At 60.1% G+C, this 56,887-nt stretch carries 53 protein-coding genes and 2 tRNA genes (1 of these 55 cut by a window edge); 36 read left to right on the top strand and 19 right to left on the bottom strand.

Annotated features, from left to right (window positions below; translation table 11 throughout):
• Nucleotides 1–680, top strand: partial view of a mechanosensitive ion channel family protein gene (locus ABXR19_RS00275; protein WP_354599070.1) — the 3' portion only. The gene continues 148 nt to the left of window position 1, outside the view; only the last 680 of its 828 coding nucleotides appear in the window; its start codon lies beyond the left edge, outside the window; the stop codon is at nt 678–680.
• A 127-nt stretch (nt 681–807) separates the two neighbouring features.
• Here ABXR19_RS00275 and ygfZ read toward each other — a convergent pair whose 3' ends face one another.
• Nucleotides 808–1,845: a CAF17-like 4Fe-4S cluster assembly/insertion protein YgfZ gene (gene ygfZ / locus ABXR19_RS00270; RefSeq protein ID WP_354599069.1), complete on the bottom strand. Its 1,038-nt coding sequence runs from the start codon at nt 1,843–1,845 to the stop codon at nt 808–810.
• An 88-nt stretch (nt 1,846–1,933) separates the two neighbouring features.
• On the opposite strand from ygfZ, the gene mltG reads away from it, so the two are divergent.
• From mltG to motD, 8 genes are all read left to right on the top strand, one after another.
• Nucleotides 1,934–2,935 carry an endolytic transglycosylase MltG gene (gene mltG / locus ABXR19_RS00265; RefSeq protein WP_354599068.1) on the top strand — a complete coding sequence of 334 codons (1,002 nt, stop codon included), beginning with the start codon at nt 1,934–1,936 and terminating at the stop codon, nt 2,933–2,935.
• Nucleotides 2,935–3,555, top strand: coding sequence for a dTMP kinase (gene tmk, locus ABXR19_RS00260; protein ID WP_354599067.1), 621 nt, complete (start codon nt 2,935–2,937; stop codon nt 3,553–3,555). Before mltG ends, tmk begins: the two co-directional genes overlap by 1 nt.
• Nucleotides 3,552–4,616, top strand: coding sequence for a DNA polymerase III subunit delta' (gene holB, locus ABXR19_RS00255; protein ID WP_354599066.1), 1,065 nt, complete (start codon nt 3,552–3,554; stop codon nt 4,614–4,616). The genes tmk and holB overlap by 4 nt, the downstream gene beginning before the upstream one ends.
• A gap of 203 nt (nt 4,617–4,819) precedes the next feature.
• Complete coding sequence (locus ABXR19_RS00250; protein ID WP_354599348.1) at nt 4,820–5,092, top strand: HU family DNA-binding protein; 273 nt, start codon at nt 4,820–4,822, stop codon at nt 5,090–5,092.
• Between the two features lie 34 nt (nt 5,093–5,126).
• A tRNA-Val gene (locus ABXR19_RS00245) sits at nt 5,127–5,202 on the top strand.
• 27 nt (nt 5,203–5,229) lie between these two features.
• Nucleotides 5,230–5,306 (top strand) — tRNA-Asp (locus ABXR19_RS00240).
• A 66-nt stretch (nt 5,307–5,372) separates the two neighbouring features.
• On the top strand, nt 5,373–7,250 hold the full coding sequence (locus tag ABXR19_RS00235; RefSeq protein ID WP_354599065.1) for a SurA N-terminal domain-containing protein: 1,878 nt from the start codon (nt 5,373–5,375) through the stop codon (nt 7,248–7,250).
• A gap of 166 nt (nt 7,251–7,416) precedes the next feature.
• On the top strand, nt 7,417–8,298 hold the full coding sequence (gene motD, locus ABXR19_RS00230; protein ID WP_354599064.1) for a flagellar motor protein MotD: 882 nt from the start codon (nt 7,417–7,419) through the stop codon (nt 8,296–8,298).
• Nucleotides 8,299–8,550: 252 nt separating this feature from the next.
• Here the strand turns inward: motD and ABXR19_RS00225 are convergent, their stop codons facing one another.
• The 3 genes from ABXR19_RS00225 to flgA form a co-directional block, all read right to left on the bottom strand.
• Entirely contained in the window at nt 8,551–9,027 is a 477-nt protein-coding gene (locus ABXR19_RS00225; protein WP_354599063.1) for a flagella synthesis protein FlgN, read from the bottom strand.
• Entirely contained in the window at nt 9,024–9,332 is a 309-nt protein-coding gene (flgM, locus tag ABXR19_RS00220) for a flagellar biosynthesis anti-sigma factor FlgM (protein ID WP_354599062.1), read from the bottom strand. The genes ABXR19_RS00225 and flgM overlap by 4 nt, the downstream gene beginning before the upstream one ends.
• Before the next feature lie 204 nt (nt 9,333–9,536).
• Nucleotides 9,537–10,226, bottom strand: coding sequence for a flagellar basal body P-ring formation chaperone FlgA (flgA, locus tag ABXR19_RS00215; RefSeq protein ID WP_354599061.1), 690 nt, complete (start codon nt 10,224–10,226; stop codon nt 9,537–9,539).
• Between the two features lie 319 nt (nt 10,227–10,545).
• Here flgA and flgB point away from each other — a divergent pair, with 319 nt between their 5' ends.
• From flgB to flgJ, 9 genes are all read left to right on the top strand, one after another.
• Nucleotides 10,546–10,947, top strand: coding sequence for a flagellar basal body rod protein FlgB (gene flgB / locus ABXR19_RS00210; RefSeq protein WP_435594291.1), 402 nt, complete (start codon nt 10,546–10,548; stop codon nt 10,945–10,947).
• 14 nt (nt 10,948–10,961) lie between these two features.
• A complete protein-coding gene (flgC, locus tag ABXR19_RS00205; protein WP_354599059.1) occupies nt 10,962–11,366 on the top strand; it encodes a flagellar basal body rod protein FlgC in 405 nt (134 codons plus the stop codon).
• A 24-nt stretch (nt 11,367–11,390) separates the two neighbouring features.
• On the top strand, nt 11,391–12,068 hold the full coding sequence (locus ABXR19_RS00200) for a flagellar hook assembly protein FlgD (protein ID WP_354599058.1): 678 nt from the start codon (nt 11,391–11,393) through the stop codon (nt 12,066–12,068).
• 14 nt (nt 12,069–12,082) lie between these two features.
• Nucleotides 12,083–13,309, top strand: coding sequence for a flagellar hook protein FlgE (gene flgE / locus ABXR19_RS00195; RefSeq protein ID WP_354599057.1), 1,227 nt, complete (start codon nt 12,083–12,085; stop codon nt 13,307–13,309).
• Between the two features lie 29 nt (nt 13,310–13,338).
• A complete protein-coding gene (flgF, locus tag ABXR19_RS00190) occupies nt 13,339–14,079 on the top strand; it encodes a flagellar basal-body rod protein FlgF (RefSeq protein WP_354599056.1) in 741 nt (246 codons plus the stop codon).
• Nucleotides 14,080–14,168: 89 nt separating this feature from the next.
• Entirely contained in the window at nt 14,169–14,951 is a 783-nt protein-coding gene (gene flgG, locus ABXR19_RS00185; protein WP_354599055.1) for a flagellar basal-body rod protein FlgG, read from the top strand.
• Between the two features lie 13 nt (nt 14,952–14,964).
• Nucleotides 14,965–15,645, top strand: coding sequence for a flagellar basal body L-ring protein FlgH (locus ABXR19_RS00180; protein ID WP_354599054.1), 681 nt, complete (start codon nt 14,965–14,967; stop codon nt 15,643–15,645).
• A 56-nt stretch (nt 15,646–15,701) separates the two neighbouring features.
• On the top strand, nt 15,702–16,850 hold the full coding sequence (locus tag ABXR19_RS00175) for a flagellar basal body P-ring protein FlgI (RefSeq protein WP_354599053.1): 1,149 nt from the start codon (nt 15,702–15,704) through the stop codon (nt 16,848–16,850).
• Nucleotides 16,851–16,852: 2 nt separating this feature from the next.
• A complete protein-coding gene (gene flgJ, locus ABXR19_RS00170; protein ID WP_354599052.1) occupies nt 16,853–17,743 on the top strand; it encodes a flagellar assembly peptidoglycan hydrolase FlgJ in 891 nt (296 codons plus the stop codon).
• 174 nt (nt 17,744–17,917) lie between these two features.
• On the opposite strand, the gene ABXR19_RS00165 is transcribed toward flgJ, so the two are convergent.
• The 5 genes from ABXR19_RS00165 to ABXR19_RS00145 form a co-directional block, all read right to left on the bottom strand.
• Nucleotides 17,918–18,556, bottom strand: a complete 639-nt coding sequence (locus ABXR19_RS00165) for a hypothetical protein (RefSeq protein ID WP_354599051.1) — start codon at nt 18,554–18,556, stop codon at nt 17,918–17,920.
• Between the two features lie 834 nt (nt 18,557–19,390).
• Nucleotides 19,391–19,966 (bottom strand): nucleotidyltransferase family protein, encoded by a 576-nt coding sequence (locus ABXR19_RS00160; RefSeq protein ID WP_354599050.1) that lies wholly within the window; start codon nt 19,964–19,966, stop codon nt 19,391–19,393.
• Nucleotides 19,963–21,537, bottom strand: a complete 1,575-nt coding sequence (locus ABXR19_RS00155; RefSeq protein ID WP_354599049.1) for a peptide chain release factor 3 — start codon at nt 21,535–21,537, stop codon at nt 19,963–19,965. Before ABXR19_RS00155 ends, ABXR19_RS00160 begins: the two co-directional genes overlap by 4 nt.
• 192 nt (nt 21,538–21,729) lie before the next feature.
• Nucleotides 21,730–23,202, bottom strand: a complete 1,473-nt coding sequence (locus ABXR19_RS00150; RefSeq protein WP_354599048.1) for a DUF1501 domain-containing protein — start codon at nt 23,200–23,202, stop codon at nt 21,730–21,732.
• 10 nt (nt 23,203–23,212) lie between these two features.
• The gene (locus tag ABXR19_RS00145) at nt 23,213–24,988 is read right to left on the bottom strand and encodes a DUF1800 domain-containing protein (protein WP_354599047.1); all 1,776 of its coding nucleotides are present in this window, start codon (nt 24,986–24,988) and stop codon (nt 23,213–23,215) included.
• 333 nt (nt 24,989–25,321) lie between these two features.
• Between ABXR19_RS00145 and ABXR19_RS00140 the strand changes: the two genes are divergently transcribed.
• The 3 genes from ABXR19_RS00140 (at nt 25,322) to ABXR19_RS00130 (ending at nt 28,503) form a co-directional block, all read left to right on the top strand.
• A complete protein-coding gene (locus ABXR19_RS00140) occupies nt 25,322–26,941 on the top strand; it encodes an NAD+ synthase (protein WP_354599046.1) in 1,620 nt (539 codons plus the stop codon).
• 45 nt (nt 26,942–26,986) lie between these two features.
• Entirely contained in the window at nt 26,987–27,325 is a 339-nt protein-coding gene (locus ABXR19_RS00135) for a P-II family nitrogen regulator (protein WP_354599045.1), read from the top strand.
• An 86-nt stretch (nt 27,326–27,411) separates the two neighbouring features.
• Nucleotides 27,412–28,503, top strand: a complete 1,092-nt coding sequence (locus ABXR19_RS00130; RefSeq protein ID WP_354599044.1) for an NADH:flavin oxidoreductase/NADH oxidase — start codon at nt 27,412–27,414, stop codon at nt 28,501–28,503.
• 34 nt (nt 28,504–28,537) lie between these two features.
• Here the strand turns inward: ABXR19_RS00130 and ABXR19_RS00125 are convergent, their stop codons facing one another.
• The 8 genes from ABXR19_RS00125 to tssJ form a co-directional block, all read right to left on the bottom strand.
• Nucleotides 28,538–28,933, bottom strand: coding sequence for a hypothetical protein (locus tag ABXR19_RS00125; protein ID WP_354599043.1), 396 nt, complete (start codon nt 28,931–28,933; stop codon nt 28,538–28,540).
• Nucleotides 28,934–29,041: 108 nt separating this feature from the next.
• The gene (locus ABXR19_RS00120) at nt 29,042–29,440 is read right to left on the bottom strand and encodes a hypothetical protein (protein WP_354599042.1); all 399 of its coding nucleotides are present in this window, start codon (nt 29,438–29,440) and stop codon (nt 29,042–29,044) included.
• 70 nt (nt 29,441–29,510) lie between these two features.
• Entirely contained in the window at nt 29,511–31,145 is a 1,635-nt protein-coding gene (locus ABXR19_RS00115) for a serine/threonine protein kinase (protein WP_354599041.1), read from the bottom strand.
• Between the two features lie 34 nt (nt 31,146–31,179).
• Nucleotides 31,180–31,800: a type VI secretion system-associated protein TagF gene (gene tagF / locus ABXR19_RS00110; RefSeq protein ID WP_354599040.1), complete on the bottom strand. Its 621-nt coding sequence runs from the start codon at nt 31,798–31,800 to the stop codon at nt 31,180–31,182.
• A 160-nt stretch (nt 31,801–31,960) separates the two neighbouring features.
• Nucleotides 31,961–35,521, bottom strand: coding sequence for a type VI secretion system membrane subunit TssM (gene tssM, locus ABXR19_RS00105; RefSeq protein ID WP_354599039.1), 3,561 nt, complete (start codon nt 35,519–35,521; stop codon nt 31,961–31,963).
• A gap of 15 nt (nt 35,522–35,536) precedes the next feature.
• A complete protein-coding gene (locus ABXR19_RS00100; RefSeq protein WP_354599038.1) occupies nt 35,537–36,844 on the bottom strand; it encodes a DotU family type VI secretion system protein in 1,308 nt (435 codons plus the stop codon).
• A 233-nt stretch (nt 36,845–37,077) separates the two neighbouring features.
• On the bottom strand, nt 37,078–38,412 hold the full coding sequence (tssK, locus tag ABXR19_RS00095; RefSeq protein WP_354599037.1) for a type VI secretion system baseplate subunit TssK: 1,335 nt from the start codon (nt 38,410–38,412) through the stop codon (nt 37,078–37,080).
• Between the two features lie 30 nt (nt 38,413–38,442).
• Nucleotides 38,443–39,093, bottom strand: a complete 651-nt coding sequence (tssJ, locus tag ABXR19_RS00090) for a type VI secretion system lipoprotein TssJ (RefSeq protein WP_354599036.1) — start codon at nt 39,091–39,093, stop codon at nt 38,443–38,445.
• Between the two features lie 397 nt (nt 39,094–39,490).
• On the opposite strand from tssJ, the gene tssA reads away from it, so the two are divergent.
• From tssA to hemG, 13 genes are all read left to right on the top strand, one after another.
• Nucleotides 39,491–40,522 (top strand): type VI secretion system protein TssA, encoded by a 1,032-nt coding sequence (gene tssA, locus ABXR19_RS00085; protein ID WP_354599035.1) that lies wholly within the window; start codon nt 39,491–39,493, stop codon nt 40,520–40,522.
• Nucleotides 40,523–40,598: 76 nt separating this feature from the next.
• Nucleotides 40,599–41,099, top strand: a complete 501-nt coding sequence (gene tssB, locus ABXR19_RS00080) for a type VI secretion system contractile sheath small subunit (protein ID WP_354599034.1) — start codon at nt 40,599–40,601, stop codon at nt 41,097–41,099.
• Nucleotides 41,100–41,160: 61 nt separating this feature from the next.
• Nucleotides 41,161–42,651 (top strand): type VI secretion system contractile sheath large subunit, encoded by a 1,491-nt coding sequence (gene tssC / locus ABXR19_RS00075; RefSeq protein WP_354599033.1) that lies wholly within the window; start codon nt 41,161–41,163, stop codon nt 42,649–42,651.
• A 78-nt stretch (nt 42,652–42,729) separates the two neighbouring features.
• Nucleotides 42,730–43,215 (top strand): Hcp family type VI secretion system effector, encoded by a 486-nt coding sequence (locus tag ABXR19_RS00070; protein WP_354599032.1) that lies wholly within the window; start codon nt 42,730–42,732, stop codon nt 43,213–43,215.
• Nucleotides 43,216–43,324: 109 nt separating this feature from the next.
• Nucleotides 43,325–43,843 (top strand): Hcp family type VI secretion system effector, encoded by a 519-nt coding sequence (locus tag ABXR19_RS00065; protein ID WP_354599031.1) that lies wholly within the window; start codon nt 43,325–43,327, stop codon nt 43,841–43,843.
• Between the two features lie 159 nt (nt 43,844–44,002).
• Nucleotides 44,003–44,860, top strand: a complete 858-nt coding sequence (locus ABXR19_RS00060; protein WP_354599030.1) for a type VI secretion system accessory protein TagJ — start codon at nt 44,003–44,005, stop codon at nt 44,858–44,860.
• Nucleotides 44,841–45,350 carry a type VI secretion system baseplate subunit TssE gene (gene tssE, locus ABXR19_RS00055; RefSeq protein ID WP_354599029.1) on the top strand — a complete coding sequence of 170 codons (510 nt, stop codon included), beginning with the start codon at nt 44,841–44,843 and terminating at the stop codon, nt 45,348–45,350. The genes ABXR19_RS00060 and tssE overlap by 20 nt, the downstream gene beginning before the upstream one ends.
• Nucleotides 45,350–47,239: a type VI secretion system baseplate subunit TssF gene (gene tssF / locus ABXR19_RS00050; RefSeq protein ID WP_354599028.1), complete on the top strand. Its 1,890-nt coding sequence runs from the start codon at nt 45,350–45,352 to the stop codon at nt 47,237–47,239. Before tssE ends, tssF begins: the two co-directional genes overlap by 1 nt.
• A gap of 160 nt (nt 47,240–47,399) precedes the next feature.
• On the top strand, nt 47,400–48,428 hold the full coding sequence (gene tssG, locus ABXR19_RS00045) for a type VI secretion system baseplate subunit TssG (protein WP_354599027.1): 1,029 nt from the start codon (nt 47,400–47,402) through the stop codon (nt 48,426–48,428).
• A gap of 46 nt (nt 48,429–48,474) precedes the next feature.
• Complete coding sequence (tssH, locus tag ABXR19_RS00040; RefSeq protein WP_354599026.1) at nt 48,475–51,192, top strand: type VI secretion system ATPase TssH; 2,718 nt, start codon at nt 48,475–48,477, stop codon at nt 51,190–51,192.
• A 30-nt stretch (nt 51,193–51,222) separates the two neighbouring features.
• A complete protein-coding gene (locus tag ABXR19_RS00035; protein ID WP_354599025.1) occupies nt 51,223–51,654 on the top strand; it encodes a hypothetical protein in 432 nt (143 codons plus the stop codon).
• Between the two features lie 672 nt (nt 51,655–52,326).
• Nucleotides 52,327–52,731: a hypothetical protein gene (locus ABXR19_RS00030; protein ID WP_354599024.1), complete on the top strand. Its 405-nt coding sequence runs from the start codon at nt 52,327–52,329 to the stop codon at nt 52,729–52,731.
• Between the two features lie 291 nt (nt 52,732–53,022).
• Nucleotides 53,023–53,559: a menaquinone-dependent protoporphyrinogen IX dehydrogenase gene (gene hemG / locus ABXR19_RS00025; protein WP_354599023.1), complete on the top strand. Its 537-nt coding sequence runs from the start codon at nt 53,023–53,025 to the stop codon at nt 53,557–53,559.
• A gap of 152 nt (nt 53,560–53,711) precedes the next feature.
• On the opposite strand, the gene ABXR19_RS00020 is transcribed toward hemG, so the two are convergent.
• Nucleotides 53,712–54,479: a ParA family protein gene (locus ABXR19_RS00020; protein ID WP_354599022.1), complete on the bottom strand. Its 768-nt coding sequence runs from the start codon at nt 54,477–54,479 to the stop codon at nt 53,712–53,714.
• A 259-nt stretch (nt 54,480–54,738) separates the two neighbouring features.
• Here ABXR19_RS00020 and ABXR19_RS00015 point away from each other — a divergent pair, with 259 nt between their 5' ends.
• Nucleotides 54,739–55,188 carry a hypothetical protein gene (locus tag ABXR19_RS00015; RefSeq protein WP_354599021.1) on the top strand — a complete coding sequence of 150 codons (450 nt, stop codon included), beginning with the start codon at nt 54,739–54,741 and terminating at the stop codon, nt 55,186–55,188.
• 283 nt (nt 55,189–55,471) lie between these two features.
• Here the strand turns inward: ABXR19_RS00015 and ABXR19_RS00010 are convergent, their stop codons facing one another.
• The gene (locus ABXR19_RS00010; protein ID WP_354599020.1) at nt 55,472–56,077 is read right to left on the bottom strand and encodes a hypothetical protein; all 606 of its coding nucleotides are present in this window, start codon (nt 56,075–56,077) and stop codon (nt 55,472–55,474) included.
• A 73-nt stretch (nt 56,078–56,150) separates the two neighbouring features.
• Between ABXR19_RS00010 and ABXR19_RS00005 the strand changes: the two genes are divergently transcribed.
• Nucleotides 56,151–56,887 (top strand): IS110 family RNA-guided transposase (locus ABXR19_RS00005; protein ID WP_354599019.1); only part of this gene is annotated, 737 nt, incomplete at its 3' end.

The raw sequence follows: 56,887 nt of genomic DNA, 5'->3' as shown, positions 1-56,887 counted from the left end.
CGCTGACGCGCCTGCATCTGGAACCGGATCTGGAATTGCTGCTGGTGCGCGTGGCGCGCGTCATCGTGCTGGCGCTGTTCGGCGTGATCGCCTTGCAGAATCTGGGCGTGCAGCTTTTGCCGCTGATTGCCGGCCTGGGTGTGGCGGGGGCGGGGATCGCGCTGGCGATGCAGGGGCTGCTGTCGAATCTGGTGGCGGGCCTGACCATCATCCTGACTCACCCTTTCCGTATCGGTGAGTACATCAGCGTTGTTGGCGTGGAGGGCGTGGTCAGTGAGATCAGCCTGTTCAACACCGTGCTGACGCATGCCGATAATTCGCGCGTGGTCGTGCCGAATCGCAAGCTGGTCGGCGAAATCCTGCACAACTATGGCCACATCCGCCAGCTTGATCTGCGTGCGCGTGCGGCTTACGACTCGGACATGAATCAAGTGCTGGCCGTGGTGCTTGAGGTGTTGAGCGCCAACCCGCGCGTGCTGGCCGAGCCGGCTGCACTGGTGCAGATCGCCGCGCTGGAGGAGTCCGGCGTGAGCATTGCCATCAAGCCCTGGGTGGGCGTGGCAGATAATCCGCTGGCCGTCGGCGAGATTCATCTGGCGGTGCTGGAGGCCTTCGCGCGCGAGGGTATCAAATTGCCCTTCCCGCAGCGCGAAGTCCGTTTGCTGGGCCCGATGGCGTAATCTGGCCTGTCTGCAGAGCCCCGCGCAGACTCGATCTGCGCGATACCTGCCTGTTTAGTCAATATACACGGGCATGTACAGGCGGGGTGTCTGCAGATGCCCGCTGGGTGAGGCTCTTCAGTCTGTTTCAATCCACAGTGTAGGGCAGAGCGGCCAGGCTCAGTAGCGGACCATCGACAGCGCCCAGATGAACTTCGCCTGCCTCGAAGGCCGAGATCTGCATCACTGCGAGCAGATCGAAACCGCCCTCGGGCGACTCCGCCACGCTGACCAGCTTGCCGCAGGATTGCTCACCAAATTCGGGGGCGTACACGTCGGCGCCGACCTGCGCGTCGGATGTTTCGGCCACGTGAGCGCGGACCATGCGTTTCTTGAGCTTGCCAAGGTATTGCGTGCGGGCGACGATTTCCTGGCCGGGATAGCAGCCTTTCTGGAAATTCACGCCGCCGAGCAGTTCGAAATTCAGCATCTGGGCCACGAACTCATCCTGAGTCTGCGCGGTGACCACCGGCAGGCCAGCCTGAATGTCCAGCCAGCGCCAAGCGGCTGTGCCGGCTGCGGCAGCGCCCGCATCGGTCAGTGTTTGCCACACTTGGGCAGCGGCCTCTGCCGGGCAATCGATCAGATAGCGTTCGCCATCCAGATGGACGACGCGCGTGTCGCCCTGGCTAACGCCCAATACCTCTGCTGGCGCGGACAAGCCAGCGGCGGCGAGCGCGGCAGTGGCTTGCGGACCGGCCAGACCGAGCAGCACACGTTCGGTGCCGCCGTCGCAGAGTTTGACTTTGGCGCGCAGCACGTACATCGAAAGTTTCTTGAGGATGGATGCATGCAGGTCGGCCGAGAGCGCCAGGCTGAAGCCGGCTTCACTGCGCCAGATCACAAAACTGGCGAGCATGCGGCCCTTGGGGCTATTCAGGCTGTTGTGCTGGGCACGCTCCAGCGCAAGCTTCTTGATGTCGTTGGAGCCGAGGTTGTGCAGAAAATTTGCGGCCTCTTCACCGGCGGCGTGGATCAGGCCCAGGTGTATCAGGGGCACGAGCACCGTGCTGCGGGCGGCTAGCGTGGTTTCTTCGCGCGGGGTGCGGAAGCTGATTTGATCAGGTGTAGCAGCATCGATGGATGCACCATGTGCTTGCAGGAATTCAGACCAGGGGGCGTTCATGTCGGGTGTCCTGTAGGGGGTTCTGTTGTTTCCGCTATTATAGGGCGCCGCCGGCCCGGCCCGGCTTTATCGAAGATTCACTTTGCCGATGCTGCGTACGATTTCCCGTCTGTTCAAGCTGTGTTTGTTTCTGTTACTGGTGCTCGCTGCCGTGGTGGGCTGGTACGCCACGCAGCCTTTGTCTTTGCGTCAGCCGACGGTCGATTTCGAGATTGCGCGCGGTGAATCCATGCGGCTGATCTCGCGCAAGGTCGCCGACGCTGGCGTGGAAGTGTGGCCGCCGGCATTGAGTTGGCTGGCACGGCTCAGCGGCCATTCCATCCGCATCAAGGCCGGCAGCTACCGGATCGACAAGCCGCTGACGGCTTGGGAATTGGTTTCGCTGCTATCGACGGGCGCGAATGCTTACTCTGATGTGGCCCTGATCGAAGGTTGGAATTTTGCGCGCGTACGCGCTGTGCTAAATGCGCATCCTGAATTGGCGCACGAAACGGCAGTCTTGAGTGATGCAGAAATAATGGTCCGTCTGGGGGCGCCCGGTACGCTGCCGGAGGGTTTGTTTGCACCCGACACCTATAGTTTTTCGCGGGGCAGTAGTGATCTGGAACTGCTGCGCCGCGCCCAGCAGCGCATGCAGCAGCAGTTGCAGCGCGAGTGGCAGGAGCGCGCTCAAAACCTGCCATTGAAGACGCCCTACGAGGCACTGGTGCTGGCTTCGGTGGTTGAAAAGGAAACAGGGCAGGCACAGGATCGCGCGCAGATTGCTTCGGTGTTCATTAATCGTTTGCGCATCGGCATGCCATTGCAGAGCGACCCAACCGTCATTTACGGGATGGGGCCGGGTTTTGATGGCAATCTGCGCCGGCGCGATCTGCAGGCGGATACTTCCTTTAATTCCTACACGCGCGGTGGCTTACCGCCCACGCCGATCGCCATGCCCAGCGTGGCTGCATTACGGGCGACGCTGCATCCGGCGAGCGGAAATTATCTGTACTTCGTGGCCCGTGGCGATGGCAGCAGCGAGTTCTCGCGCACGCTGGAAGAACATAATCGCGCGGTTCAGCGCTATCAGAAATCGGGTAAAAAATAATGAGCGAACGTGGACGTTTCATCACCTTCGAGGGTATCGACGGCGCGGGCAAGAGTACGCAGATCGCGGCGACCATCGAATGGGGGCGCAGCCGGGGTTATGAGGTCGTGCAATCGCGCGAACCCGGTGGTACGCGGCTGGGCGAGAAACTGCGTGAATTGCTGCTGCACGAGCCGATGCATCTGGAAACCGAGGCGCTGCTGATGTTCGCGGCGCGTCGCGAGCATCTGGCGCAGGTGATCGAGCCGGCTCTGGCGCGCGGCGCCTGGGTGGTCAGTGATCGTTTCAGTGATGCCACTTTTGCTTATCAATCCGGCGGGCGCGGCTTGTCTGTCGATAAATTTCGTGCACTGGAAGCCTGGGTTCATCCCGACTTGCAGCCCGATCTGACTTTTCTGTTCGATCTGCCGCCGGCGATTGCCGCGCAGCGCCTGGCTAGCGGGCGTGACAATGCAGATCGTTTCGAGCGCGAGCAGTGCGATTTTTTCGAGCGCGTACGCAATGCTTACCTGCAGCGCGCCGAAGCCAGCAGCGGGCGAATCGCCGTGATCGACTCGGCACGTGATCCGCAAGTCGTGTGTGCCGATGTGCTGCAATGCCTGGAGGCGCGTTTCGCATGAGTCTTGAAGCACTTCCGGATTGGTTGATGCCGCTGTGGCAGGATTTGCGCGGACGTGGCGCGCGTTTGCCGCACGCCTTGTTGTTTTGCGGCCCCGAAGGCAGCGGCAAACGTTTGCTGGCCGGGCATCTGGCGCACGCCTTGCTGTGCCGCACGCCGGATGCGCAAGGCTTTGCCTGTGGTGCGTGTCCGGATTGCGCCTGGATTGCCTCGGGCAATCATCCTGACTATTTTTGCGTGGTGCCTGCGGCGGACCTGGCTGCGGAAGAAAGCGAAGATGGCGAAAGCGCCGAGCCTGCGAAGAAGGAAAAGGCCAAGTCCACCCAGATCCTGATTGATCAGGTGCGTGCCCTGCAGGCTTCGCTGGAGGTTGGTGCCGTGGGGCATGCCGGCGGGCGACGGATGGTGATCATTGATCCAGCCGAGGCGATGAATCTGGCTGCTGCCAATGCGCTGCTCAAGGCGCTTGAGGAGCCGACTGGCAGTACGGTGTATCTAATGCTAAGCAATGCGCCGCGGCGTTTGCTGCCAACCATCCGCAGTCGCTGTCAGGTGCTCGATTTTCCGCGCCCCAGTCCACAGCAGGCGGCAGTTTGGATGAAGCAGCAGGGCATCAGTAATCTGGCGTTGCTGGGTTTTGCCAGCGGTTTGCCGCTGGCTGCGCGCGTGTATGCCAAAGGCGTTCTGGCGGATGCGCGCAAGCAATTTGCCAGCGATCTCGCAAATCTCGCCGGTCGAGATCCACTCAAGCTGGCCGCCGATTGGGAAAGCCGTCTGAAGGCCAAGGGTGCGCAGGAGGCGGGCTTTACCATGCCGATCCTGATTGCCTGGTTGCAACGCTGGCTCAGTGATGGTGCGCGTGTCGCCGAAGGTGGCTCGGCCCGATTTTTCAGTGATTACACAAGCGAACTGACTCGCCAGGCGCTGGGGCGTGGCGAAGCCTGGTTGGCGGCATATCGCGAGATTGAGGCGCATCGGCGCATGGCCAGCCATCCGCTGAATGCGCGATTATTCCTCGAAGAACTCTTGCTGACAGTCTTCCGGCGCATTGCCATTCGCTGATTTGTCGTATTTCTCCAACGCAAGACGCCCGCCAAATGGGCTTTGAGCGCAGAAATGGGCGTCTTCGCTGCATAGCCGCTTGACCAATCAAATGGGGCTTGTTATAAAACTTGCCGCAGACAAGATATGCCGTTGAGACAGTACTGGCGCTTGATTGCATCGCTTGCATTTATTCAAGGCTTGATAACACTGAGGGGGTTGTTGTGAACAAATCCGAACTGGTTGAAGTCATCGCGAAACAGGCAGAAATTTCCAAGGCTGCAGCGGGCCGTGCTCTGGATGCAGCCATCGCTGCAATCAAGCAATCGTTGAAAAAGAATAATGACGTTACGTTGGTCGGTTTCGGCACCTTCTCGGTCGGCAAACGCGCCGCCCGGAACGGTCGCAATCCGCGCACCGGTGCAACGATCAAGATCAAGGCCGCCAAGGTGCCGAAGTTTCGCCCTGGCAAAGCTTTGAAAGATGCGGTAAACTAATCGGCTTTCCTAGGCGCGGTAGCGTACTGGTCGGGGGCGCTTAGCTCAGTTGGTAGAGCGTCTCCCTTACACGGAGAATGTCGGCGGTTCGAGCCCGTCAGCGCCCACCAGAAACCTGCAGTTTGCCTGGAATTAGTGGAGTGGTAGTTCAGTCGGTTAGAATACCGGCCTGTCACGCCGGGGGTCGCGGGTTCGAGTCCCGTCCACTCCGCCAGAATGTAAAAAGGCGAACGAGAGTTCGCTTTTTTCATATCAAAATTACCAATAATGGTCGCTCATCATGTTTGATGTTGTTCGCAATAACCCCAAAATTGCTCAAATAATCTTGGGCGTTCTCACGATTCCTCTTGCCTTGTTTGGTATTGAGTCCTACTTCAGCAACCGTGGCGGCAATGACGTTGCTGCGCGCGTAGGCTCGGTGGATATTGTCAGCCAACAGCTTGATGCCGCCGTCCGTGATCAGGAAGGTGCGTTGCGTGAGCAGATGGGCGCCGCGTTTGATCGTTCCGTGCTTGAATCGCCTGAGTTCCGCAACAACGTGCTGGATCGTCTGATCAATGAGGCTGCGGTCAAGACCACGATCCGCGAGAGCAAGATGGTGGTGCCTGATAGCCAGGTGCAGGCTTTCATCAAGGCCCGTCCAGAATTCCAGGAAAACGGTCAGTTTTCCTTGCGTTTGTATGATTCGATGATTGCCATGCAGGGCAAAACGCGCGACGGCTTCCAGCAGCAGGTACGGGAAAGCATTGCCCAGAACCAGCTTCTGGCGCCAGTGGTGCAGTCTGCGGTGACGCCGCAGGCTACGGCTGAGCGCTGGATCGCGCTGGACAACGAAGAGCGCACGATTTCCGAACTGGTGTTTGATGCCAAGAGCCTGATGGCTGGCGTGAAGCTGTCACCGGATGCGGCCAAGGCTTACTATGATGCCAATCAGGCCCAGTTCCAGTTGGCCGAGCAAGTGAAGCTTGAGTACGTGCAATTGAGTACTGCCGAGATTGCCAAAAAGATCCAGGTGAGCGACGAAGATGCGCGCAACTGGTACAAGGAAAATATCAAGAGCCTTGAGCAAGCGCAGAAGCGTCGTGCCAGCCACATTCTGGTGCAGGTGGATGCTGCAGCGAAAGCGGACGTAAAAGCCGCCGCGCGCAAGAAGGCTGAAGAGCTGCTGGCGAAGGTGAAGGCGGCTCCAGGCAAGTTTGCAGCGATTGCCAAGGAAAGTTCAGACGACAAAGGTTCGGCTGAAAAGGGTGGTGATCTGGGCTCGTTCGCTTACGGCGATATGGTCAAGGAGTTCTCCGATGCGGCCTATGCCCTGAACGAGAAAGAAATCTCGGGTGTGGTCGAGTCCGAGTTTGGTTATCACATCATCATGTTGACCGAGGCGGCCAAGACCAAGAGCTTTGAAGATAGCAAGGCAGAGGCTGTTGAGGGTGCTCGCCAGCAAGCCGCCACAAAACGTTTCACCGAGCTGGCTGATCAGTTCAGCAATCTGGTGAATGATCAGCCCGACTCACTGAAGCCTGTGTCCGAGAAATTGTCGCTGACGCTGGTGCAGACTGATTGGCTGTCGCGTAGCGCATTGCCGGCCGGCGTGCTGCAGGATCCGAAGTTGCAGGCCGTTTTGTTCTCCAGTGATTCGATTGCCAATCGCCTGAATACTGAGGCGGTGGCGCTGGGTGAGAACGTAATTGTTTCGGCCCGGATTGTTGAGTACAAACCTGCCAGCGTGAAACCGTTGGAGCAAGTTGCCGCCGAAGTGGAGGCTTTTGCGAAGGCGGAAGAAGCCGCAAAGCTGGCCAAGTCAAATGGTGAAGCCGCGCTGGCTAAGTTGACGGCTGGTGAAGCTTTGACCGCGGCGTCGTGGAAAGCTGCTCGTGCAGTGAAGCGTTCTACGGCGGGCTTGAGCGGCGAGGCCCGCAAGGCGGTGTTCGGCGCAAAGACCGATAAATTCCCGGCTTACGCTGGCATCGTTCGCAATCAGGATTATGTGATCTATCGGATTGATTCAGTTAGTGCTCCGAAAGTGGCGGATGACGCAGCGCGGATCAAGGATATTCGTCAGCGTTATGCCATGGCATTGGGTGAAGAGGATCTGCGTGCGTACATCAGTGGCGTGCGGGCGCGTCTGGGTGTCAAAATCACCGAAGTCAAAAAGTAAGCCAGCCTAATTCAATGCAAAGCGGGCGCGGTGTGTAAACACCGCGCCCGTTGCTGTTTACGTTTGCCGAGTTGATGGAGGGGAATGCTGGAGCTCGGCTTAAGCTCCGGGTGCTTTTGTCCGTAAACAATGGGAGAGTTTCCGTTTTTCCTTTGCCGGAGTGTGTATGGCCCGTCGTCGCCAGGAAGAAGAGCACGAAAACCACGAACGCTGGATGGTGTCCTATGCGGACTTCATTACCTTGCTGTTTGCTTTTTTTGTAGTGATGTATTCGATCAGCTCGGTGAACGAAGGCAAGTATCGCGTGCTCTCCAGTTCAATGGTGAATGCCTTTCGCAGCGCCACCAATGAGCAGGGCGTGGCGATGGTGACGCCGACGCTGGCGAGTGGCTCGCCGATTGTTCAGGTTATCTCGCGTCAGCCTAAAGCAAACCCCGAAGTAGAGGCCAAGCGCACCGAATTTCGCCAGAAAATGCGCAGCATGGCTGAGGAGGTCAAGCGTGTGCTTGAGCCGATGGTGGCGGGCGGGCAGGTGCGGGTGACGGAGGGCGTTAACGGGATTTCCATCGAGATCAATGCCAGTGCCTTGTTCAAGCCTGGTGAGGCGCAACTGGGGATTGATGCGCAACGCGCTTTGAAAGCCGTCGCGGAGGTGATTGCGGCCGGTGATTTTCCGATCAAGATCGAAGGGCATACCGATACCTTGCCGATCAGTACCGCTTTTTTTCCGTCGAATTGGGAGTTGTCAGCGGTGCGCGCATCGTCGGTGGTGCGCCTGTTTGTCGAGTCTGGCGTCGCGCCGGGGCGCATGACGGCCGCCGGTTACAGCGATCAACGCCCGGTGGCCGACAACGCTACGGCGGATGGACGCTCGCGCAATCGGCGCGTCACGATCCAGGTCGAGTCCATGTCGCCAGAGGTGGCTAACGCACCTTCTACAACAACCGAAGTCAGTGTTAATCCGCAAATGCGCAATGTGGATGGTGCGTTGGGAACGCCAGAGAATACCCGTTTGGCGCCGCGTGAGGAGGTGGGCGGCACTCCTTGAGGAATTAGAGCTTGAAGCCGCACGGCTCCGGCTCGGGAGGCCTTTGGCGCTGCGTCTCGCTTTGCGGCCAAAGAGCCACGACGATGGCCGCTGACCGTATGTCAACAGACGCCAGAGTTATCTGTCTGGAGACGCTTGCTGAACGTGTGTTTGCAGAGATGCCTGCTGCCAAGGCACATAGGTATTGGGTGTGCAGGTGGATTGCTTGCAGAGCAAGTCTGCGTGCGGGTCTTCGGGTGATGCTTGGTCAGGTTAATAGCTGCCGAGCAGGCGAGAGCCCGGGCGGGTGCGCGATGATCCGTCTGGCCCGTATACGGTGGGCTGGTCAGAGTGGGCCATCAGTATGGCCAGTGCCTGGTGGTTCTGGGACAGGCGTGCAGTGATGTGCGCGCCATTTTCCTGATTGAGTTGCTGCGCCCGGGTGGCTGCGGCCAGATAGCTGGCCCAGATCTGTTGCCCGTCCTTGCCGACCAGGGTTTCGACGCCGGTTTTGTCGTTCGGCAGGCCAGCCTGGTGCAGCACGCTGGTGCGACCGTCACCGAGTTGCTGGAGCTGGCGGGCAAAACGGGATTTTTGCTCGGAAAGAGCAAAAAGCGGCTCTACGTCATGCCCGGCCAGCACATCGCGCTCCTGTTCCAGAAGCGCGATGAATTCATTGACTTGCTGCGTTTCCGCAGCAAGCAATGTGAGCAGGCGCTGACGCAGCGCGCTTCGATCAGGAATCGTCACGCGCTACGCGGCTGCGCAGCCAGCATCTGGCGCACGCTGTTGATCAGCCCGTCGGCTACTTTTTCCGGATTGACCCGGAACTGGCCTTGCGAGATCGCACTCTTGATCTCCTCGACCTTGCCGCTGTCGACCACCGGTGTTTCGGCGATGACTTTTTCGAGCTGCTGCAGGTGGCTGGACAGCGAGGAGAGCTGGACTTTCGACCCGCTCGCGGCGCTGGAACTGGTTGTCGCCTCACGTGCGGGGCGAGTTTTGGTCTCGCTGCCCACAGCTCCGGGTGACTTGATTGTGTTTTCGATTTTCACGGCGTTTCCCTTTGGCTCAAGGTATGCGTGATACCTGCGAGGCCTGTTTTTGTATAAGGCATTCGCGATGCCACACTTGGCTTATCGGAGGATACAGCAAAAACTTTAGGGGTTTTTGCCGTGCCTGACAACCAGCCATGCCTTATGCAACGGCCTGTCGGGAGATTTCTTGAGAAGTTTGGCGATGAGTGGTGGGTGGCGCACTCAGTTGCGTACCTCCACCCAACCCTGCGCCCGCGCGATGCCACTGACGATATTGCCGTTCGCCAGGCGCACGCGCACGCTCTGGCCGGCACTGGCGGCGGCCAGCGCCTGGCCTTCGTTGCTGACGGAAAAACCCGTGCCTTGTGTGATGACTTTCACCATCTGACCTGCCTGAATCACGGCGGAGGGCCGCAGCAGGGTGGCTTGCAGTGGCCGCTCAGCGGCAATGGCGGTGCGCGCGATCTGGCCGACGGCTGCCGCATCGGCCAGCAGCAGATCGGCCGCTTGGGCTGTGAGTTCTCCCTGAACGATCTTGATGTCGTCAGCAGCGAGGCTCTGGCCGTTGGCGATGGGTCGGGCGGCGACCAGATAGGCACCATCGACGCGCACCCGGGCGCTTGCGTACAGCGAGAAATTACCACCTGAGCTGCAGCGCAGTCCCACCGAGACACGTCCCCAGGCGCGTGCGCCTGCGGGCAGGAAGGCTTGCCAGTGTGTACAGGCGCCATAACGCTCGGCCTCGGGCAGCCTGCCGACTTCGATGCTGACCTGACCCGGCGCGCTGGCGCTTTGCGCGCGCAGGAAGTCTTCGATCGTACGTGACATCTTGTCCTGCGCTGGCGTGGTGGCCGGGGCGGCCGTCGCGGCAAGGCCAGGGAGCAGCAGGAAGATGAAGAGGAGGGCGCGCATGGCAGGGGGCGTGAGGCGTGAATGTTCGTGGGTGACATCCCGATTGAAACACTTCGGTCTGTCGGTTCAAGCGTCAAACAGCGATGGGTGTGCAGGTCTATTCGAGCGCTTGTCCGCGTACCGGCAAACATTGCCGCCCGGCGCTTGCCGACTGCCGGGAATGCAGGTGGTTTTGCCGCTTTATCGGCCGCTGAACGCTCTGTTGCGGGGCTTACGATGCTGGCACAGAAGCTGCAATGAATCCGTCGAACACCCACGTATTTGTACTCGCCAGGGATCGACGGCCATGTTTGAAGAACTCTTGAACGGAGTGGAAGAAATGAACGTCCAACTCGACAATGCCCTGCGCTTTCATCAGACCGCCTTGAATCTGCGTGCTCAGCGCCAGGAAGTGATCGCGGCCAACATCGCGAATGCGGATACCCCGAATTTCAAGGCGCGTGACATCGAATTCGGCAGCGCCCTTAGCGGTGCTCTGCAAGGTCGGGTGGGGCGGCCGATTGCACTGAGCACGACTTCCGCGCGGCATTTGAATGCCAGCGGCGTGGCGACTAGCCCCCAGCTGATGTATCGCGGCGAAGAGCAATCCAGCGTTGATGGCAATACCGTGAATATGGACACCGAGCGTGCCTCCTTCGCCGAAAACGCGGTGCACTACGAAGCCAGTCTGACGTTTATCAGCGGCATGCTGAAAACGATGCAGCAAGCCGTGGCCGGTTAATAGGGAGCGCTGTCATGAGTATGCTTAACGTCTTCAATATCGCCGGCTCCGCGCTCAATGCGCAGTCCGTGCGCCTGAACACCACGGCCAGCAATATGGCCAATGCCGAGAGTGCAGTGGGCGCTGACGGCTTGCCTTATAAAGCCAAGCAGGTTGTGTTTCAGGCCGTGCAGATGGGGCCGAGCGGGCAGGGCGTACGTGTCCAGCAGGTGGTGGAAAGCGCCGCACCGGGCCGCATGGCCTACGACCCGAAGAGCCCTGCCGCCAATGCAGAAGGCTACGTCACGATGTCCAATGTGGATGTCGTCGAAGAGATGGTAAACATGATTTCCGCTTCGCGTGCCTACCAGACCAACGCCGAAGTAATGACGACCGCCAAAACCCTGATGCAGCGCACGATCGCGCTGGGTCAGGGCTGATGAAGCAGAGCAGGAGAGAGTGAAATGACAACGACAAGCACCGTGAATGATCCCACACAAGCGATCTATACATCCTTGAACGGGAGCGGGACCAAAAAAACCACCTCTTCTGCCGATGATCAGCAAAACCGTTTTCTCAAGCTGCTGACCACACAGCTCAAGAATCAGGATCCGCTCAATCCGATGGACAACGCCCAGACGACTTCGCAGCTCGCCCAGATCAGCACGGTGGACGGGATTACCCAGCTGAACGCCACGCTCAAGACGCTGATGGGAAGCTATCAGTCCAGCGAGGCGCTGCAGGCTGCAGGCCTGGTCGGGCATACCGTACTGGTGCCGGGTAGCGGACTTCAGGTGGTGAGCGGATTGGCTGCTGGTGGCGTGCAGCTCGATTCAGCGGCCAGCAAGGTGAGCGTGACGATCACTGACAAGAATGGTCTGGAGATGAAGCGCATAGACTTGGGCGCGCTGGATGCCGGTACGCATGAGTTCGTGTGGGACGGTAAAAACGCAAATGGCACGACTGTTGCAGATGGAGAGTACAAGATCACGGTAACGGCCACTCAAGGTGATACCAAGGTAGGTGCCAGTGCGTTGCAGTTGGCTGCGGTCAACGGAGTAGTGACCGGCGGAAGTGAAATCCAGGTGGATGTCGGCAGCCTGGGTCGTGTGTCGATGAGCGATATCAAGCTCATTTTGTAACCGGGAGCAGAATCATGGCATTCCAGCAAGGTCTCAGCGGACTCAATGCTTCATCCAAGGCACTTGATGTCATCAGCAATAACGTCGCCAACGCCACCAACGTCGGCTTCAAACTCTCCGGCACACAATTTACGGATGTCTATGCGGCGGCGCTGAATGGCGCTTCGGCGGGTTTGCAGATCGGTATCGGGACACAGATCGGTCAGGTATCCCAGGTCTTCAATCAGGGCAACATTACCCCGACCAACAATCCGCTGGATGTTGCCATCAACGGTGCCGGATTTTTCCGCATGGACAATGGCGGCTCCGTGGCTTATACGCGCAACGGCCAGTTTCAAGTCGACAAGAATGGTTACATCGTCAATACGCAGGGTTACCAGCTGACAGGCTACCCGGCCAGTGCAACCGGCACGATCCTGCCGGCCAGCCCCAGCGCGATTTATATCGATACTGCGGATCTGATGCCGGCTCAGACTACCGAGATCGCCATGGGGCTCAATCTTGATTCCCGCAGCACGGTGCCTGCCAATGCCTGGGTTGCCGCCAGTGCCAATCCGGATCCGAGCACGTACAACTCTTCAACCTCGGCGACCATCTACGACAGCCTCGGAAATTCGCACATCATGACGATGTATTTCCGTACGGCGGGGGCCGGAAACTGGAGCATGTACACGCAGCTGGATGGTGGCGCAACCACTGCCGCAGCGACGCCGGTGACGTTTTCGACGACTGGGCAATTGACGACGGCAATGCCGCTGACCGTCGCTGGTCTGGCGGTTACGACGGGTGCGGTTTCACCTTTCAGCGTCTCACTTGATTTCACTTCCAGTACCCAGTACGGCAGTTCTTTCGGGGTGAATAAACAATCCCAGGATGGTTTTGCCTCTGGACGCCTGTCTGGGATTACGGTGGGCAATGACGGGGTTATTCAAGGTCGTTACAGCAATGGCCAAACCCGCAATCTGGGTCAGGTGGTACTGGCCAACTTCGCCAACCCGCAGGGGCTCATCTCTCTGGGCAACAACCTGTGGGGCGAATCACCACGCTCCGGCCAGCCTCTGGTCGGCGCGCCGCAGACAGGCAGTCTCGGGCAGCTGACAGCAGGTTCGGTCGAAGAGTCCAACGTCGATCTGACCGCAGAGCTGGTCAATATGATCACCGCGCAGCGTAACTATCAGGCCAACGCACAGTCGATCAAGACGCAGGATCAGATCATGCAGACGCTGGTGAATCTGCGCTGATAACGCTTGAAGCCTAGAGGCCGAGGATCATGGACAAGCTGATCTACACCGCAATGACCGGGGCCAAGGCCACGATGGGCCAGCAGGCCGCCGTGGCGCATAACCTGGCGAATGTTTCCACATCCGGCTTTCGCTCCGAACTGCACCGCCTGCGCGCGGTGCAGGTGCAATCGCAAGCCTTGCCTACGCGCGCATTCGCGGTGGATGCCACCGTGGGCAGCGACTTTACTTCCGGGCCGATGCAGAAAACCGGTAACGCGCTGGATGTGGCCGTCAATGGCAAGGGCTGGATGGCAGTAACGGGTGCGGATGGGCGAGAGGCCTATACCCGTTCCGGCAGCTTTACGGTTGATCTGAATGGCATTTTGCGCACGCAGGGCGGGCTGGAGGTTGTAGGGGATAGCGGGCAGATTTCGATTCCGCCGGATAACGCTGTCGAAGTTGCCTCGGATGGCACGATCACCGCCGTACCACTCACCGGTGCGCGCAGTGCTGCGAGTGCTGTGGGACGGCTGAAGCTCGTGAATCCGCCTGAGGAGCAGCTGGTGCGTGGCGGCGATGGCTTGTTCCGCCTGAATACGGGCGAAGCCGCTGAAGTGGATGAGGCCGTGCGCGTGGGCGGCGGCTATCTGGAGGGCAGCAACGTCAACCTGGTCGAACAGATGGTCACGATGATTTCGCTGTCACGCAATTACGAAATGCACATGCGCCTGTTATCGGGTGCGCAGGAAAATGACCGAGCCGCAGCACAAGTCTTGGCAATGAGCTAAGGCCCGAAGAATGCCGGGCAAAACCGGCGGTAATCGGCGCAATGGCCAATACATGAAGACTTAAGCTGTTTGGCAAGAGGAGAAGCAAAATGATCAGAGCTCTGTGGATTGCCCGAACCGGCCTGGATGCGCAGCAAACGCACCTGGACGTGATCGCGAATAATCTCGCCAACGTCAGCACCAATGGCTTCAAGCGCGCGCAGGCGGTGTTTGAAGACCTGCTCTATCAGACCCTCCGTCAGCCCGGCGCGCAAAGCTCGCAGAGCACGCAGATCCCGTCCGGTCTGCAGATCGGTACCGGCGTACGTGCCGGCGCCACGCAACGCATCCATTTGCAGGGCAATCTTCAACAAACCGGCAACACTCTGGATGTGGCGATTCAGGGCGGCGGCTACTTCCAGATCCAGCTGCCCGATGGCACCACCGCCTATACGCGGGATGGCGCCTTCCAGAAGGATGCCCAAGGGCAGATCGTCACCTCCAGTGGCTATCCCGTGCAGCCCGCGATCACCATTCCGGCTGATGCCCTAAGCGTGACAATTGCCAAGGACGGCACCGTCAGCGTGACCCAGCCTGGCAGTACGGCCTCGGCACAGATCGGCACGATGCAGATTGCCTCTTTTGTTAATCCTGGCGGCTTGCTCAGCACTGGTGAAAACCTGTTTCTTGAAACCGCCTCCAGTGGCACCGCCACGCCCAGCACCCCCGGCACCAATGGCACGGGGGTGTTGAATCAGAATTACGTTGAAACTTCCAACGTCAATGTGGCCGAAGAACTCGTCACCATGATCGAAGCGCAGCGCGCCTACGAGATCAACTCGCGCGTGGTGAGCACTGCCGACCAGATGCTGGCCAAGTTGGCGCAACTCTAAAGGTGGATTGATCATGCCTGCCGCATCTGACCGCCTTCTTGCCATCTTCGCCGCACTGGCCTTGTTGTCGGGCTGCAGTCTGTTGCAGCAGACCACCAACGTGCATCAGCCGATGAGCGCCCGTCCTGTTCCGGCAGCGGCGCCCGCTCAGGCCACCGGTTCGATCTATAGCACTACCTCGCGCTCCCTTTTCGAGGATCGGCGTGCGCGTTATGTGGGCGACACGCTCACCATCAATCTGGTTGAGAAAAACACCGCCAGCAAATCCTCCAATGCCTCGGCCAATCGCGCTGCCACGGTCGATGTCGGTATGCCGGTTATCTCCGGCTTGCCTGGCAAGAGTATCGGGCTCAATAAGATCGGCGCTGCAGCAGATGACACGCAAACCTTTTCCGGCAAAGGGGCGGCGGCAGCCAATAACGTATTCACCGGCACAGTGACGGTCACCGTGATCGATGTGTATTCCAACGGCAATCTGCTGGTGTCCGGCGAGAAACAGGTCGCCATCAATCAAGGCCAGGAATTCATCCGTTTTTCCGGCGTCGTGAATCCGACCTACGTCACCACCTCGAACACCGTGCAATCCACGCAGGTGGCCGATGCGCGGGTCGAATTCAAGGGCAGCGGCTATATCGACGAAGCCCAGACCATGGGCTGGATGCAGCGCGCGTTTCTGAACATTCTGCCGTTCTGAAAAATCGCAAGTCGCAAGTCGCAAGTCGCAAGTCGCAAAATCTCGCAGGTGCAGACATGAAAACGTTCAATGTGTTTTTTCTTACAGTGCGTCGCGTAGTAATCGCGCTGGCGGCGTTTGGTGTCCTTGCCCCTAGCGTTTCATTCCTTACTGTCGCACACGCCGAACGCATCAAGGATCTGGCGACCGTCTCCGGTGTACGCAACAACCAGCTCGTCGGTTATGGCATCGTCGTTGGCCTGGATGGCACGGGCGATCAGACCTCGCAAGCACCGTTCACCACGCAGAGCCTGATCAACATGCTCGGTAATCTGGGCGTGACGATTCCGCCTGGCACCACCTTGCAGCTCAAGAATGTGGCGGCTGTGATGGTCACCATGCAGATGCCGCCGTTCGCTCAGCCCGGCCAGCAATTCGACATCACTGTTTCCTCGATGGCCAACGCCAAGAGCATCAAGGGCGGCACGCTGCTGATGACGCCGCTCAAGGGTGCGGATGGTCAGATCTATGCGATTGCGCAGGGCAACCTGATCGTTGGCGGCGCGGGCGGGCAGGCCGGTGGCGGCGCCAAGACCACGATCAATCAGCTCACCGCCGGCCGCATTCCCGGTGGCGCCACCGTGGAACGTGCCGTGCCCACCGCAGTCGGCACGCAGGATTTCATCGTTTACGAACTTGCCACCGCCGATTTCAGTACTGCCCAGCGCCTGGCCGATGCCATCAACATCGGCATGGGCGAGACGATTGCCTGGCCGCTGGACGGGCGCCGCATTCAGGTGCGCGCGCCGCAGGTGCCTTACGAGCGCATCGCCTTCCTCGGTCGCGTTGAAGGTCTCGAAGTCACGCCGGCCAACGCGGCTGCGCGCGTCACCGTCAATTCGCGTACCGGTTCGGTGGTGATGAACCAGAACGTCTCGCTGCTCGAATGCGCCATTGCTCACGGCAACATGACCGTCACCGTGAATAACGAAACCCAGGTCAGCCAGCCCAATCCGCTTGCCGCCGGGCAGACCGTAGTGGCCCAGGCAGGCCAGGTCGATATCAAGCAGGATCAGGCCAGCCTGATGCGCTTCAAGCCCGGCGTCACCCTTACCGAAGTCGTCAAGGCGCTGAACGCCGTGGGCGCCACGCCGCTGGATCTGATCAACATTCTGCAAGCCATGAAAGCTGCAGGCGCTTTGCGGGCCGAGCTGGAGGTGATCTGACCATGCAATACGCGCAGATCAACAGCCTCGATCCGAACAGCCTGAGCGGCCTGAAGCTGGCGGCCAAGACCAAGTCGCCCGAATCCAACAAGCTCGTCGCCCAGCAGTTCGAAGCCATGTTCCTGCAGACCGTGATGAAAAGCATGCGCGAAGCCACCTCGTCGATGGCCAGCGACGACATGTTCAACAGCGATTCCACGCGCTTCTACCAAGGCCTGCACGATCAGCAACTCACCGCCGTGATGGCCCAGCGTGGGGGTGTTGGCCTGGCCAAATTCATCGAACGCCAGCTCGACGGCAGCGCCAGTCTGCGCCCGCCCACCTACGACCTGAAAGGCCCGCCAGCCGGCACGCTGGAACAGGCCATCGCCGCTCCGCAAGCCGCCGCCGCGCCGCTGGGCGTGCCTTACAGTAACAACGCGCAGGGCTTTGTCGAGCAGGTCTGGCCGCAGGCCCAACAGGCCGCCAGCAGCCTCGGCGTGCCCGCGCACTTCCTCGTCGCCCAGGCTGCGCTGGAAACCGGCTGGGGAAAATCAGTAATCACGCGCGCCGATGGCAGCTCCAGCCACAACCTCTTCAACATCAAGGCTGGCAAAGACTGGAAAGGCGCTGTCGTCGAAGCCAGCACCACCGAATATGAAAACGGTCAGGCCGTGACGCGCAAGGCACGTTTCCGCGCCTACGGCTCCTATGCCGAATCCTTTCAGGATTACGCCAGCCTCGTTGGCCAGGCCCCGCGCTACGCCGCCGTGCGCGGCCAGACCGATGCCGAAGGCTTCTCCCGCGCGCTGCAAAAGGGCGGCTACGCCACCGATCCGGCCTATGCCGATAAGCTCACCCGCGTCATCAACGGCAACACCCTAAGGCAAGGCATGCTGGCCTCGGCACGCTGAAGCGCCGCGCGGGGCATTCGTAGGGTGTCAATGAGCGAAGCGAATTGCACCGAAGCTTGGAATGAAAAAATGGCGCATCTGGATGGATGCGCCATTTTTCATAGCTGAATTGTTGATGAAAACGGGGTTTCTGTAACTTCTGAGGGGTCGCCGTAGCGGCCAAGCCGCGAAGGGTTAGGTGGCGCTCGCCGCGTTCTGCTCGACAAGCCATTGTTGGGTCAAATACACGAAATCCGGATAGCTAACTTCGTCTGAGTCTAGTCCGGCGGCATCGCACAACTCAGGGAGCACTTCATAAAACTGTTCGAATGCCCGCTGGACACGAACATGTCCAGGAATGTCTGTGCGATTAGACTGCAGAAGTAGCCAAGTGCGGACAATGCGTGTAACGCGCTTGGCCGAACCTTGATGGGCCTGCAAATCTTGGCCTGCGATGTCTGACAGGCACTTCTGCGATGTGTAGGCATTATGCTCCATCACAAGGATTGGACGATTTGCATATTTATCGCCCGCAACCTTTTTGCAGCCTATAACGAGACCTAGCTCGAAAGGCATGTTAAACCTAGGTAGGTTATTTACTTTGTCTAGCTCGACTGCAGACAAGTCATGAATGCTGTAGTGAGACTCTTTGATAAGTCTGACGATCTTTTCGAGGCGAATGTCTCCAGCGTCGCCAGCTTCAAGTGCGCTTCTCGGGCGGAACCCACAAGCCAAAACGCAAAAGATAATGCAATGAAAGAGTTCCTTGTAGTCATCACTGAACGGGCAGTTAATGAAGACAGAGTCTTTCTGAGCGGATGAGATGCGAGCCATGGATGTTCCCTACTTGCTCTTCTTAGAAACCACCTTGTGGACAATCGCCGCGCTTTCTTTTTGCGTAAGGCTGCTCCCGGCTACTCGATAGGTTTTTACTGGAAATGGCGACTTCTTCTGGGATAAAACGCTAGCCGCCAAGGACTTGGCCGATTTGGGCGAAGTTGGGTTTGCCAATACCTTTGCTGCGGCTCTAGCTTCGCGTGTGGATGTCGTTTTCACAGTACTGCTCTGAGAAAGAGCACTGCCAGCCAAAGACTTCGTAGTTGAGCTTGATTTGCTGTTCTTTAGGACAGCTGAAGCCTTTTTTGCTATCGCGGAACCTGTTTTACCTGATCTCATGGGAGCACCTCTCGCTATTCGAAATATCGGGTTGCGTTTCCGGAACGATGCCGTATTTTCATACAGCATTAACAGAGTCGTGAAAAACCTCACTTCTCCGCTAGCGCCCCTGCGGGGTCGAAACCGGCAAGCCGCATAATCCGGCACGACGCGTAGGGCGTCAATGAGCAAGGCGAATTGCGCCGCATGAATCCTTGTTCAATGCCGACTGAATGTCGAATGATCGCCGCATCGGGAGTCTCGTGATGGGTAGGTTTTGGGAAAGCATTTACCTGTCGCGGGCGATTGAAGATTTTCCATGCGGCGCAATTCGCTGCGCTGCATTGACGCCCTACGTTTCTGAATGGCCTTGCCTGAAGAGCCGCGCCTGTCGGACCTGTGCAGGCAGGGGGGGCGTGCACAGGCAAGCGGGGCGCGGCTCTGCGGGCGACACGTAGGTGCGACTTCAGTCGCACGCCAGCGTTCCTTGTGCGACTGAAGTCGCACCTACGCCTACGGGTGAAGTCCCGTCTCGACGCGCAACCAGGGCCAGCGTGCAGCGTATGACGCGGCTTTGCGCTCGAACAAATCCCGGTAAGGCGTCAGCGGATTCATCGTCAATCGGCCAGCGTAGAGAAGCTCAAAGCCATGCGGGGCGTAAATCTCGCTTGGGCGGATGCCTACGCAGGTGGCGGGCATCAGGAAGCGATCGATGCCTTCACGCGCACTGAGCAGCGGGCTGCGCGGATGGCCGAAATGGCGCTCGTACCAGAGATGCACGCGTGCCTGATTGCAGGCCTCGACCTTGATATCCAGATCGGCGAAGACTTCTTCGATGCGCGCCTGAACCTTGCGCTCCGCCGCTTCGCTGGTGTCGAGCGGATCGAAATAAAAAAGGTCGTAGTCCTTGATGTCGGCTTCGGGCGCGCGGCCACTTTGCAGATTCCAGACCGTCTGGAACAGGCAGCCTGCCACGAGCCAGGCATCAGGGAGCGCCAGCGCAGGCCAGCGCTCAAGGATCGCAAGGTTGTGCCGGTTGCTCAGCACATCCTGGCGAAAGCGATCCTGCGCGGCAGCCAGAAAGCTCAATAAATCTCGCGTGTCTCAAGGAACTGGACGTTGGGGTGGCGCTCCTGCGCCATCTGCAGATTCACCCGGTTCGGAGCCAGATACACGTAATCGCCAGCGCCGTCCTGCGCCATGTTGGCGGGGGCGCGGTCGAGCAGGGCGCGGATGTCTTCGTCCTTGCCGCGCAGCCAGCGGGCGGTGGCCCAGGTGCAGCCTTCGAAGACGCATTCCACGCCGTATTCGTGTTCCAGGCGGTGGGCGACGACTTCGAACTGCAGCACGCCGACGGCGCCGAGGATCAGGTCGTTGGAAGCGAGCGGCTTGAACAGCTGGGTCTGGCCTTCTTCGGCGAGCTGTTGCAGGCCTTTCTGCAGCTGCTTCATCTTCATCGGATTCTTGATCTGCGCGCGGCGGAACAGGTCCGGGGCGAAGGAGGGAATGCCGGTGAATTTCAGGTCTTCGCCTTCGGTGAAGGTGTCACCCAGACGGATGGTTCCGTGGTTCGGGATGCCGATGATGTCACCTGAATAGGCTTCGTCGGTGGTATTGCGGTCCTGCGCCATGAAGGTGATGGCGTTGTTGATCGCCATGGTCTTGCCCTGCGAGACCTGCTTGATCTTCATGCCGCGCTCGAAACGGCCGGAGCACACGCGCAGGAAGGCGATGCGGTCGCGGTGTTTCGGGTCCATATTGGCCTGGATCTTGAAGACGAAGCCGGAGAACTTCGGCTCGTCCGGCGCGACTTCGCGGCTTTCGGCGGGGCGTGCCAGCGGGCGTGGCGACAGGTCAACAATCGCATCCAGCACCGATTGCACACCGAAATTATTCACGCCGGAACCGAAGAACACCGGCGTCTGTTTGCCCGCCAGATAGGCGGCCTGATCGAAGGTGTGCGAGGCGCCGCGCACCAGATCCACTTCGATGCGCAGCTCTGCGGCCTGATCGCCGATGACTTCGTCCAGACGCGGATTGTCGAGGCCCTGAATGACTTCCGAGGTGCCTTTGTCGGCGTGCGGATCGAAGAAGGAAATCTTGTCGGTGTACAGGTCATACACGCCGCGGAAACGCTTGCCCATGCCAATGGGCCAGGTCATTGGCGCGCACTGCATGCCCAGCACGGATTCGATTTCGTCGAGCAGTTCGATGGGCTCGCGGCCTTCGCGGTCGAGCTTGTTGATGAAGGTCAGGATCGGCGTGTCGCGCAGACGGCATACGCTGAGCAGCTTGATCGTCTGCGCTTCCACGCCATTCACCGAGTCGATCACCATGACGGCGGAATCCACGGCGGTCAGGGTGCGGTAGGTGTCTTCCGAGAAGTCTTCGTGGCCCGGCGTGTCGAGCAGATTGATGATGGCGTCGCGATACGGGAACTGCATCACCGAGGAGGTGACCGAAATGCCGCGCTGCTTTTCCAGTTCCATCCAGTCCGACGTGGCATGCCGCGAAGCTTTGCGTGCGCGCACTTCACCGGCAACCTGGATCGCGCCACCGAACCACAGCAGTTTTTCGGTCAGCGTGGTTTTACCCGCGTCAGGGTGGGAAATGATCGCAAAAGTGCGGCGGCGGGCGAGTTCGTGCTTCAGATCGGTCATGGTGTGCGGCTTCCGGAGAAGGCGCGGATTATACAGAGTGAGGCGCCCTGCGTTGAGGCAATGCGACAAGCCGCACGGGGCGGGCCTGTGTGGCTTGCCTGCCTGTAGAGGGGCGCGGGACGGACTTGTGCGGGCAATGTGTCTGAAGAGGCCCGTCCGGAGCGGCTTTCCGGGCGGGTGTCAGAGACAGCTTCAGCCCATGAATCCCAGACTCGGCGAGAAGTTACCGAGGTTTGGCGCGATCAGCGGATAGTCGCCCGCGGACACGCCGAACCAGGCGCCCAGCGTGGCGGCGAGCTGGTCGATGGGCGTGGTCGGAATCAGCCGCCCGGAGCCGGAATCCTGCGGGTTGGCGGCGGTGGTTGTGTGCAGACGGGTGAGCGGCATCGTGCCGTAGATGTCGCCGCCCTTCACCGCGCCGCCAACCACGACGTGATGTGCGCCCCAGCCGTGGTCCGAGCCATCACCGTTGGAGGTCAGGGTGCGGCCGAAATCCGAGGCGGTGAATAGCGTCACATTGTTCTGCACGCCCAGGCTGGCCGTGGCCTTGTAGAAGTAGTCGATAGCGCGCGCCACCGTGCCGTGCAAGCCGATGCGCCCTGCGCTGGCGTCATCCTGCAGGGTGGTGATCTGGTTGTCGTGTGTATCGAAACCGCCGATGCTGACAAAGAACACCTGGCGCCGGGTGCCGGTGCTGCCGCGTGCGGCAATCAGCCGGGCGACGACTTGCAGCTGCTGCGCCAGGCCGCTGCCGGCAATCTCGGCGGGCAGGGCGATACCAGCGCTCGTGGTCGGTACGCCATCCAGCGCGGTGGTGACAATCTCGGCCGCGCCGATGGAGCGTTTGACGACATCGGCATGATCCAGTTCGAGCAGCGAGGTGCTGGTGTTGCCCGAGTCGGTGATGATTTGTTGCAGGGCGTCGATGGCTGCCGGCCCCGCCGAGGACGGAATGCCGAAGGGACGCGTGCCCAGCGCGGAGACCTTGGTGGCGCCACGCGTGCTGATCTGATACTGGCGGATGCTGTTGCCGGTCAGGAAGACGGCATTGCCCGCGGCAGAAATGGCGGTGAATACACTGCTGCTGTTCTGACTGGCGAGCAGATCGCCCATGCGCCCGCCCCAGCCCTGCTTGACGCCTTCCGAGGCGTAGGCCTGCCAGACTGATTGCTGATCGTTGTGCGAAAACAGCTTGGGTGGCAGCGGCACGCTGGCGGCGCGGTACTGGTCGCGATTGGTCGGCGTGACCAGCGGGCCGATGTTGCCGAGCACCGCCAGATGCTTGTCCTGATACAGCCCGTGCAAGGCGGCCATGCTGGGGCAGAAGGCGAATTCGCTGCCATTGGCTTGTGCGGTCAGTGGCGAAAAGCGGGTGGCCGTCAGCGCATCGCGCGTATAGGCCAGCCCGCCGGCACTTTGCAGGCCGCCACGGGCGGCGGCGTAATCGGTGTGGGCGGCCAGATCGTAGGGCATGAGCATGTTGAAATGATCGTTGCCGCCGAACATGAACAGGCACACGATGGCGCGGTAATCGTTGGCGACCTGCGCGCTGGCGGCACCGATGCCGGCCAGGTTGAGGGCCAGTGGCGCGGCGCTGCCCAGTGTGGACAGCGCCGCCATGCGCTTGAGGAATTCGCGACGGGCGAGCGGGGATGATTGATTCACGGTGTTCCTCTCACTTCTGCACGAGGTATTCAGGCGCGGCCATGGCCAGAAATACGGCCAGATAGACGCGTTGGCGGCGCGCCGTGTCGGCGGCCGTAGCATTGGTGCTGGAGATCGGGACCGCATCGATTGCGGCCTTGATCGCGGTGCGCGTCGAGGCTTTCATGCCCCCTGCCATCAGCATCAGGTTGACGCGGTCGAGCAGCTGATCGGCACTGGCGGCCAGCGCCAGTTCCTTCTCGTAGGCCGCGATCACATCGCGCACGCCGTTGGTCGAAGTGCCGACGCCGTATTGCACGGTGCTCTGCATGAAGTTCAGATAGCCGGCGACGGTGGTTTCATGCGTGATCTGCATCTCCGGCGCGACCAGGCTGGCCGTGGCCAGACGCGTGCCGGCCGGGATGTAACCGGGGCGGTAGAAATTGAAGACCGAGGGCGAGCGCATCGGCGTTTGCCCCAGCGAACTGCTCGCGCTGTCCGTGTTGCCGACCCGGTAAGAGCCCGACTGCGATGTCGCGCCGAAAGCGCGGGCCCAGTTGGCCAGACGCAGCACGGGTTCGCGCAGTTTGCCGCTGCCCGTGCCGGGGCTGGCCGGGCGGGCCTCGGCGTCGAGCAGGATCGCCGCCACCAGTGCCTTCATATCGCCCCGTTTTCCGCTGCCGAATCCATATGCAGTGCCGCTGCTGAAGGCGCTGGCAACGCGGGTGACATAGGCGGGTGAGGGATTGCTGGTGACCAGACGCTGGATCATCTGCTTGCTGATGAAAGGTGGCAGATTCGGGTGACTGAACAGGGTGTCCAGCGCGGTTTTCAGATCGGCGCCCATGCTCGCTTTGTCGGCCGAGCCTTGTGCCGCAATCATTGCCGTGAGGAATTTCTTTTCGGCAACGGAATGATATTTCGCGTATCCCTGCATCGGGATCACGCGGCTGTTGGCCGCGCGCACCGAGCTGGAATCAAAAAAGCGCGAATCGCTGGTATCCGGCCCGCCCCAGCTGTAGCCCGTAAAGACCCGCGCGAGTCCCGAGACATCGTCATTGGTATAGGTTTCCAGCGGCTTGCCGCCGCTGCTCTTGACCGAGCCATCCGCGTTGAGTTCGTACAGGCCGATGGAGAACAGCTGCATGACTTCGCGTGCATAGTTCTCGTCCGGTACGCGGCCCTTGCCATCTTCCTTCTGGTTGCGCAGGTGCGAGAGATATACGCCCATGGCCGGGTGCAGCGAAACTTCCTCCATCAGATCGCGGTAATTGCCGAAGGCGTGTTTGCCCAGCACGTCGTAGTAAGCCGCCACGCCTGCCACGTTATCGCTCAGGCTGCCATCGAAAGACACGACGAGGATCTGCGACAGGGCGAAGGCCACGCGCTGGCGCAACTGGTCGTTGCGGCTCAATGCCTGGCCCCACCAGCTTTGCAGGAAATGCGTGTGATTGAGCGTTTTGCCGACCGCAGCCAGGGCGGCCGCCTCCTGATTCACGCAGGCCAGGTGCAGTTGCTGTGGCAAAGCGAATTGGGCGCTCAGCCAGCTCTCGTAGGAGCCCGCGGTCAGCGCCTGGAGCGAGGCCTCGCTGGCGCCAAAACTGGCTTGCGCCAGAAAACGCACGGCGGCTGCGTTGGTCGGATGGGTGCCCGTGGTGGTGATGACGGGTTCGCTGCCGGTCGCGTAACTGCAACCCTGCACAGTGGTGCTGCCTTCGCCGCCGCTTCCACCGCCTCCGCCGCCACAAGCAGCCAGGGCCAGCAGGCTCAGGGTCAGCAAGCCCAGTCCGTAAATTCTTGTTTTCATGATTGCTCTCTGTTCGGGTACAGCGAGCTGGCAGTTTATAAATTTGATAAAAATGTGAAATATTTCACAGATTGATGGAGTGTTTGGGTCGATGGCCGGGGAAGTTTCGCAGAGCACAAAAACCACTTAAAAATCATGGTTTTGTACCCGGATTTTGTGGAAAAACGGAGTGATGCTTGAAGAGCCTCATCTGCTAAGCCTCTTCGAGAATAGGTCTGTCTGAAGAAGTCCGCTGGTAGCGGCTCTTCGGGGTGGCGATAAAACTTCTTTCATAAGCCGCTTGGTCGGGTCGTGGCGCCCGGCTTTTGGCGTTAAACGGTATAGTTTCGCCCCATGAACTCAGCCTCTCTCAAAATCGCCGTCGCCCAGCTCAACAGCAGCGTGGGTGACCTTGCCGGGAACGCCGGCAAAATTCGTCTGGCCGCGGCAGACGCGCGCAGCGCCGGTGCTCATCTGATGATTACGCCGGAGCTCGCCTTGTGTGGCTATCCGCCGGAAGACCTGCTGCTGCGCGCGGACTTCTTCCGCGCCTGCGAAAATGAACTGCAGGCGTTAGCCGAGAGTTGCCTCGGCATCGATGTACTGGTTGGCCATCCGCTGGCAGAGGCCGATTTGCGTTACAACGCGGCGTCCTTGCTGCGCGACGGCAAGGTGTTTGCCACCTACCGCAAGCTGCGCCTGCCCAATTACGAAGTGTTCGACGAAGTGCGCTATTTCGCTTCCGGCGAAGAGGCTTGCGTGGTCGATGTGCAGGGCGTGGCAGTGGGTATCAATATCTGCGCCGACGTGTGGGAGTCGGGTACCGCAGAGGGCGCACGTGCTGCCGGGGCTGAAGTCCTGCTGGTACTCAACGCCTCACCCTTCCATATGGACAAGCACGATCTGCGTCTGGATGTGCTGCGCGAGCGGGTGCGGGACACCGGCATGGGCATGCTGTACTGTAATCTGGTCGGCGGGCAGGACGAGCTGGTTTTTGATGGTGGCTCATTCGCCCTGGATGCGGATGGCGTTTTGAGTTATCAGGCGCCGGCCTTTGAAGAACGGGTGGATATTGTCGAGTACGCCGACGGGCATTTCCAGAGTGCTGTGAAGGTCGCGCGTGGCAGTGTCGAGGCGGAAGTTTACGCAGCGTTGACCTTGGGTGTGCGCGATTACATCGGCAAGAACGGCTTCCCCGCCGCGCTGCTGGGTCTCTCTGGCGGTGTGGATTCGGCCCTGACCCTGGCGATTGCCGTGGATGCTCTGGGCGCCGACAAGGTGCGAGCGGTGATGATGCCTTCGCCTTACACAGCGCAGATGAGTCTGGATGATTCACGCGAAATGGTGCGCCTGCTCGGCGTGCGTTACGACGAATTGGCGATCCAGCCGGCGATGCAGATTTTCGAAGCCATGCTGACGCCGCTGTTTGAAGGCCGCGCGGCTGACACCACTGAGGAGAACCTGCAGGCCCGTATCCGCGGTATGAGCTTGATGGCGCTGTCCAACAAGTTTGGCAGTATCGTCCTGACCACTGGCAACAAGAGCGAAATGGCGGTCGGCTACGCCACGCTGTACGGCGACATGGCCGGCGGCTTCGCGGTGATCAAGGACATCCTCAAGACTTTCGTCTATCGCCTGTGTGTCTATCGCAACGGCATTTCGTACATCATTCCGGAAAACATCCTGACGCGCGCGCCCTCGGCTGAACTCAAACCGGACCAGAAGGATCAGGATTCGCTGCCGCCCTACGAGGTGCTGGATGCGATCATCGAAGCCTACATGGAGCGCAACGAGAGTCCGCGCGAAATCATCGCGCGTGGCTACACCGAGTACGACGTGCGTCGCGTGGTCGGCATGATCAAGCGCAATGAGTACAAGCGGCGTCAGTCGCCGATTGGCATTCGCGTTACCCAGCGCGGTTTTGGCAAGGATTGGCGCCAGCCGATTACCAATCGCTACGCCGATGAATACTGATTTGGCTATACTCCCTGACTACACCACAAACACCGGAGAATCCCCGTGAAGAAGATCGAGGCAATCATCAAGCCGTTCAAGCTCGACGAAGTCCGTGAAGCCCTGTCGGAAGTCGGCATCACTGGCCTGACCGTCACCGAAGTCAAAGGTTTCGGCCGCCAGAAGGGTCATACAGAGTTGTATCGTGGCGCTGAATACGTTGTCGATTTTCTCCCCAAGATCAAGGTGGAAGTTGTCGTCAGCGACAGCATCGTTGACCAGACCGTCGAAGCCATCATCAAGGCCGCCCACACCGGCAAGATCGGCGACGGCAAGATTTTCGTCTCCTCGGTCGAGCAGGTCGTGCGCATTCGTACCGGCGAGACCAACGAACAGGCGATCTGATTTTCCGCCGATTTATGTCAACAAAGCCCCGCGTGCGGGGCTTTGTTGTTTGCAGAACCTGAATGTTGAACTGTCGGAGCCCTGCCATGAGCCACCTGTTTTCGCCCCTGAGTCTGCGTGAAATCACGCTGCCCAACCGCATCGCGATTCCGCCGATGTGTACCTACTCGGCTGAAAACGGAATGGCCACCGACTGGCACCTGGCACATCTGGGCAGTCGGGCCTCCGGTGGCGCCGGTCTGATCATCGCCGAGGCTACGGCGGTGACGCCGATTGGCCGCATCAGTCCGCGCGATCTGGGTTTGTGGGACGACGCGCAGATTGATCCGATTGCCCGCGCTACCCGTTTCATTCACCAGCAAGGCGCGATCGCCGGCGTGCAACTGGCCCATGCCGGGCGCAAGGGCGGCAGCTGGGTGCCGGGCTCTGGCGTCGGCACGATGCCGGTCGAGCAGGGCGGCTGGCAACTCGTGGCGCCGTCGGCACTGGCCTTTGGTGACGGCTATGCCACGCCTCTGGCGCTGGATGAAACCGGCATCCAGCAAATCATCGCCGATTTTTCGGCGGCTGCGCAACGCGCCCTGGCGGCAGGCTATCGTGTCGTCGAGGTGCATGCCGCACACGGCTATCTGCTGCATCAGTTTCTGTCGCCGCTGGCCAATCGGCGCAGCGATGAATACGGCGGCAGCTTCGAGAATCGGACGCGTCTGACGCGTGAAGTGGTTGCCGCCGTGCGCGCAGTGTGGCCGGAACGTCTGCCCTTGTTCGTGCGCCTGTCGGCAACCGATTGGGCCGAAGGTGGCTGGAGTGTCGAGGAGACCGTGGCGCTGTCGCGCATCCTGCGTGATGAAGGCGTCGATCTGATTGACACCTCTTCCGGCGGGATGCTGCCCGTAGCCAACATGCCCCTAGGCCCGGGCTATCAGACTGAGTTTGCCGAACGCGTGCGCCGCGAAGCGGGCATTCCGACGGCGGCGGTCGGCCTGATTACAGCTGCGGCACAGGCCGATCACATCATCCGCACGCGTCAGGCCGATCTGGTGCTGATCGGCCGCGAAGCCCTGCGCGATCCTTATTGGCCCGTGCACGCCGCGCAGGCTTTGGGGCTGGCCGCGAGCTGGCCGCAGCAATATCTGCGCGCTGCGCCGGCGGGATCGACGTGTCGGGCGTCAGCTTGATTCAAGTGGGTAAGGGTCTGATTTTGCGTTGCCTTCAGAATCCCTGAGCGCCGCTGTAGCGTACCAGCGCCATTGTCATGGCGAAGAAAAAGCCGTAGGCGAAGCGATCCATGCGCAGCAAGGTCTGGCCACGCTTGGCGCGCCAGGCGCCGAGGGCGGCCATGGACAGGCCGGCGAGAGCGGGTGAGATCAGCAGATTGGCAAGCTGCGCGTCCGGCGAGGTGATGAATAGTGTCGGGAACAACCACAGACTGAGACCACCGGCGAGGGCGCCGAGCAGACCGTAGCCAATGAATGCGACGGCCGGGTGGGGCTTGCGCCGGAAGGGTTCGCGCAGACTGTGCAGACCGAATTCAGCGAGGATTTCGAGCAGGATCTGCAGCAGAAACTCGCCGATAAACCCAAAGATCAGTTCGAAGAGAAATTCCATGCGGGACGGTGTCCGGTGAGTATTGGCAGAATGGCCTGCATTCTTGCGCCTGTTCGGCTTCGTGAAAGCGCCGACACATCAGTCCGGGCTTTCGCTTGGTGTTTCGATTCAGCTGATCTGCGTTGAGGTTTGGGCGCGACGGGCAAGGCGCCAGTGGAAACCGAAGATCCCGATATCGATCAGGATGATGATCAGGGCGTCGATCAAGGTTTGCAGGCCCTCACGTTTTTCCGTGTCGAGGACGCGGGCGTAGGAGGCTTCCCGCTCGGCAGTCAGTACCGCCGGGTCCGGCGTGGATGCGGGTTTTTCGGGGTCCCAGCGGTGGATGAAGCTGTCGTTATAGGCGCTGTTCGATTGGTGCTTGAAGTAGGTGTCTGAAGTGATCGTAAAGTCGGGTTTGAGCAGACGGACCGTGTTTTTCAGAGCGATGCCCATGCTGGCTGCAAAGCAGACGAGGGTGACGAAGCAAACCGCCAGGGCGTAAATTTCAAGAACTGATTTTTTCAAATGAAGGACTCCGGTGCGTTCAGGAGCATTTTGTTGTGAATTCCCTGCGCGTCGATCAGGGGGCCGGCGCTTACTTCAACAAATTGTCCAGATCCTTGTTGAGCTGCTTCATGTAGTCGCGCTCGGCCTTGTCACCGGATTCGCCAGCCGGCTTGATGGGCTTGGCGGGTTTTGGCTCGACAGGCTTGGTGACGGGTTTCTTCGCGGGCTGCGGAATAGGCTCAAGTCGGGCGGGCTCGGGCTGCGGTTTGACAGGCTCGATTTTGGCGGGCAAGGCTTCGACGGCTTGGCTGGCGGCGGCGCTTGCCGGGGATTCGGCTGGGGCCGGGGCGCTGATCGGCGCCATGATGACGGGCGGCGGCGGGGCTATGGGCGACTGGATCACCGGCGGGCTGATCTGTGGCGCCGAGCTAGCGGCTTGCGGGGCGCTGGCGTTTTGTTGCTGGGTGACATACCAGCCGGCACCACCAGCCGCGGCGAGGGCGAGGACGCCCAGACCGATGAACAGTGGAGCCTTGCTGCTGGCGGCTTTGGGCGTGCGTTGTTCGTCGGGATCGATGGCGGGCACGCGGCGCGGGGCGGGTTTTTCGACAGGCGGCCTGGAGACCGGCGTAGGGCGGGCTTGCGCAGCCTGGGGTGCTGCTGAGGCAGGCGCAGCGGGGCTCTTCGGTTGCTCCAGCTCGAAAGCCAGGTCCGGTGCGGCTGTCGGGGCTGCTGTTGGTGAAGTGGCCTCCGGTGCGGTCGGGCGCAGGTTGATGCCGATCAGATCGCGCATCTCGGCCATGGTCTGCGGGCGGTGCTCGGGCTTGACGGCCAGACAGTGGTCGAGGCCGCGCAGGAAGGTGTTGCTGTAGCGGCCGGCGGCGATTTCGGCGAGGGGCTCATAGCTGTCCTGCACGATGCGGCTGACGGAAGGTGGCGGCAGTTTCTTGGCGATGCTGAAATAGCAGACGGCGGCGAGCGCATAGATGTCGGTCCACGCGCCTTGCTTCATGCCGGGCATTTCGGCGTATTGCTCGATGGGCGCGTAGCCGGGCTTGAGGATGACAGTGAGGGCCTGGGTCATGTCGCTGATGACACGCCGGGCGGCACCGAAATCGAGCAGCACGGGGCGGCCGTCACGCAGCAGCATGATGTTGTCGGGCGCGATGTCGCGGTGGAAGCAGTTCTGCTCGTGAATGATGCCCAGCGCCTCGGTGATCGGGTCGAGGATCTTCTTGAGCCAGGCTTCGTCGGGCGGGCTGGTGCGCTCGCGCAGGTTGTCACGCAGGGTTTGCCCGTCGTAGTAGGGCATGGCCATGTATGCGGTGCTGTTGGCTTCCCAGAAGCGATACACCTTGACCAGTGCGGCGTGATCGAACTGGGCGAGGAGGCGGGCTTCATTCACGAAGCTGCGCCGGCCGATCTCGAAGGTTTCCTGATGGCGTTCGCTGCGCACGATCACGGAGGCATCGTCGCCGCGCGCGGCCAGCGAGGAGGGCATGTATTCCTTTAGCGCGACCTTGCGTTCCAACGAGTGATCCTGCGCCAGATAGACGATGCCGAAACCGCCTTCACCGACCAGCCCGATGATTTCGAACTCGCCCATGCGCGTGCCGATGGGCAGCGCGTTATGCACGCCGCCAGCCTTGGAAGCGGGGTTGGTGCTGCCTTGGGCTGCGCCGCCAAGTACGACGGTGTTGTTGTCCTTCGGGGTGTCAGTCACGGTGTTGAGTCCAGGGCGGGCTTCAATAATTTCTCTAGGCGGGAGTGTATGCCAGCATGCGTGTAAACACATCGGGGCGGGGCATGCCCTGACAGACAAAGCCGGCTTGCTGGCCCTCGGCGTTGCAGGCAAGCCACAGCGAGTGCCCGGCCAGCAGGCCCGCCAGCAGGTCGTTTGCAGCCAGCACGGCTTGTGAGCCAAGCTGGGAGCCGATCTCCAGCGGGGCGAAGATGACAGGCCCGTTCGACGGGGCCGGCAGGGCGATAGCGTGCAGGGCGCTGTCGAAGGCTTCGACTTCGCTGGCGCTCAGGCCCGCGTGGGCGGCGGATTCCAGATCGGCAAACCATTCGTCGAGGCGACTGGCGCTGGCATAAGGCGCGGCTATGGTCAGCGGAAAATAGCGCCCGACCCGATCCACCGAGGGCACCAGGATGCCGGCCCAGGGCTCGGGCGTGAGGCAGTCGGCGGCCAGTACGAAGCGCCAGATGTCGCTGGTCAGAAAAGTGTCCAGCCAGGCTTCGCCCAGCTCGGCGCGGCTGGCCGCCACGCCTTGTTGCAGCCAGGCGTCCCAGGGCTGGATGAAGCTCTGCGACAAGCGCCGGCTGGCGAAATCACCGAGGAAAGGAAGTTTGCCGTACCAGCCAGGGGCGCTCATGCGGGCCTCCGGTGGGCGTTGAGCTGGGCGTGACAGCGTAGGTGCGACTTCAGTCGCACACCACGCGCGGCAGGCCGACTGAAGCCTGTCCTGAGTTCCGTCGAAGGGTCGGCTCTACAAAAAAGGAGGGCAGGCTTTTGTGCGAAATTTGTCTCCATGCTTACAGCCCGGCCGGGCAACGGAACTCTGCCAGTTCGCGCAGGCGGAAGGGGTTCTGTACGCTGCTGGTGGTGACGTCAAACACGGCGGTGCGGCCATCCACGTTGAAGGTGACGCGGAATTTTTCAGGCGCTGAGCCGGGCTCGATGTTGGCCTTGTCGAAGATGCGGAACAGTGCCCAGGGCCCTTCAATAGTGACGCCAGAGGCGCCGCTGGGGCCAGGTGGCGTGATCTGCACGCGGGCCGACAGGCCGCCGCGCTGGCCTGGCCATTGCACGCTCTGCAATTGCTGCGGGCCATGGCTGTATTTGATGAGCTGACCGTCCACGTCCAGTGTGAAGCTGGTGATCGCCGGGTCCATTTCCACCGGTTTGAAGTCCAGACGCAGGGCAGCGCCGCTGCGGAAGAACACGTCACGGATGGTCGCGGCGCGCTGGAACTGGGCCAGATTGCCCGGATCGCCCAAGGATTGTTCCTGCACGCGCTTGAAGGACCAGGGCTTGGTGGAAGTGTCGACAAACTGGGCCAGATTGCGGTTGAAGAAATCCTCGATCTTGCCGTTCGTGCCGAACAGTGCAGCGAAGTCGTCGCGGGTGACATCACGGTTACTGCTGCGCACGAAGGGATAGCGCCCTTCGATGGCCTGGCTGCAGAACTGGCCGATCTGCGCGTTCACATCAGCGGAGAGCGTTTGGCGCAGATTCGACAGGGCCTGGCCAGTGCCGGCCGCGGTGAGCTGCTGCAGCAGGCCGCGCATCGGTTCGGGCATGCGTGCGCTTTCGGCCTTGGCGCGGTTTGGCACATCGGATTGCGGCATCGCCACCTTGTCGCGCTGGGCGGTTTCCACGGCCGAGAGGAAGGCGTACACATCGCCGAGCAGCTGGATCGCCGAGTTGAGCGGAGCGCTCTTGTCGTCCGGAGCGCCGACATTGGCACGCAGCGTGGCGAAGTGATCATCCACGATGCTTTCGATGGAGGCGCCGGGGGCCGCATCGCGTGGGGCGGCGGCATTGCCGAAAAGCATCTTGCCGAGCTGCGATTTGGTCTCCGAGATTGCTTCCTGTGCCTTGCCGACGACCGCCACATTGCTGGTTTTATTCAATGTGGTTTCGCGCGACAGCGCCCGCATCAGGCGTGCCATCGGTGAATCTGGCGCCGACAGGACGCGGGCGATCTGGATGTTCTGCTGCAGGTTGGCGGCCTTGGCGACGCTGATGTCGTCGATGAAGGCGTCCCAGATGCGCACGTATTCATTCAGATACAGGCGCCGCACTTCCTGACCGATCTTGACGCTGTCATCGAGTCGACGTTGGCCTTCGCTGATTCCCAGCACCCAGGGCTCCTCGTCAATCAGGCGCTTGGTCTGGCTGGCGACATTCTTGTCGAAGGCCTTGTGATAGCCATCAAAGGTGAACAGGCCGGGCACGCCAACGCTCAGCGCCTTGCCGCTCTTGCGGGCATACACGGTGACGGCAGTTGGGCCGACGGCTTTTTCGATGGTGAAGGGGGCGACATCCTCACCCACGCCCTGACGTTTCAGGCGGCTGAAGATGCGGTCGGGCAGCGGATAGCGCAGCAACTGGTTGCGCACATTGGCGACCAGATCCTTGTTCTGCGGAATCGGTGCGATCACCGGGCCGTCGGCAAACAGGGCGGCCAGATGGCGCGCCAGTGCAGCGCGTTGCTCGGGGCTGGCATTGCCGGGCAGATTCTGATCCCAGTCGAAACCGATCCAGGCTTGCAGCGCTTCGGCATCGAAATGCTCGGCGTCGAAGAGCATCAGGTAGGCCTTGAGGGCTTCGTAGCTCAACTCCAGATTATTGGCGTCCACACTGCGCAACTGGCTTTCGATGCGATTGGCGATGCGCGGGTAGAGCACATCGCGCAGCAGGCTGCGATAGGCCTGATCAGCCGCCGCATCGAGCTTGTCGCCTTGGAACAGGCCGAAACGCAGGCCCATCGGCACGCCGTCGGCGGTCGTTGGGGTTTTTGCCACGCCCTGCACGGTGTCGATCACCGGCAGGATGCCGATCAGATCGTCCGGACTGGCCATGCGCGCATCATTGACGATTGGCTGTGCGGCCTGCACCTGCGCGGCGACTTCATTGATGTAGCTGCGGTTGCGCAGGGTGCTGACGCCCCAGCCGACGAGCAGGAGCAAAGAGAGCATGGCCATGCCGCCCATCACGGCGAAGCGCGCGAGGCTGCGGCGATGTTCCCATTTCAGGTTGGCGCCACCGATGCGTTGTTCGGCGAAGACCACATCGCGCAACAGGCGGGTGATGAAGAAGCTTTTGCCTGCACCACTGGCTGGTGGCACGATGCGCCGCTCCAGACCGAAGGCTCCGCCCAGACTGCTCATCACGCGATCAATTGGCGATCCTTCCTGGGTGCCGCTGGTGAGATATACACCGCGCACCATCAGCGGATGTTCGAAGCCGGAAGGGGCGAAAACCTTCTCGGCAAAGCTGGCCAGCAGACGCGTGGCAATGGCGAATTGTTGATCGAAGGCCGCGATGGCGCCGCGCCGGGTGAGGTCGGTTTCCTGTTGCAGACGGCCGATCAGCAAGCCTTCGATGCGCTGGCGCAGGGCATACAGTTTGGCGGCGATGTCGCTCATCGCGTCTTCGCTGCTCTGGTTCAGCGGGAAGGTGACGCCCCAGACCTGGTCGCGCGCTTCCTTGCCCAGATCGGCAAAGTATTCGTTGAAGCCGGCGATCAGATCTGACTTGGTGACCAGCAAATAGATCGGCAGGCGCACGTTCAGGTCGCTATACAGTTCCTGTACGCGGGCACGTAGCACATCGGCATGGCGCTGGGCCTGATCTTCATTCATCGCTAGCAGATCGCCCATGCTGACGGTGAGCAGTACGCCATTCAGGGGCTGACGCGGGCGGTGCTTGCGCAACAGGGCAACGAAGCCCTGCCAGGCTTCGCGGTCCACGCTCTGGTTGGAATCCTGCGTGGTGTAGCGCCCGGCCGTGTCGATCAGCACCGCGTCATCGGTGAACCACCAGTCGCAGTTACGCGTACCGCCAACGCCCTTGAGCTGTTGCGCCCCGAGTTTTTCGGCGAGCGGAAAGCGCAGGCCGGAATTGACCAGCGCGGTGGTCTTGCCCGAACCCGGCGCGCCGATGAAAACGTACCAGGGCAGTTCGTACAGATGGCGGGTGGAGCCCAGCGAGAGAAAGCGCGACAGGCCGCCTTTCTTGGCTGCTGCTGCAGCCTGGCTCTGCTTGAGCACGCGCATGGCTTCCTGGAAGCGCTCATGCAGGATCGCCGCTTCGCTGGCGGTCTGGGTATGACCAGCCATGCCCTTGGGCTCGCTGGATTTGCTCAGGCCGTCGAGCAGTTGGGTGTTGTTGCGCCTGGCGCGCCAGCGGCTCCAGGCGAAGCGGCCGATGAAGAACAGCAGCATCAGCGCGATCAGGGTGAGGCGCACCCAGGGCGGATCGAAGGGCTCGTGATTGGCAAAGGCAATCAGCGGCAATACGAACCAGATGACGGCGACCAGGGCGAGGATGCCGAGGATGATGAAGACAGTCTTGAGGATGGATTTCATCGCGGGCTCTCCGGATCAGTTGGTGCCAGCGGCAGGGAAGACAATGATTTCCACGCGGCGATTCAGTGCGCGGTGCGCGGGCGTGTCATTGGGTACGACCGGCTCGCTGTCAGCAGCGCCCTCGGCCCGGATCTTCTGGCGGCTGCCCAGTTGCGTGGCCAATGCACTGGCGACGGCCTCGGCACGGGCCTGCGACAGATGGAAATTCGACGGGAAGCGCGCGCTACGGATCGGCACGTTGTCGGAGTGGCCGCGCACCAGAATCGAACCATTGACCTTGCCCGCGGCGGCACCAATGCGCGTCAGCAGTTCGGCAAAGCTGTCGGACAGGGTGGCACTGCCGGCGCCGAACAGGCCATCGCCGTGCACCAGCACGATGCTGCGGTCGGACAGGTCACGCACCTCGAGGCGGCCCTGACGGATTTCCTCGGGCAGATAGGTCTGCAGACGCGGCGGCACCTTGGGCGCGAACTTCGGCGGCGGTGGTGGCGGCACCTTGAGGCCGAGGATGGTCGAGAAAGTCGGATCGGACTGACGATTCAGCAGCCACGACGCGGTCATGTACGCGGCAAACAGGATCAGCGCGGCAATCGCGCCCAGCGCCCACAGCGGCACGCTGTCGCGCAGCGGCTTGGTGGCGCGGGCAGTGGTCTGCCATTCGGGGGAGAGTTCGCGCGGTGCGTCACCGCGCTCGCGTTGCAGCACCTGCGCGAGGCGCTCGCGCACGGCGTCGAGTTGGGCCTTGCCGTTTTGCAGCACGCGGAAACGGCCTTCGAAACCGAGGGACAGGATGATGTAGAACAGCTCCAGCAGATTGCGGTGCTGGGCCGGTTGTTCCGCCAGCTTGCCGAGCAGCTGGAAGGCTTTTTCGCCGCCCCAGGCTTCGTTGTGGAATTGCACCAGCAGGCTGCGCTGGGCCCAGATCTTCTCGCCCCAGGGCGTGTTGGCGGCGGTCTCGTCGAGGAAGCTGCACAGCGCATAGCGCGCGCCGATGACATGCTCGTTGAGCATGCCGGCTTCGCGGGCGCGTTGCTCGAAGGTCTGGATGGCGCGCGCCAGTGTCTCACGCAGGCCAGCCGGATCGGGGTGATGGGCCGCGCGCAGTTGTGGTGCCAGATTCAGTAACGGCGCGGCGGCAGCGACCAGTGGATTCAGACCGGCATTCCAGTCCAGCGCGGCCAGATCGATGCGTTCGAAACTGTCGTTCGAGCGCGGAGCGGCTGGCTGGGCAGCGGCTTGGCCACCCTGCGGCACGGCGCGGGCACCGGGCGTGGGGATGACGAAATTCTGTTGGCGTGTGGCGAATGGATCGTTATCGGTCATGGCTGTAACACCCTGCAAGGTGAGTGGCTCGCCTCGCGGCATGCCGGTCATTGTTGTGTGCTGCTGCGTTACTGTGGCCGCGAATTGTGCGGTATTTCCAATTCTTGCCTGCCTGCAGAGCCTCACCGGGCGGACTTCTTCAGGCTGCCTGTCCTGTCAATCAGGATGGGCGTGGGTCTTGTTGATGCCTGCTTGTAGATGTCCGTCCAGTGCGGCTCTTCAGGCTGGTGTTCTTAAGCCTTGATCGCCCACAGCGATACTTCCAGCCCCGGGAAATCGCCCGAGACATACATGCCCAGACCGCCCGAGGCATCGAGCTGCTTCCACAGATCGCCCGTGGTTTCCAGTTCGAAATAGCTGAAGCCGGCGTGGAAGGGAATCTGACGGGGGGCGACGGGCAGCGGGCGCAGGGCGATGCCGGGTAGCTGCAGATTGACGAGTTCGCGGATCTTTTCGACCGGGCCGAGCTTGGCCTGGGTCGGGAAGCGGCTGCGTACCGCCTCGCTGGGCATCTGCGCATTGACGGCAAGGACGAAGCCGGCCTGACGCAGCAGGCCGCGATCGGCGATGTTGCCGACATAGCGACCTTGCTGATGGTCGACGAGTTCGATCTGCACGGCATTCTGTTCGAGGATGGCGGAAAGGCCGCGACGGATTTCGCGCATCAGCGCGTCGAAGCTCAGTTGCAGGTTGTCGTGCTGATAGGGCGGTAGTTCGGCCGGCCGGCGTTTGTCGCCGACCAGAGTGGCTAGCTCGCCCATCAGCGTGAGCATCTGGGCATAGAGGCGTTCGGGGTGCAGCGGGTTGAGGCCGGACAGATGTTCGAAGACGGGCTGCTGGCGATTGACCGTGAGCAGGAACAGGAAGTCGGCGATTTCGGAGACGCCGCCATGTCCGGCCTGGGTCATGCGCCCGGCCAGGGCCTCGCCGCGCTGGCGCAGCAGGCCGAGGATTTCGCGCAAAACGGTGGTGAGCTGTTTGTCGGCAGCGCAGGCCAGGGTCGGCGGGATGTAGCCGCGGTCGACGAGGAGGGAATTATCGGGTTTGCGTTCGGTGATGCGGATCACGCCGATCTTGACGTAGGCATCCGAGAGTTTCGATTCCAGTTCCAGCACAAGACGTGGCTGGCCGGTCTGCAGGGCTTCGCTGGCGGCACTCTGGCAGGTGGCGTCGGGCAGATTGTCTTCGCCGATGGCATAGCGGGCGAGCGGATCAGTGCCGCTGGCGTCGTTGACTTCGGTGGCAAACGGTCGGCGTAGTGGCAGGGACAGACAGACCAGCGCATCGCGTGAATCGGCCGGAAAATCGAAGGCGGCCGGCGCGCCATGCGCGGCGGGGAATTCGAAGGGTGTGCCATCGGGCAGGATGCCCGCTGCGCCCTTGATGGCGATCTTGCCGATCATCAGCGCGGTTTCATCGAGTTCCAGCGTGCTGAAGCCATATTGATGGGGTGCGAGACTGCGGGTGCGGGCTTCAAGCTGCCATTCGGCATGCCGATCCTGCTGTTGAAAATGCTGCGGCCGCAGAAACAGGCCTTCGGACCAGACGACTTTACTGAACCATGACATAGGGGTTTCCGTTCAAGATTTCATTGCAATTCAGAATGGCCGGAATTTGGGAATCGTCGGCGTGGACGGTGCTGACGGCGTGGTCGGCATGCTTGGCGCTTCCGGCACCTTCAGCTGCGGCATCTCCGGCGCCTTGAGCTGGCTTGGATTCGGTAGTTCCCCCGGCTTGAGCAGCGAGGAGTCGATGCCTTGAGCGGCAGTGATGCCGTCTTCTTTGGCGATGACATATATGTTGTTGGTTTTGTTTGGCAACAATTGCACGCTACTGCGCCAGGCTGCGCGGTCAATATTGCGGAAAGCTGCCAGTACGGCGACGAACTTTCCTTCGCCGGCATCACGTGGATCAAGGCGGAGAATTTCGCCAGGTTTGAGCGTCATTTCTTCGCGCCAGACCACCGCGTCTCCCAGCGTTTGCTGATCTTTTTCGTAGAGCGAGAAGAAGTCTGCGGCGCTGAAAGCGGCAAGGTTCTTCAGGATGTAAACGCGCACAACAACAGGAGTGGCACGGTTGCGTGAATCGAGATTGAGCTTGTTGTCGGCCGCCACCATGATGCGGGCGATAGTGGGCTCAGGCGGTTTGGGCGGAGCTTTTGCGAAAAACGAACAAGCACCCAGCATGAGCGGCAAAGCCAGCAACAGGATGGCTTGTTTGGACGAGGCGGTGAAACACATTTCAGCCATTCTCCTTCTGCATAAAGGGCGATCAACGCGGCACGCCGGGAATCAACCTGTAATCTTACTGCGAGAGCGTGAACGATGTTCGCGCACTGCCCGAATTCCACATGTATCGAAGTATTCCGGTTCTTGCTTGAGGTTGCATTTCGCGGACGTGTACTCGCAGCAAATCGTAACGATTTTTGGGCTACGACACCCTTTGTATTGTGGAGCCCGCATTCCGTCTGAAAATCTGCATGCGTTTGGCTCTTTGGGCTATATGATCTATGTCAATTATTGTCTATATTAGTGAGTCCTGCGGCGCTTGTGCCAATTTCAGGACGAGCGGGTAGTGGTTTTGTATTGCCATGCTTTGTGCGTGGCTATTGCGGTGTGGCTGGAGCTTTTTGAGTCGGGGGACTGAATGGCGCTGGATGTGGATGTGAATGCTTTGCTTGGATCCTTGGGTGATGAGGCTCCTTGTGGTCCGAATCTGGAATACGACGCCGAGTTCTTGCAACTCGAAGAGGCTGCGCGGACTCAGCCTGAGCAGGAATTTTCGAACACGGATACCGGGTCGCGTCTGAAAATCGAGGGGCAGGGTGCCAGCTGGGTCGAGGTGCGCAAGCTGTCCGAGTCGCTCTTTCTGCGTACGCGCGACCTGCGTGTCGCTACGTACTACGCCCGTGCATTGCTGCGCACCGAGGGTTTTGCGGGGCTGCCCCCAGCATTGGCGTTGATTCACGGTCTGCTTGATGTCCATTGGGATCATGTACATCCACAACTGGATCCGGATGATGACAATGATCCAACAATGCGCGTCAACGCGCTGGCTCCCTTGGTGGCTGTGGACGCTGTGCTGGATGACTTGCGCGCGGCATGGGTTGTGAAGTCACGTCAGTCTGGCATCTTGACCGTGCGCGATATCGAGGTTTCGCAAGGTCGTCTGGCATCGCGTGCGGGTGAGCAGGCGTTCAGCGAGGCGCAGGTTATTGGTATGTTTACCGAGGCGCTGGCACAGGATGCTGAATTAGGCGAGCGCATTCGCGGCTGCGTGGCGCAGGTCGGGGCGCTCTCTGCGCTTTTGCAGGATAAGGTTGGATCTGCTGCTGCGATTGATTTCAAGCCGTTGCGCGACATGTTGCTCGTTGTGCAGAGGGCTTTGCCTGCGGGTGCGGAAGCTACAGCGGACGTGGTTGCGGAAGAGGGGGCTGTGTCTGTGTCAGGCGTGGCGATGGCGCGGCCTGGCGAGATCGCTTCCCGTCAGGACGTGGTGACAACGCTGGGGCGACTGGTTCAGTATCTTGAGCGCCACGAGCCGACGAACCCTGCGCAACTGCTGATTCGGCGCGCGCAACGGGTGATGGATATGACCTTTCTTGAGGCAATCCAAGAGTTGGCTTCGGATGGTCTTGATCAAGCGCAGCGCTCAGTTGGTGAACAGTTGGGTGAGTAAATATCAGCCTGTACAGGCCGGTTGTAAGTAGATCGCAATAGTAGTTCCAATAAACGATTCAGGACGGAGAGTCAGCATGGCGACCAGCAGTCAGAAATTCATTGCGCGCAATCGCGCCCCCCGGGTTCAGATTGAGTATGACACCGAGTTGTATGGTGCCGAGAAAAAGGTGCAGCTGCCTTTCGTGATGGGTGTGTTGTCCGATCTGTCGGGCAAGCCGGTCGAGCCTCTGGCGCCGGTTGCGGATCGCAAATTCCTGGAGGTGGATGTCGACAATTTCGATAGCCGCATGAAGTCAATGAAGCCGCGGGTGGCCTTTCAGGTGCCCAATACGTTGACGGGTGAAGGTAATCTGAATGTTGAATTGACGTTCGACAGCATGGATGATTTTTCGCCGGCCGCCGTGGCGCGCAAGGTGGATTCGCTCAACAAGCTGCTTACCGCACGCCAGCAGTTGGCCAATCTTGTGACCTACATGGATGGCAAGACGGGCGCTGAAGAGCTGATCGCCAAAGTGCTCAATGACCCTGCTTTGCTGAACACTCTGGCCGCAGCCCCCAAGGTTGAAGGCGAGTAATCAGGTTTCGAGCCGTTTTTTTTGAGTCATTCCGAATACACCCGAATCGAAGGAGTTCAGCATGGCTGAATTGCAACAAAGCAGTGCCGTAGCCGGCGCCGTACTGGAAGGCAGCGAACTGGAGTCGTTGCTGCAACGCGAGTTCAAACCCAAGACTGATGAGGCGCGCAGCGAAGTCGAGCGTGCCGTGCGTACATTGGCTCAGCAGGCCTTGTCGCAGACTCAGCTGATTGGTTCCGATGTGGTGAAAAGCATCGAAGCGATCATCGCCGAGCTGGATCTGAAACTGTCCGAGCAGATCAATCAGATCATGCACCACGACGATTTTCAGAAGCTGGAAGGCGCCTGGCGTGGTTTGCACTATCTGGTAAATAACACCGAGACTGACGAGCAACTCAAGATCCGTGTGATGAATATCTCCAAGGCGGATCTGGGCAAGACGCTCAAGCGTTACAAGGGTACGGCCTGGGATCAGAGTCCGATTTTCAAGCGGGTGTACGAAGAAGAATACGGCCAGTTTGGTGGCGAGCCTTTCGGTTGCATGGTCGGCGATTATCACTTTGACCACAGCCCGCAGGACGTGGAGCTTCTGAGCGAAATGGCCAAGGTTTCTGCCGCAGCGCACGCACCCTTCCTGGCCGGCGCTTCGCCCACGACTTTGCAAATGGATTCCTGGCAGGAACTGGCTAATCCGCGCGATCTGACCAAGATCTTTTCGACGCCTGAATATGCCGCCTGGCGCTCACTGCGCTCGTCCGACGATGCACGCTATCTGGGTCTGGCCATGCCGCGTTTCCTGGCGCGCGTGCCCTATGGCGCCAAGACCAATCCGGTTGAAGAGTTTGATTTCGAAGAAGATACCGGTGCGGCCGATCACAGTAAATACACTTGGGCTAATGCTGCTTACGCGATGGCTGTGAATATCAACCGCTCCTTCAAGGAGTTCGGCTGGTGCTCGCGCATCCGCGGGATCGAATCCGGCGGTGCGGTCGAAAATCTGCCTGTGCATAGCTTCCCGACCGATGATGGCGGTGTGGATATGAAGTGTCCGACCGAGATCGCGATCAGCGATCGTCGCGAAGCCGAGCTGGCCAAGAGCGGTTTCATGCCCCTGATTCACAAGAAGAATTCCGACTTCGCAGCCTTTATCGGTGCTCAGTCGCTGCAAAAGCCGGCTGAGTACGACGATCCGGATGCGTCCGCGAACGCCAATCTGGCCGCACGTCTGCCCTATCTTTTTGCCTGCTGCCGCTTCGCCCATTATTTGAAGTGCATCGTGCGTGACAAGGTCGGCTCCTTCAAAGAGCGCGAAGACATGCAGCGCTGGTTACAGGACTGGATCATGAATTACGTGGATGGTGATCCGGCTCATTCATCTGAAGAGACGAAGGCCCGTCGTCCGCTGTCTGCGGCCGAGGTTGTCGTGGAGGAGGTTGAGGGTAATCCAGGCTACTACACGTCCAAGTTTTTCCTGCGTCCGCACTATCAACTCGAAGGCCTGACCGTTTCCCTGCGTCTGGTATCGAAGATGCCTTCTGCTAAAGCCGCCTGATCTGGAATTTTTGCTGTAACGAACCCGCCCCAATGCCGGCCCGTGTCGGGCTGGCTTTTCTGACAAGGAGAAGGAAACATGGCTGTAGATATGTTCTTGAAGCTGACAGGTATCAAAGGTGAATCGCAGGATGCCAAACATAAAGGCGAGATTGATGTTCTGGCTTGGAGCTGGGGCTTGTCCCAGTCCGGCACCTCGCACATGGGCGGCGGCGCCGGTGCGGGAAAGGTTAATGTTCAGGACATCAGCATTACGAAATATGTTGATAAATCAACGACTCCGTTGATTCTGAATACGTGTAAAGGCGCACACATCGACGAAGCCGTACTGGTTGTGCGTAAGGCCGGCACAAGCCCCTTGGAGTACATCAAAATCACGATGAAGCAAGTGATGGTGAGCTCCCTGAGTACTGGCGGTAGCGGTGGCGAAGACCGCTTGACTGAGAACGTTTCCTTGAACTTCGCTGAGTTCAAGGTGGAATACTGCGAGCAGAAGAAGGACGGCTCGGGTGAGGCGCCTAGCACTGCGGCATGGAATATTCCAGAGAACGTGGCAAAGGGTTGATCCTTGTGACGTTTCGCGGAAAATTTGTTTTTCCGCATGAGTTTGCTTGTCCTTGCAAATAGCGTCCGTTGCGGGCGCTATTTGCACGTTTGCAGGAAGGAAGAAAATCATGGCGGGATTAAATGGCCGTGGCGACATGTTCATCAAGATAGAGGGTGCCCGCAGTGGCGTCTTCAAGGGTGAGTCACGCGATCCTGCGCACCTCGATGAAATCGAACTGATTGGCTGGTCCTGGGGGATGGAGGGGAACGCCAGTGCGACGGTTTCCGCAGGCGGCCGCTCGGCGGGCGCCAATCAAGTTAGTGTGCGCGAACTGGAAATCGTCAAGCCAGTTGATGCCGCCACGACAGGTTTGATGTCCGCCCTGCGCAGCAACGAAGTGTTGAAAACGGCCACGTTGTCCGTGCGTAAGGCGGGTGGGGCCAGCCCTGTTGAATATCTGAAGATCATTCTTGAAAAGGCCCGCGTACGCTCTGTCGACCTTCTGACCGGAGCCGGAGGGGCGGAGGAGCAGATCGCTGAACGCATACGCATCAGCTTTCAGAAGATTACCGTGGAATACCGTCCGCAGCAGGCGCAAGGTAGTGGCGGAGGTACGTCAAGCTTTACCACCGAGCTTGAGCAATAAAGAGGTCTGCTCGTAGGATGTTCTGCGTGGTAGTTTTGCAGGTTGCATGCCTGAAGACCCGCGCTGGGCGGATTTGAGCAGTCAGAGTGTCTGGAGATCAAGGCTGAATGGGGGTCTTCAGGGGCTCAGTCTGGATTACCGAAGAAACGGAGAACATGCATGACAAGTCCCTCGGAAGCTGAAATCAGCCTGCGCGCGGGTGATCCCGAAGCTGCGCTGGCCCAACTTCAGGCACAGGTGCGGGCAAACCCGTCCGATGCAAAATTGCGTGTATTCCTGTTTCAGTTGCTGTCCGTGCTGGGTAGTTGGGAACGTGCGCTAACCCAGCTGAACGTGGCTACCGAATTGGATGCCAGTACGCTGGCGATGGCACAGATGTACCGCGAGGCGCTCAATTGCGAGCTGTTGCGCGCCGAGGTATTTGCCGGGCGCAAGTCGCCGCTTATTTTTGGTCAGCCCGAGCAGTGGCTGGCGTTATTGATCGAGTCTGTCCTGGTTGCCGGGCGTGGCGACGCCGTTGCTGCGGCCAGCTTGCACGATCAGGCTTTTGATCTCGCTCCGACGACTTCGGGCAGCATTGATGGCCAGTCGTTCAATTGGATCGCCGACGCTGACATGCGTCTGGGTCCGGTATGCGAGGCCGTGATCAACGGACGTTACTACTGGTTGCCCTTCTGCAATCTGATGCGTGTCGATATCGAGGCTCCCGCCGATCTGCGCGATCTGGTGTGGCTGCCCGCGCACTTCCAGTTCACTAACGGTGGCGAGGCCATCGGGGTGATTCCTACGCGCTATCCGGGTTCCGAATTGAGTGAAGACGGCTTGATCCGCATGGCCCGCAAGACCGACTGGGTAGAGGCTTCGCCCGGCGTGTTTCACGGTTTGGGCCAACGTTTGCTGACCTGCGATGCTGGAGAGTTCGCTCTGATGGATGTACGTCAGATTCTGTTCAATCCGGCAGAAGATGAGTCCGCTGACGAAGAGCAGGGAGCGGTAGATGGATCTGCAAACGCTTGAGCGCCTGCAGCCGGCCCTACTGGATCGCCTGCAGGATGACGATCCGTCGAATCAGAAGCCCGAGCCCAAGGAAAAACGCAGCCTGAGCAAGGCGCAGTTTCGCGACGCGGTGTTGCGTGACTTGGGTTTTCTGCTGAATGCGGCGCGTCCACCCGCCAGCGATGGCCTGGCGGATTATCCCGAGGTCGAACGCTCGGTCCTCAATTACGGCATGCCTTCGTTCGCCGGCGAAACGGCCTCCTCGCTGGATAGTGCCGATCTCGAACGTGCCGTGCGAGAGGCGCTGATGCAGTTCGAGCCGCGCATCGTGCCTGGTTCGCTACGTGTGTTGGCCAGTCAGGAAGGCAACCAGATGGATTGGCACAACGTCATCAGCCTGCGTATCGAAGCCAGCGTGTGGGCGCAGCCTGTGCCGCTGGACCTGCTGCTGCGTACCGATGTGGATCTGGAAACTGGCCAGATAGAGGTCAAGGAATTGGGTGGGTATTGATGGATCCGCGACTGCTTCGCTATTACAACCAGGAACTTCAGCATCTGCACGAGATGGGGGGCGAATTCGCGCGCCAGTTTCCGAAGATCGCTGCGCGTTTGGGTATGGATGGCATCGAGGTCGCCGATCCTTATGTCGAACGCTTGCTGGAGGGGGCAAGCTTCCTTTCCGCGCGGATTCAACTGCGTCTGGATGCGGAGTTCCCGCGTTTCACTCAACGCCTTTTGGAAATGGTGTATCCGCATTATCTCGCGCCCACTCCGGCGATGCTGATTGCGCAGTTCAATCCGGTGCCGGGAGACAGCAATCTGGCAAAGGGGGCTGTCGTGCCGCGTGGTACGCCGTTCCGTAATGCGCAGACGCGTGGTGATGCGGTGCCCTGCGAATTCCGCACGGCGCACGAAATCCGCTTGTGGCCGCTGGAGATCGCCCAAGCACGTTACTTCTCTGTTGCGCCAGATCTGCCTTTGTCGCGCCTGAATCTGCCGAGCAAGGTAAAGGGCGGGCTGCGTTTGCGTCTGCGGTGTACGGGCGGTGCGCAATTCAAGCAACTCAGTCTGGATAATTTGCAACTGCACCTGGCCGGTGCGCACGATATTGCTTTCAAGCTCTACGAGTTGATCGGGTCTTCCTTGCTCGGCGCGCTGGTCTTGCCGATGGGTGACGCATCGAAGACGGCCGCGCCCAGCTGGCATGAATTTTTGCCCGCTACAAACGTCCGCCTGACGGGCTTCTCGGACGAGCAGGCTTTGTTGCCGAGCAAGCGGCGCGGTTTCGCGGGCTATCGTTTGATGCAGGAGTATTTTTCTTTTCCTGAGCGCTTCATGTTCTTCGATATTGATGGCTTGCAGCGCATCGTTTCGCAGCAGGCAAGCAGCGAGCTGGAGATTGTGCTGCTTTTCGGGCAGGGCGAAGCGATGCTCGAAAGCGTGGTCGATGCCAGCAACCTTCTGTTGCACTGTACGCCGGCGATCAACCTGTTTTCCAAACGTCTGGATCGGATTCACGTCAATGATGCGAGTCACGAATTTCACGCTGTGCCGGATCGCACCCATCCGATTGACTACGAGATCTACGAACTCACCGAAGTCACCGGGCATACCGGCGGCTCACGCGCTGAGCAATCCTTTCTGCCGTTTTACGCTGACTACCATTCTGACCGCCCCGGCGATCAGGCCTATTTCATGGCCCGTCGCGAGCCGCGCCTGCCGTCTGAGAAGCAGAAACGTGTGGGCAACCGCACTGGCTATATCGGCAGCGAAGTTTTCCTGTCGCTGGTCGATCCGCGCGAAGCACCCTACAACGCCGATCTGCGTCAGCTCTCCTTGCAGGCTCTGTGCACCAATCGCGATCTGCCGATCCTGATGCCACTGGGCGCGGGCAAGAGCGACTTCACGCTGGATGTGGCTGCGCCGGTCGAGTCGGTGCGCTGCATCAAAGGCCCATCGCGCCCTTATTCGATGCTCGCCGAAGGCTCGGTGGCCTGGCGCCTGATCAGTCAGTTGTCTTTGAATTACCTGTCATTGCTTGATAGCGATCCGCAGGAAGGCGCCGCAGCCTTGCGCCAGATGCTGGAGCTGTATGCCAGTACTGGCGATGTCGGCCTCAAACGGCAGGTCGAGGGCCTCAAATCGGCGGCCGTAGCCCCGGTCGTGCGCCGCCTGCCCATGCCGGGGCCGATCTGCTTCGGACGCGGCCTGGAGATTACGCTGGAAGTTGACGAGATGGCCTTCGAAGGTGGCGGTGCTTTTCTCTTCGGCCAAGTGCTGAGCCAATTTTTTGCACGCCACGCTTCTATGAACAGTTTCACCCAGACCGTGCTGCGCTCACAGGCACGCGGGCAGATCATGCGCTGGGCACCGCAATGCGGATTGCGGCCGATATTGTGATGGGGTTTGTCGCAAGTCGTCAGTCGCAAGTCGCAAGTCGCAAGTCGCAGTGGGCGCCTTGCTTTGTGGTTGCGTTGGCAAAGCCCCGGCTTGTCGTTGTAATTCAGACGCTACGAATCATGCCCCGCGACTTGCGACTTGCGCGCCAGAAGGCGGCAGCATGACCCAGCTCACCCAGCAAGCCTTCTACACGCGGCTCGAAGCCCAGCCCTTTGCGCATGACTTCTATCAGACCATGCGTCGTCTGGAATGCCTGCATGCGGACAAGCCACGCTGGGGTATGGCGCAGCGTCCGGCCGACGAGCCGATCCGTCTGGCGCAAGAGCCGTCGATGTCCTTCGCGCCGGCCAGTCTGTCGGGCTTCAAGCAGGATCGCGAAGATCATCCGCCACGTCTTGAAGTGCGTTTCTTTGGCTTGCTTGGCCCTAATGGCCCGTTGCCGCTGCACTTCACTGAACACGCGCGTCAGCGTCTGCTGCATTCCGGGGATGCAACCTTTACGCGCTTTCTGGATATTTTGCATCATCGCTATATGGCGCTGTTTTATCGCGCCTGGGCTCAGGCTCAGCCGACAGTCAGTCTGGATCGGCCGAACGAAGACCGTTTTGCCGGTTATGTCGGCGCGCTGTGTGGTATCGGTCAGCCCACGCTGCAGAGCCGCGATGCCGTGCCGGACAACGCCAAGCGTTTTCATGTCGGCGCGCTCGGTCGTCAGGTGCGCAATGGTGAGGGCCTGGCCAGCGTGCTCACCGGGTTTTTTAAATTTCCGGTCGAGATCGAACAGTTTGTTGGGCACTGGATGCCCATCGAGCAGGCGGATCAGTCGCGTCTGGGCAGCAGTCAGTTGGGCAGCAATGCTGTCCTTGGCAGCCGCGTATGGGATCGTCAGAGCAAATTCCGCATCCGCATCGGTCCGCTCTCGGCGACTCAGTACGCCGATTTCCTGCCCAGCGGTTCGGCCCTGCCCAAACTTGTTGATTGGGTGCGTTTCTATACCGGCGGGGAACTGTTCTGGGATGTGCAGTTGATTCTGCAGCAGGACGAGGTCGCGCCGATGAAGCTGGGGCAGTCCGGTCAGCTGGGCTGGAGCGGTTGGCTGGGGCAGCGTCAGGGCGCTGGCGATGCGGCGGATCTGATTCTGGATGCGGAAAGAGTCATGGCAGGGCGAAATTCAGTTAGCCGGCATTGACCGGGTAAAGCGCAATCAACAGTGAATTCAACAGGGAGTCTCAAGCATGAGTGAAATCAGTCGGGTGGCATTGTTCGGCAAGCTCAACAGCGTGGCCTACAAGGCGGTCGAAGGCGCGACGGTATTCTGCAAGTTGCGTGGCAATCCTTACGTGGAACTCGAACACTGGATCGCCCAGATGCTGCAGCTGCAGGATTCGGACTGGCACCGCATCATCCGCCATTACGGGCTGGACGAAGCCGTGCTGGCCCGCGACCTGACCGCTGCGCTGGATCGTTTGCCGCGTGGCGCGACGGCGATTTCGGATATTGCCGAGAACATCTCGAACGCCATCGAGCGTGGCTGGGTGTATGGCTCGCTGATGTACAAGGATGGCGGTGTGCGCAGCGGTTACCTGTTGCTGGGGATGGTAAAGACGGCCTATTTGCGCAACGCGCTGTATGCGATTTCGCGCCAGTTCGAACGCGTCAAGGCGGATGACCTGTCTGACGCGCTGGAGAAAATCGTGGCGGGCTCGCCTGAAGATGCGCTGACGGCAACGCTCGGCGAAGCCGCTCCGGGTGAAGCGAGCGGGGCGATGGCGCCGGCGCAGATGGGCAAGCAGGAGGCGCTGAAGAAATTTACGGTGGATCTGACCGAGCAGGCGCGCAGCGGCAAGATGGACCCGATCGTTGGGCGTGATGATGAAATCCGCCAGGTCGTCGACATTCTGATGCGTCGTCGCCAGAACAATCCGATCCTTGTCGGTGAAGCCGGTGTCGGCAAGACCGCCGTGGTCGAGGGCTTTGCCCAACGCATCGCGCGCGGCGATGTGCCGCCGAGCCTGAAAGAAGTGGAATTGCGCTCGCTCGACGTAGGCCTGTTGCAGGCCGGTGCGTCGATGAAGGGTGAGTTCGAACAGCGCCTGCGTTCAGTGATTGACGAAGTACAAGCCAGTCCCAAGCCCATCATCCTGTTCATCGATGAAACGCATACCCTGGTCGGTGCCGGTGGCGCCGCCGGTACTGGCGATGCGGCGAACTTGCTGAAGCCCGCTTTGGCGCGCGGCACATTGCGCACGATTGGCGCGACGACCTTTGCAGAATACAAAAAGCATATCGAGAAAGATCCGGCGCTGACCCGTCGTTTCCAGACCGTGCAAGTTGATGAGCCCGACGAGCCCAAGGCCATTCTGATGATGCGCGGCGTGGCCAGCACCATGGAAAAACATCACCAGGTACAGATTCTCGACGAAGCCCTCGAAGCTGCCGTCAAGCTGAGTCACCGTTACATTCCCGCGCGCCAGCTGCCTGACAAGAGTGTGAGCTTGCTCGACACGGCCTGCGCCCGCGTGGCCGTGAGTTTGCATGCCACGCCGGCCGAGGTGGATGACTGCCGCAAGCGCATCGAAGCACTGGAAACCGAGTTGGGCATCATTGCCCGCGAGAAAGCCATTGGCATCGATATCGGCAAGCGCGAAGTCGAGGCGAATGAACTGCTTGCAAGCGAACGCGTACGTCTGGCTGCGCTGGATGCGCGTTGGGTGGAGGAAAAGACACTGGTCGACGAGCTGCTGGCCTTGCGTGCCAAGCTGCGCGCGGGCATCCAGCCGGTTGAAGGCACGGGCAGCAAGCTGGAAGCCGCCGCTGAAGACGAAGCCAAGGCAGAAGGCCCCAGTGATGCCGAGCGCGAAGGCGAGCGTGTCGAGTTGCTCGTTCAGCTCAAGGCCGTGCAGGACAAGCTCACAAGCCTGCAAGGTGAAACTCCGTTGATCCTGCCGACTGTCGACTATCAGGCCGTCGCAGCCGTCGTGGGTGACTGGACCGGTATTCCGGTCGGCCGCATGGCGCGCAATGAGATGGAAACCATCCTGAAGATTGCGGATAGTCTGGCGCAGCGAGTAATTGGTCAGGATCACGCCATGGAGATGATCGCCAAGCGCATCCAGACCAGCCGCGCCGGGCTGGACAATCCGAACAAACCGATCGGCGTTTTCATGCTGGCGGGCACCTCCGGCGTGGGCAAAACCGAGACCGCGCTGGCTCTGGCTGAAGCACTCTACGGCGGTGAGCAGAATCTCATCACCGTCAACATGAGCGAGTATCAGGAAGCGCACACCGTCTCCACGTTGAAGGGTGCTCCGCCCGGATACGTCGGTTATGGCGAAGGCGGCGTGCTGACCGAAGCCGTGCGCCGCAAGCCGTATTCCGTTGTCTTGCTGGATGAAGTCGAAAAGGCCCACCCGGACGTGCATGAGATGTTCTTCCAGGTCTTCGACAAGGGCTTCATGGAAGATGGCGAAGGTCGTTTCATCGACTTCAAGAACACCCTGATCCTGCTGACGACCAATGCCGGCACCGAGTTGATTTCAGGTCTGTGCAAGGACCCGGACCTGATGCCGGATCCCGAAGGCATGGCCAAGGCGCTGCGCGAGCCGCTGCTGAAGATTTTTCCGCCCGCACTGCTGGGCCGCCTGGTGGCGATTCCCTATTACCCCTTGTCGGATGAAATGCTTGGCAAGATAGTGGTGCTGCAACTCAACCGCATCAAGAAGCGCGTCGAAGCGCGGTACAAGATTCCGTTCAACTACAGCGAAGCGGTCGTCAAGCTGGTCGTTTCACGTTGCACCGAGAGCGAATCGGGCGGGCGGATGATTGATGCAATTTTGACCAATACCATGCTGCCGGATATCAGCCGTGAGTTCTTGACCCGGATGATGGAGGGCGCTGCGATTGAACAGGTCAATGTCAGTGTCGATGACAACGCGTTCCGTTACACCTTCTGAGCCGTCGGCCAGATCACCGGGAGATAGACAATGACCTGCAGCATCGATGGTTGCAACAAGAAAGCGTTCAAGGACGGCCTGTGTACCGCGCACATGCCGAAAGCGGCCAAGGCCGATGCCCCGGTCTACACCGTGGTGCTCGGGCGCGCCCAAGGGGCGCTTGCTGCGAATGTTGGTTTTGCCGCTCTGGCGGCATCCAGCACCCCCTCCGACCCCTATCAGCAGCGTATCGAGGCCTTGCGCGGCAGCGGTCCGAAGACGGGTGGCGAGGAAATTGTGCATGGCGTCAGCTGTCTGCACGACACCCAGAAGGCCAACAACGTGACCGTCTGGTATTCGTGGAGCGGCAACGCGATGACGGTCTGGGGGCTGGGCAGCCATGCCGGCGGTAGCGGTGCCGGCAACAAGAAGTACTCGATGACGTGGTTTGATGGCACCAACAAGTCCTGGACGCGGGCTTGATCGGGGCTGGCTAGCCGCAGTTCAGTCATTCGGGCGCAAGCTGTGTTCTGAGAGATGTTCATGACATTTTCAGCACAGCTTCGCGGGATGGTTTGCGGCGTGTCGGGGCAATGAATTCTGACTGGTGAAGGCGTCCGACAGCACTTACGATGCTGATCAGCGACGCTGACAAGCAGGATCTGCTCATCGCCGATCTGTCATCCGATGCAGCAGGCTGGCAGAGTCGGCGGGTGTCGAGGCAGCGATGGAGAAAGCGCGAGCAGAGGTGCCGGGGTTCGCTCCTGTGTTCTGCGCCGTGCCGGCATCGGCTGATGAGAACTTTGCGCTTCTGCAGAGGCATGGCTGGAGAGCCAAGGCTGACGCGCCTCTCCAGTGGGCCTTGCTGCAGATGGCCATCCCGCGAGGCTTGACGGGCGGGTCTATTTTCTGGATTTCAGCCGATCCAGTCCGATGCGGCATAGACGATTTCGCCGGCCGTGCGTCGAAGGCTCTGGCTTGATGTATCGGCCCAGGCTTCGCCGGAAATCCGCCCGGTACAGTGGAATACCGCACAGTTCAGCGCCGAAAGCTGTCACATGGCGGGAGATTTTTCGTTAGGATCACCTGAAGTGCTTCAGGCTGCTTTTCCTGCCTGTTACTGTTTTTCATAAAAATCATATCCACGGGTGGATCATGCTCAGTCTCTTACGTAAATTATTCCGTGCGCGGGAAGAAACCCACCCTGGCCATCCGATGGAAACACTGACCGCCAGCATTGCCTATCCAGATGGTCGGAAGGAGACGTCCTATATCAGTGAAGCCGTGCTCACCGCTGATGGCGATGCCGAGCGGGCAAGCATGCTGGCCGAGTTGCGCGAGTCCTATCCGCATATCGCGGAACGAATCTCACTGACCTGGGGAACGCCCAATTGCGAGGAATATCTGGCCTCCTTGCTCTTTGATGAACGCGCGATGGACAAGGGCCACCAATACGTGGCGCGTGCCGGTTTCTCTCCGCGCCTGATGTCTGTGCTGATGACTTTGCAAGGCGAACATCAGCGCTGCTTTTGTTTCAGCCCGGCTGCGATGACTCGCTAGCCTCCTGATTGTGCTGCGCCGGTACTTGCCGGGCGGACGCGCTTCAGATTGCGCCCAGGGTCGCAGGCGATCTCGCTTGTTCTGTTGTGCGAAGCGTTTCATCCACCGCCCGACCATTGCAAGTGACCCAGCCCACCGCGCGCCACCCAAGCAGCGGCCGTAGAGGTCCGTCAGAGGCGGCTGAGCGGGCAGTGCTTGACCGCTGCTGGAACTCGTCTGGCGTAGCGAACTTCGGCTTGCCCTTTGTCTTGTGCGAAGATTTGTGTACTCCATTTCTTCGGCCGCCTGCGTATGCCAAATGTCCTGATTCTGTATTCCAGCGTGGATGGCCACACACTCACGATTTGTCAGCGTTTGCAGGCGTGCATCGAGACTGCCGGTGCGAGTGCCTCGGTGCTGGAAATTACCACTTGTGGTGAAGAGACTTTGCGCGCGGCAGACGCGGTGATTGTCGGCGCGAGCATCCGTTACGGACATCATCGCCCTTGTGTCGCGGAATTCATGCGGCGGCATCAGGCCTTGCTGCAGAGCAAGCCGAATGGTTTCTTTTCGGTGAATGTCGTGGCGCGCAAACCCGCCAAAAACACGCCGGATACCAATCCCTATCTGCGCAAACTTCTGCGTCAGATCGGTTGGCGACCGTCTTTGCTGGCCGTGTTTGCGGGGCGGATCGACTATCCGCGCTGTGGCCTCCTTGATCGCCACATGATTCGTCTGATCATGTGGATTACCAAGGGCCCGACAGATCTGCGTCAGGCTTTCGAGTTTACGGATTGGACGCAGGTCGAGGCGTTCGGCGCACAGATTCTTGTGGCGTCAAAAGCCTGAGAGGCATGGCCTGAAGAGCCGCATCGGTAAAGAGTCTTCAGGATGTATGGTTGGCAAGCCGCACACCGCAACAATCTTCAACATGCCTGCCTGACGAGGCCCGGCCTGAGCGGCTCTTCAGCCACCCTTTGTTGATATGCTACGTCGGCCGTTCAGCTCATCAAATGATCGTGCAGCGCCACGTATTCCAGCGTCAGTTTGTGGCGCGCATCCAGATGGATCATCGGGCGCGCCTGCTGGTGGCTTTCGCGGATCTTGACCGAGGATGACAGATAGGTCGGCAGGATCGGCAGGCCTTCGTCGATCAACTCCTGCACGAGGCGCTGCGGCAGGCTGGCGCGCGGCTGGAACTGGTTGACCACGATACCGTCGATACGCAAATCTCGATTGTGATCGGCACGGATTTCCTCGACGCTCTCCAGCAGCGAATACAGTGCGCGGCGCGAGAAATCATCGCAGTCAAACGGGATCAGGCAGCCATTGGCCGCGATCAGCGCCGACAGCGTGAAGAAGTTCAGGGCGGGCGGCGTATCGATGTAGATGCGGTCGAAATCATCCGCCAGTTCAGCCAGCGCATCGCGCAGCTTGTAGATCTTGTGTCGTGATTCGAGCTTGCTCATCAGCTCTTCCAGACGTGGCGAAGAGGCCATGATGCTCAGATTCTCGAACGGTGTTGGCAGCGCATAGTCAAGGGTGGCACGGTTCTCGAAGCGGATCGTGAGGGTCTGCTCGAACAGATCGGCCAGACTGGGCGAGATGCCATCGGCCGCCTCACCCAACAGGTAGTGCGTGGAATTGCCCTGTGGATCCAGATCGATGACCAGCGTGCGTAAACCTTGCGCAGCAGAAATCGCGGCCAGGTTGCAAGTGATGGTGGACTTGCCGACGCCACCCTTCTGGTTGAATACCACGCGTTTCATGTTCCGTCTCCCTGGTGATTCGGCACGATTCAAGTTTGAACCCTGGGTGCGATCTCAGTCGCACGGCACGCCCGGCTGGCCGACTGAAGTCGCCCCACACCTGTACGCGCCACTATTTGCGGGCTCAATCCCAAGTGTAAGTGCAATTGCTGCAGTGCACATTGTGCCAAAAAAGCTGTCATAAAAGGTAAAAGCGGGCAGCTCTGCACGACTGGGCAGTGCCAAGAGCTAGAATCGGGCGATCTTCAGAGGGGACGACATGAACACACGCATCCTGATGGCCGCCGCACTGGCCGGCCTGTGCATGGCCGGGCAAGCCGGCGCAGCGGAATTGATCACCGTGGGTGGCGGCTCGCTGCACTTCGAACGCGATCTGGGGCACAACGAATTCAACTACGGCCTGGGCTACGAAAAGGACTGGGACGACGAGCTTTCCTGGTCGGCCGGCGTGTATAAAAACAGCATTCGTCGCGCAAGCTTTTATGGCCTGGTCAATTGGTATCCGGTAACGCTGGGCGGCGGTGTGCGCGCCGGCTTCACCGGTGGTTTGATGAGCGGCTACCACCACTCACCCATTATCGGCACCCTGATGCCGACCCTGGAATGGCGCGGCGAACATTTGGCCTTGCAGAGCTTCATCATCCCGAGCATCAAGCCTTACATCGATGGCGCCGTGGTGCTGCAGCTGAAGTACGTGTTCAGTAGGTAGCTGCCGGGGACTGGGGACTCGGAACTGGGGACTGGGGACTGGGAAAGGCGGGGTGGCTGGTGAGCCGCGCTGGGCGGACTTTTTCGGGGTGCTTGTTGGAGGTCTGTAGCGGCCATCTGTAGGGTGGGCACGGTGTGCCCACGCGGCGTATGATCCGATGCCATTGACACAACGCGTGGGCTCGCCGAGCCCACCCTTTCACCCACCTTACGTGTTTCCCGGGAATCCTCTTAGCTGGTGATCGTGAACGGGGCGCCCAGAGTCATCAACCAGCAAGCACCATTCATGGGTTTGGGAGCGCAAATGGCGGGACGGGAATCACCTTCGGGCGCAGCAGGTCGGTGATTTCCTCGGCGGCAATGCCAAAACCGTAATCGCTGATTGAGATGTTGTTGAAACGATAGGTTAGCGTACTGGGGAACATCTCGGTGGCGCTGGAAATCCGCACCTCGATGTTCGCACTCGATGGGATGTTCCCGCGCAGCGTTACTTTGGGGATCAGGACATAAGCGAGATGTGTGGGTTTGAAGGCCTGAATTTTTTGCTGAAGAAAGCCCCGTTCATAATTATCTGTGGAGCTATACAGCAGGATTTCTTCATACGCGATCGGCGTGTCATCCAGTTTCTTGCTAAGTTGTCTGGTGAGTGAGTGCTGAACAACGTTCAGATTAACAGATCGGTCCTGGGGTTGTACGACCAGCAGACGTTTGACCTCGCCGCTGTAGCTGCCTGACGTGTTTCCGAGAGGGTGTTTCCCCCGGGTTGCGCAGCCTGCAAGAGCGAGGGTGCCAATCAGGGCGAACAGAAATATGCGTTTGTACATTTTTGCAAGAGGTTTGAAGGGCTTGAGCGAAGATGGGATCTTATCAGTAACGTAGGGTAATGACATGGACGCCCCTACCTGCAACGGCATCGAAGTGCCAAAGTGGAGTTGTCGAAAAACCACTGAGCGGAGGGGCGTCATGGAAGAGCTTAAGGTAGTCGGGCTGGATCTGGCAAAGACTGTGTTTCAGGTGCATGGCATCAATAGCCAAGGTCGCAAGTTGTACGGCAAGAAACTGAATCGATCAGATGTCGTGGAGCATTTCGCCAAGTTGCCACCGGTGCTGGTGGGGATGGAAGCATGCGGAGGCGCTCACGAGTGGGCGCGCCGAATCTCCAGCCTTGGTCATCAGGTGAAGATGATGGCACCGCAGCATGTGAAGCCGTTCGTGCAAGGCAACAAGACCGATGCACGTGATGCGGCAGCGATTGCCGAAGCCGCGAATCGGCAGTCGGTGCCTTCGGTGGCGATTCGTGGAATTGAAGGTCAGCAGATGCAGGCGCTACACCGGGTGCGCGAGTTGTGGATGAAGCAGCGCGTGGCCCTGGGTAATCAGATTCGCGGCTTGTTGGGTGAGTTTGGTGAGGTCATGCCGTTGGGGGGCAAGCGGCTCAAACAGGAGGTGGCGCTATGGCAAAGCAAAGCCGGACCTGAACTGGCGGTGCTCAAAGAGGTGATCGAACAGTTGTTGAGTGGGCTGCGTCTGCTCGAAGAACGGATCAGCGTGCTGGAAGTGAAGATCAAGGTGTTGCACAAGAGCAATGCGGCCAGCAGGCTCATCGAGAGCATCCCGGGTGTCGGTCTGCTCAGCGCCACGGCGATCGTTGCCAGCTTTGGGCGGTGTGAGAGTTTCGACAGCGCGCGCAAGTTCGCGTC

This window comes from Uliginosibacterium flavum, assembly GCF_040566545.1.
In the GTDB taxonomy this organism is placed as follows: Bacteria; Pseudomonadota; Gammaproteobacteria; order Burkholderiales; family Rhodocyclaceae; genus Uliginosibacterium; species Uliginosibacterium flavum.
The sequence above is the reverse complement of the archived record's forward strand: the minus strand, read 5'-3'. Positions and strand labels throughout refer to the sequence as shown.

Coding starts and splice junctions, on each gene's coding strand:
- ABXR19_RS00155 (WP_354599049.1), bottom strand. CDS start 21,537: ATGACCGATCTGAAGCACGAACTCGCCCGCCGCCGCACTTTTGCGATC.
- flgG (WP_354599055.1), top strand. CDS start 14,169: ATGATCAGAGCTCTGTGGATTGCCCGAACCGGCCTGGATGCGCAGCAA.
- ABXR19_RS00175 (WP_354599053.1), top strand. CDS start 15,702: ATGAAAACGTTCAATGTGTTTTTTCTTACAGTGCGTCGCGTAGTAATC.
- tagF (WP_354599040.1), bottom strand. CDS start 31,800: ATGAGCGCCCCTGGCTGGTACGGCAAACTTCCTTTCCTCGGTGATTTC.
- tssG (WP_354599027.1), top strand. CDS start 47,400: ATGACCCAGCTCACCCAGCAAGCCTTCTACACGCGGCTCGAAGCCCAG.
- ABXR19_RS00070 (WP_354599032.1), top strand. CDS start 42,730: ATGGCTGTAGATATGTTCTTGAAGCTGACAGGTATCAAAGGTGAATCG.
- flgE (WP_354599057.1), top strand. CDS start 12,083: ATGGCATTCCAGCAAGGTCTCAGCGGACTCAATGCTTCATCCAAGGCA.
- ABXR19_RS00180 (WP_354599054.1), top strand. CDS start 14,965: ATGCCTGCCGCATCTGACCGCCTTCTTGCCATCTTCGCCGCACTGGCC.
- ABXR19_RS00140 (WP_354599046.1), top strand. CDS start 25,322: ATGAACTCAGCCTCTCTCAAAATCGCCGTCGCCCAGCTCAACAGCAGC.
- flgF (WP_354599056.1), top strand. CDS start 13,339: ATGGACAAGCTGATCTACACCGCAATGACCGGGGCCAAGGCCACGATG.
- ABXR19_RS00060 (WP_354599030.1), top strand. CDS start 44,003: ATGACAAGTCCCTCGGAAGCTGAAATCAGCCTGCGCGCGGGTGATCCC.
- ABXR19_RS00030 (WP_354599024.1), top strand. CDS start 52,327: ATGCTCAGTCTCTTACGTAAATTATTCCGTGCGCGGGAAGAAACCCAC.
- flgA (WP_354599061.1), bottom strand. CDS start 10,226: ATGCGCGCCCTCCTCTTCATCTTCCTGCTGCTCCCTGGCCTTGCCGCG.
- tssM (WP_354599039.1), bottom strand. CDS start 35,521: ATGAAATCCATCCTCAAGACTGTCTTCATCATCCTCGGCATCCTCGCC.
- ABXR19_RS00165 (WP_354599051.1), bottom strand. CDS start 18,556: ATGGCTCGCATCTCATCCGCTCAGAAAGACTCTGTCTTCATTAACTGC.
- tssF (WP_354599028.1), top strand. CDS start 45,350: ATGGATCCGCGACTGCTTCGCTATTACAACCAGGAACTTCAGCATCTG.
- ABXR19_RS00020 (WP_354599022.1), bottom strand. CDS start 54,479: ATGAAACGCGTGGTATTCAACCAGAAGGGTGGCGTCGGCAAGTCCACC.
- tmk (WP_354599067.1), top strand. CDS start 2,935: ATGAGCGAACGTGGACGTTTCATCACCTTCGAGGGTATCGACGGCGCG.
- ABXR19_RS00235 (WP_354599065.1), top strand. CDS start 5,373: ATGTTTGATGTTGTTCGCAATAACCCCAAAATTGCTCAAATAATCTTG.
- ABXR19_RS00015 (WP_354599021.1), top strand. CDS start 54,739: ATGAACACACGCATCCTGATGGCCGCCGCACTGGCCGGCCTGTGCATG.
- tssB (WP_354599034.1), top strand. CDS start 40,599: ATGGCGACCAGCAGTCAGAAATTCATTGCGCGCAATCGCGCCCCCCGG.
- tssJ (WP_354599036.1), bottom strand. CDS start 39,093: ATGGCTGAAATGTGTTTCACCGCCTCGTCCAAACAAGCCATCCTGTTG.
- motD (WP_354599064.1), top strand. CDS start 7,417: ATGGCCCGTCGTCGCCAGGAAGAAGAGCACGAAAACCACGAACGCTGG.
- tssC (WP_354599033.1), top strand. CDS start 41,161: ATGGCTGAATTGCAACAAAGCAGTGCCGTAGCCGGCGCCGTACTGGAA.
- tssA (WP_354599035.1), top strand. CDS start 39,491: ATGGCGCTGGATGTGGATGTGAATGCTTTGCTTGGATCCTTGGGTGAT.
- tssH (WP_354599026.1), top strand. CDS start 48,475: ATGAGTGAAATCAGTCGGGTGGCATTGTTCGGCAAGCTCAACAGCGTG.
- flgJ (WP_354599052.1), top strand. CDS start 16,853: ATGCAATACGCGCAGATCAACAGCCTCGATCCGAACAGCCTGAGCGGC.
- ABXR19_RS00035 (WP_354599025.1), top strand. CDS start 51,223: ATGACCTGCAGCATCGATGGTTGCAACAAGAAAGCGTTCAAGGACGGC.
- ABXR19_RS00130 (WP_354599044.1), top strand. CDS start 27,412: ATGAGCCACCTGTTTTCGCCCCTGAGTCTGCGTGAAATCACGCTGCCC.
- ABXR19_RS00065 (WP_354599031.1), top strand. CDS start 43,325: ATGGCGGGATTAAATGGCCGTGGCGACATGTTCATCAAGATAGAGGGT.
- mltG (WP_354599068.1), top strand. CDS start 1,934: ATGCTGCGTACGATTTCCCGTCTGTTCAAGCTGTGTTTGTTTCTGTTA.
- ABXR19_RS00125 (WP_354599043.1), bottom strand. CDS start 28,933: ATGGAATTTCTCTTCGAACTGATCTTTGGGTTTATCGGCGAGTTTCTG.
- ygfZ (WP_354599069.1), bottom strand. CDS start 1,845: ATGAACGCCCCCTGGTCTGAATTCCTGCAAGCACATGGTGCATCCATC.
- flgC (WP_354599059.1), top strand. CDS start 10,962: ATGAGTATGCTTAACGTCTTCAATATCGCCGGCTCCGCGCTCAATGCG.
- ABXR19_RS00200 (WP_354599058.1), top strand. CDS start 11,391: ATGACAACGACAAGCACCGTGAATGATCCCACACAAGCGATCTATACA.
- holB (WP_354599066.1), top strand. CDS start 3,552: ATGAGTCTTGAAGCACTTCCGGATTGGTTGATGCCGCTGTGGCAGGAT.
- flgB (WP_435594291.1), top strand. CDS start 10,546: ATGAACGTCCAACTCGACAATGCCCTGCGCTTTCATCAGACCGCCTTG.
- hemG (WP_354599023.1), top strand. CDS start 53,023: ATGCCAAATGTCCTGATTCTGTATTCCAGCGTGGATGGCCACACACTC.
- ABXR19_RS00100 (WP_354599038.1), bottom strand. CDS start 36,844: ATGACCGATAACGATCCATTCGCCACACGCCAACAGAATTTCGTCATC.
- tssK (WP_354599037.1), bottom strand. CDS start 38,412: ATGTCATGGTTCAGTAAAGTCGTCTGGTCCGAAGGCCTGTTTCTGCGG.
- ABXR19_RS00010 (WP_354599020.1), bottom strand. CDS start 56,077: ATGTCATTACCCTACGTTACTGATAAGATCCCATCTTCGCTCAAGCCC.
- tssE (WP_354599029.1), top strand. CDS start 44,841: ATGGATCTGCAAACGCTTGAGCGCCTGCAGCCGGCCCTACTGGATCGC.
- ABXR19_RS00145 (WP_354599047.1), bottom strand. CDS start 24,988: ATGAAAACAAGAATTTACGGACTGGGCTTGCTGACCCTGAGCCTGCTG.